Annotated in this window: 43 protein-coding genes; 3 read left to right on the top strand and 40 right to left on the bottom strand. The window is 69.8% G+C overall.

Annotated features, from left to right (window positions below):
* Positions 1-133: 133 nt before the first annotated feature.
* The 20 genes from tyrS to infC form a co-directional block, all read right to left on the bottom strand.
* On the bottom strand, positions 134-1,372 hold the full coding sequence (tyrS, locus tag BIV04_RS15340) for a tyrosine--tRNA ligase (RefSeq protein ID WP_218141861.1): 1,239 nt from the start codon (positions 1,370-1,372) through the stop codon (positions 134-136).
* Between the two features lie 110 nt (positions 1,373-1,482).
* Entirely contained in the window at positions 1,483-2,127 is a 645-nt protein-coding gene (locus BIV04_RS15335; protein ID WP_071257360.1) for a DNA-3-methyladenine glycosylase, read from the bottom strand.
* A gap of 31 nt (positions 2,128-2,158) precedes the next feature.
* The gene (locus BIV04_RS17215) at positions 2,159-2,296 is read right to left on the bottom strand and encodes a hypothetical protein (RefSeq protein WP_161805559.1); all 138 of its coding nucleotides are present in this window, start codon (positions 2,294-2,296) and stop codon (positions 2,159-2,161) included.
* Positions 2,293-3,759 (bottom strand): argininosuccinate lyase, encoded by a 1,467-nt coding sequence (argH, locus tag BIV04_RS15330; RefSeq protein ID WP_071257358.1) that lies wholly within the window; start codon positions 3,757-3,759, stop codon positions 2,293-2,295. The genes BIV04_RS17215 and argH overlap by 4 nt, the downstream gene beginning before the upstream one ends.
* A complete protein-coding gene (locus BIV04_RS15325) occupies positions 3,756-4,958 on the bottom strand; it encodes an argininosuccinate synthase (protein ID WP_071257355.1) in 1,203 nt (400 codons plus the stop codon). The genes argH and BIV04_RS15325 overlap by 4 nt, the downstream gene beginning before the upstream one ends.
* Positions 4,959-5,011: 53 nt before the next feature.
* Positions 5,012-5,932, bottom strand: a complete 921-nt coding sequence (gene argF, locus BIV04_RS15320) for an ornithine carbamoyltransferase (RefSeq protein WP_071257352.1) — start codon at positions 5,930-5,932, stop codon at positions 5,012-5,014.
* Entirely contained in the window at positions 5,929-7,125 is a 1,197-nt protein-coding gene (locus tag BIV04_RS15315) for an acetylornithine transaminase (protein ID WP_071257349.1), read from the bottom strand. The genes argF and BIV04_RS15315 overlap by 4 nt, the downstream gene beginning before the upstream one ends.
* 2 nt (positions 7,126-7,127) lie before the next feature.
* Complete coding sequence (gene argB, locus BIV04_RS15310; RefSeq protein ID WP_083396520.1) at positions 7,128-8,174, bottom strand: acetylglutamate kinase; 1,047 nt, start codon at positions 8,172-8,174, stop codon at positions 7,128-7,130.
* The gene (argJ, locus tag BIV04_RS15305; RefSeq protein WP_071257348.1) at positions 8,174-9,331 is read right to left on the bottom strand and encodes a bifunctional glutamate N-acetyltransferase/amino-acid acetyltransferase ArgJ; all 1,158 of its coding nucleotides are present in this window, start codon (positions 9,329-9,331) and stop codon (positions 8,174-8,176) included. Before argJ ends, argB begins: the two co-directional genes overlap by 1 nt.
* Positions 9,328-10,377, bottom strand: a complete 1,050-nt coding sequence (gene argC, locus BIV04_RS15300; RefSeq protein WP_071257346.1) for an N-acetyl-gamma-glutamyl-phosphate reductase — start codon at positions 10,375-10,377, stop codon at positions 9,328-9,330. The genes argJ and argC overlap by 4 nt, the downstream gene beginning before the upstream one ends.
* A 59-nt stretch (positions 10,378-10,436) precedes the next feature.
* Complete coding sequence (gene pheT, locus BIV04_RS15295; RefSeq protein ID WP_071257344.1) at positions 10,437-12,947, bottom strand: phenylalanine--tRNA ligase subunit beta; 2,511 nt, start codon at positions 12,945-12,947, stop codon at positions 10,437-10,439.
* Positions 12,947-13,987, bottom strand: a complete 1,041-nt coding sequence (gene pheS / locus BIV04_RS15290; RefSeq protein WP_071257342.1) for a phenylalanine--tRNA ligase subunit alpha — start codon at positions 13,985-13,987, stop codon at positions 12,947-12,949. The genes pheT and pheS overlap by 1 nt, the downstream gene beginning before the upstream one ends.
* Positions 13,988-14,081: 94 nt before the next feature.
* Positions 14,082-14,999: an amino acid ABC transporter permease gene (locus BIV04_RS15285; protein ID WP_071257341.1), complete on the bottom strand. Its 918-nt coding sequence runs from the start codon at positions 14,997-14,999 to the stop codon at positions 14,082-14,084.
* Positions 14,996-15,664, bottom strand: coding sequence for an amino acid ABC transporter permease (locus tag BIV04_RS15280; RefSeq protein WP_071257339.1), 669 nt, complete (start codon positions 15,662-15,664; stop codon positions 14,996-14,998). Before BIV04_RS15280 ends, BIV04_RS15285 begins: the two co-directional genes overlap by 4 nt.
* 75 nt (positions 15,665-15,739) lie before the next feature.
* On the bottom strand, positions 15,740-16,603 hold the full coding sequence (locus BIV04_RS15275; RefSeq protein WP_071257337.1) for a glutamate ABC transporter substrate-binding protein: 864 nt from the start codon (positions 16,601-16,603) through the stop codon (positions 15,740-15,742).
* Positions 16,604-16,705: 102 nt separating this feature from the next.
* The gene (locus tag BIV04_RS15270) at positions 16,706-17,443 is read right to left on the bottom strand and encodes an amino acid ABC transporter ATP-binding protein (RefSeq protein ID WP_071257335.1); all 738 of its coding nucleotides are present in this window, start codon (positions 17,441-17,443) and stop codon (positions 16,706-16,708) included.
* A gap of 129 nt (positions 17,444-17,572) precedes the next feature.
* Positions 17,573-18,373: an RNA methyltransferase gene (locus BIV04_RS15265; RefSeq protein WP_071257385.1), complete on the bottom strand. Its 801-nt coding sequence runs from the start codon at positions 18,371-18,373 to the stop codon at positions 17,573-17,575.
* A 125-nt stretch (positions 18,374-18,498) separates the two neighbouring features.
* A complete protein-coding gene (rplT, locus tag BIV04_RS15260) occupies positions 18,499-18,885 on the bottom strand; it encodes a 50S ribosomal protein L20 (protein WP_043596706.1) in 387 nt (128 codons plus the stop codon).
* A gap of 30 nt (positions 18,886-18,915) precedes the next feature.
* Positions 18,916-19,110 (bottom strand): 50S ribosomal protein L35, encoded by a 195-nt coding sequence (rpmI, locus tag BIV04_RS15255; RefSeq protein ID WP_043596704.1) that lies wholly within the window; start codon positions 19,108-19,110, stop codon positions 18,916-18,918.
* A gap of 3 nt (positions 19,111-19,113) precedes the next feature.
* On the bottom strand, positions 19,114-19,743 hold the full coding sequence (gene infC, locus BIV04_RS15250) for a translation initiation factor IF-3 (RefSeq protein ID WP_082383600.1): 630 nt from the start codon (positions 19,741-19,743) through the stop codon (positions 19,114-19,116).
* Between the two features lie 291 nt (positions 19,744-20,034).
* Between infC and BIV04_RS15245 the strand changes: the two genes are divergently transcribed.
* A complete protein-coding gene (locus BIV04_RS15245; protein WP_369825331.1) occupies positions 20,035-20,475 on the top strand; it encodes a DUF1844 domain-containing protein in 441 nt (146 codons plus the stop codon).
* Between the two features lie 96 nt (positions 20,476-20,571).
* Here the strand turns inward: BIV04_RS15245 and BIV04_RS15240 are convergent, their stop codons facing one another.
* From BIV04_RS15240 to BIV04_RS15215, 6 genes are all read right to left on the bottom strand, one after another.
* On the bottom strand, positions 20,572-21,375 hold the full coding sequence (locus BIV04_RS15240) for an SseB family protein (protein ID WP_071257333.1): 804 nt from the start codon (positions 21,373-21,375) through the stop codon (positions 20,572-20,574).
* Positions 21,375-22,121 carry a bifunctional 1-(5-phosphoribosyl)-5-((5-phosphoribosylamino)methylideneamino)imidazole-4-carboxamide isomerase/phosphoribosylanthranilate isomerase PriA gene (gene priA, locus BIV04_RS15235; RefSeq protein WP_071257331.1) on the bottom strand — a complete coding sequence of 249 codons (747 nt, stop codon included), beginning with the start codon at positions 22,119-22,121 and terminating at the stop codon, positions 21,375-21,377. The genes BIV04_RS15240 and priA overlap by 1 nt, the downstream gene beginning before the upstream one ends.
* Before the next feature lie 67 nt (positions 22,122-22,188).
* Positions 22,189-22,827, bottom strand: coding sequence for an imidazole glycerol phosphate synthase subunit HisH (gene hisH / locus BIV04_RS15230; RefSeq protein WP_071257329.1), 639 nt, complete (start codon positions 22,825-22,827; stop codon positions 22,189-22,191).
* Complete coding sequence (gene hisB, locus BIV04_RS15225; protein ID WP_055977124.1) at positions 22,824-23,441, bottom strand: imidazoleglycerol-phosphate dehydratase HisB; 618 nt, start codon at positions 23,439-23,441, stop codon at positions 22,824-22,826. Before hisB ends, hisH begins: the two co-directional genes overlap by 4 nt.
* 5 nt (positions 23,442-23,446) lie before the next feature.
* Entirely contained in the window at positions 23,447-24,532 is a 1,086-nt protein-coding gene (locus tag BIV04_RS15220; RefSeq protein WP_071257326.1) for a histidinol-phosphate transaminase, read from the bottom strand.
* A 101-nt stretch (positions 24,533-24,633) separates the two neighbouring features.
* The gene (locus BIV04_RS15215) at positions 24,634-25,002 is read right to left on the bottom strand and encodes a LysM peptidoglycan-binding domain-containing protein (RefSeq protein WP_055973419.1); all 369 of its coding nucleotides are present in this window, start codon (positions 25,000-25,002) and stop codon (positions 24,634-24,636) included.
* 272 nt (positions 25,003-25,274) lie between these two features.
* On the opposite strand from BIV04_RS15215, the gene lexA reads away from it, so the two are divergent.
* Complete coding sequence (gene lexA, locus BIV04_RS15210; protein WP_071257323.1) at positions 25,275-25,988, top strand: transcriptional repressor LexA; 714 nt, start codon at positions 25,275-25,277, stop codon at positions 25,986-25,988.
* A gap of 99 nt (positions 25,989-26,087) precedes the next feature.
* Here the strand turns inward: lexA and hflX are convergent, their stop codons facing one another.
* On the bottom strand, positions 26,088-27,635 hold the full coding sequence (gene hflX / locus BIV04_RS15205; RefSeq protein WP_071257319.1) for a GTPase HflX: 1,548 nt from the start codon (positions 27,633-27,635) through the stop codon (positions 26,088-26,090).
* 76 nt (positions 27,636-27,711) lie between these two features.
* On the opposite strand from hflX, the gene BIV04_RS15200 reads away from it, so the two are divergent.
* The gene (locus tag BIV04_RS15200; protein ID WP_071257316.1) at positions 27,712-28,332 is read left to right on the top strand and encodes a class I SAM-dependent methyltransferase; all 621 of its coding nucleotides are present in this window, start codon (positions 27,712-27,714) and stop codon (positions 28,330-28,332) included.
* A 70-nt stretch (positions 28,333-28,402) separates the two neighbouring features.
* Here the strand turns inward: BIV04_RS15200 and dapF are convergent, their stop codons facing one another.
* From dapF to BIV04_RS15135, 13 genes are all read right to left on the bottom strand, one after another.
* A complete protein-coding gene (gene dapF, locus BIV04_RS15195; protein WP_071257313.1) occupies positions 28,403-29,281 on the bottom strand; it encodes a diaminopimelate epimerase in 879 nt (292 codons plus the stop codon).
* Entirely contained in the window at positions 29,278-30,189 is a 912-nt protein-coding gene (miaA, locus tag BIV04_RS15190; RefSeq protein ID WP_071257310.1) for a tRNA (adenosine(37)-N6)-dimethylallyltransferase MiaA, read from the bottom strand. Before miaA ends, dapF begins: the two co-directional genes overlap by 4 nt.
* A gap of 1 nt (position 30,190) precedes the next feature.
* Positions 30,191-31,768: a tRNA (N6-isopentenyl adenosine(37)-C2)-methylthiotransferase MiaB gene (gene miaB / locus BIV04_RS15185; RefSeq protein WP_071257307.1), complete on the bottom strand. Its 1,578-nt coding sequence runs from the start codon at positions 31,766-31,768 to the stop codon at positions 30,191-30,193.
* Between the two features lie 37 nt (positions 31,769-31,805).
* The gene (locus BIV04_RS15180) at positions 31,806-32,624 is read right to left on the bottom strand and encodes a regulatory protein RecX (protein WP_071257304.1); all 819 of its coding nucleotides are present in this window, start codon (positions 32,622-32,624) and stop codon (positions 31,806-31,808) included.
* The gene (gene recA / locus BIV04_RS15175) at positions 32,621-33,682 is read right to left on the bottom strand and encodes a recombinase RecA (RefSeq protein ID WP_043596683.1); all 1,062 of its coding nucleotides are present in this window, start codon (positions 33,680-33,682) and stop codon (positions 32,621-32,623) included. The genes BIV04_RS15180 and recA overlap by 4 nt, the downstream gene beginning before the upstream one ends.
* Before the next feature lie 294 nt (positions 33,683-33,976).
* Entirely contained in the window at positions 33,977-34,201 is a 225-nt protein-coding gene (locus BIV04_RS15170) for a DUF3046 domain-containing protein (protein WP_071257301.1), read from the bottom strand.
* 70 nt (positions 34,202-34,271) lie between these two features.
* Positions 34,272-34,580 (bottom strand): helix-turn-helix domain-containing protein, encoded by a 309-nt coding sequence (locus tag BIV04_RS15165; protein ID WP_043596680.1) that lies wholly within the window; start codon positions 34,578-34,580, stop codon positions 34,272-34,274.
* Positions 34,581-34,730: 150 nt separating this feature from the next.
* Positions 34,731-35,222, bottom strand: a complete 492-nt coding sequence (locus BIV04_RS15160; RefSeq protein ID WP_071257298.1) for a CinA family protein — start codon at positions 35,220-35,222, stop codon at positions 34,731-34,733.
* Positions 35,219-35,866, bottom strand: coding sequence for a CDP-diacylglycerol--glycerol-3-phosphate 3-phosphatidyltransferase (gene pgsA, locus BIV04_RS15155; RefSeq protein WP_071257295.1), 648 nt, complete (start codon positions 35,864-35,866; stop codon positions 35,219-35,221). The genes BIV04_RS15160 and pgsA overlap by 4 nt, the downstream gene beginning before the upstream one ends.
* 3 nt (positions 35,867-35,869) lie before the next feature.
* Complete coding sequence (locus tag BIV04_RS15150) at positions 35,870-38,710, bottom strand: DNA translocase FtsK (protein ID WP_071257292.1); 2,841 nt, start codon at positions 38,708-38,710, stop codon at positions 35,870-35,872.
* Between the two features lie 54 nt (positions 38,711-38,764).
* Positions 38,765-39,982 carry an ABC transporter permease gene (locus BIV04_RS15145; RefSeq protein WP_083396519.1) on the bottom strand — a complete coding sequence of 406 codons (1,218 nt, stop codon included), beginning with the start codon at positions 39,980-39,982 and terminating at the stop codon, positions 38,765-38,767.
* Positions 39,979-40,740, bottom strand: a complete 762-nt coding sequence (locus BIV04_RS15140) for an ABC transporter ATP-binding protein (protein ID WP_071257289.1) — start codon at positions 40,738-40,740, stop codon at positions 39,979-39,981. The genes BIV04_RS15145 and BIV04_RS15140 overlap by 4 nt, the downstream gene beginning before the upstream one ends.
* Positions 40,740-41,762, bottom strand: coding sequence for a hypothetical protein (locus tag BIV04_RS15135; protein WP_071257286.1), 1,023 nt, complete (start codon positions 41,760-41,762; stop codon positions 40,740-40,742). The genes BIV04_RS15140 and BIV04_RS15135 overlap by 1 nt, the downstream gene beginning before the upstream one ends.
* Positions 41,763-41,908 lie beyond the last annotated feature (146 nt).

Genomic DNA, 41,908 nt, shown 5'->3' with positions numbered 1-41,908 from the left:
CTGCATCCCGGGCGTGTCGCCGGGGACAGGCCGGGGAACATGGGGATCGAAGCGCCGAGCGCGGCCCGGGACGACAGAAGCCCGCTTCCTCGAGGAGGAAGCGGGCTTCTCCGATGCAGCATGTCGACGTGGGTCAGACCTTCACGGTCACGCCGGCCAGCGTCTTCTTGCCCCGCCGGAGTACGACGACTCCCCCGTCGAGTCGAGAGTCCGCCACGAGGGCTTCACCGTTCTCGACCCGGGCGTTGTTCACGTAGATCCCGCCCTCGGCCGTGGCCCGGCGAGCCGCCCCCAACGAGGCGACGAGTCCGGTGTCGACCAACGCCTGGGCGATGGTGGTCGACGCGTCGACCGTTGCCGCCGGCAACTCGGCGATCGCACTGGCGAGCGTCTGCTGATCGAGGACGGCGAGATCACCCTGGCCGAAAAGGGCTGCGGCGGCATCGATGGCCGACTGGGTCGCCGAGGTGCCGTGGACCAGGGACGTGACGTGCCAGGCCAACGCCCGCTGCGCCTCCCGTCGGAAGGGTTCGTCGGCGACGGCCTTCTCGAGCCGCTCGATCTCGGCACGCGAGAGGAACGTGAACACCTTGAGCCGCGGGACGACGTCGGCGTCGTCGGTGTTGAGCCAGAACTGGTACATCGCGTACGGACTGGTCAGCTCGGCGTCGAGCCAGACCGCGTTGCCCTCGCTCTTGCCGAACTTGGTGCCGTCGGTGTTGGTGATCAGCGGCGTGCCGATCGCGTGCACCGAGACGCCCTCGGTGCGGCGGATCAGCTCGGTGCCGCTGGTGAGGTTGCCCCACTGGTCGCTGCCGCCGGTCTGCAGGACGCAGTCGTAGCTGCGGTAGAGCTCACGGAAGTCGAGGCCCTGGAGGATCTGGTAGCTGAACTCGGTGTAGCTGATGCCGGCGTCGGAGTTCAGACGCGCGGCCACGGCGTCTTTCTTGAGCATCGTGTTGACGCGGAAGTTCTTGCCGATGTCGCGCAGGAACTCGATGGCGCTGAGCGGTGACGTCCAGTCGAGGTTGTTCACCACGCGGAGACCGTTGTCACCGTCGGGCGAGAGGAACTTCTCGACGTGCACGCGGATGCGGTCGACCCACTCGGCCGTCTGCTCGGGAGTCTTGAGCACCCGCTCGGCGGTCGGACGCGGATCACCGATGAGGCCGGTCGACCCACCCACGAGACCCAGGGGCCGGTGACCGGCGAGCTGGAGGCGACGCATGGTGAGCAACTGCACGAGATTGCCGAGGTGCAGGCTGGGGGCCGTCGGGTCGAAGCCGCAGTAGTAGGTGATCGGCGGGCCGGCGAGCAGGGTCTTCAGGTCGTCGGCGTCGGTCGAGACGTGCACCAGGCCGCGCCACTGCATCTCGTCCCACACGTCGTCGAACGAGGGGTCGTTGCTCTGGGCGGCCAGGACGTCTGCGGTCGTTTGACTGGTCACCCGCGAAACGCTACCAGCGGCCACCGTCTGCTCCGTCACGCCCCACCGCGCCTTCGTGAGACGGCTGCACGGTACGGCGAGACCGTCGGATCGCCCTCGAGCGAGAACCGCCACGGGAAGGCGTCGCCACCGGCGTGACCCGACACACCGACACGCGGGCCGGCGGCGACCGGGCCGACCGGTGCGGACGGGAGGCGCAACCGGAACCGCGCCTCCTGACCGGGGGTGTCGGCGACGAGGTGCGAGCCGTCGTCGTCGAGCTCGATGCCGAGCGCGGAACCGAGTCGGCCGGGACCGCGAGCCAGGTCGTCCGGGGTCCGCGACGTCGACCGGCGGGCTCGTGCCTCGTCGACGCCGGCCACCACCTCACCCGAGCGCAACAGGACACCGGACGCGTAGCCCTCGGGACCGCACACGACGTTGACGCAGCGGTGGATGCCGTACGACAGGTACACGTAGAGCGTCCCGCCGCCCTCGAACATGCTGCCGTTGCGGGCCGACGGGCCCCGGTGTGCATGCGAGCCGGGGTCCTGCCCCTGACCGTGGTACGCCTCGACCTCGGTCAGGCGCACCCCCACACCACCCGACCAGAAGATCGAACCGAGGAGGCGCGGCGCGACGACCAGCGCCGGCTCGGCCAGCAACGCCGCCAGGACGTCGTCGGCCGGTGTCGTCGTCACCGCTCCCCCGTGTCCACAGCGATCATCGCGGTCAGAAGAAGCGCTGGCCGCTGGCGACCGCGATCACCGCGACGGCGACGAGCACCGCCACGGCGATCGCGACGACGACCGGCACGACCCAGGCACGGACCGGCCGATCGTCTCGAGACCCCGGTCGTCGACGACTCACGCCGCCGCCGGTGCGAGGGCCTGGACGAGGTGTCGCATCTGCTCGGTGAGCTGCGCGAGCTGCTCGGCGACCCGCTCGGGAGCCGTGCCGCCGGCACCGCGACGGCTGGCGATGGAGCCCTCGACCGTCAGGACCGGACGGATCTCGGGCGTGAGGTGCACCGAGATCGACCGGTACTGTTCGTCGGACGGCTCGTGCAGCTCGAGGTCGTGCTGCTCGCAGAACCGGACCAGTTCGCCGCTGATCTCGTGCGCGTCACGGAACGTGACCCCCTGACGGACGAGCCACTCGGCGACGTCGGTCGCGAGCGAGAAGCCCTGCGGGGCGAGCTCGGCCATGCGCTGCTCGTCGAAGTCGAGGGTCGCGACCATGCCCGTGAACGCCGGGAGCAGGACTTCGAGCTGGCCGACCGAGTCGAACACCGGTTCTTTGTCTTCTTGCAGATCTCGGTTGTAGGCCAGCGGCAACCCCTTGAGCGTCGCGAGCAGACCGGTCAGGTTGCCGATGAGCCGGCCCGACTTGCCGCGCGCGAGCTCGGCGATGTCGGGGTTCTTCTTCTGCGGCATGATGCTCGACCCGGTCGAGAACGCGTCGTGCAGTCGGACGAAGCCGAACTCGCGCGTGTTCCAGAGGATGATCTCTTCGGCGAGCCGGGAGAGGTCGATGCCGATGGACGCCGTGACGAACGCGAACTCGGACACCACGTCGCGACTGGCCGTCGCGTCGATCGAGTTCTCGGTCGTGCGGTCGAACCCGAGATCGGTCGCCACGAGAAGCGGGTCGAGCCCCAGCGAGCTGCCGGCGAGGGCGCCCGCCCCGTAGGGCGAGGCACCGGCCCGACGCGACCAGTCGCGCAGGCGCTCGAGGTCGCGGACCAGGGGCCAGGCGTGCGCGAGCAGGTGGTGCGCCAGCAGGACCGGCTGGGCGTGCTGGAGGTGCGTGCGGCCGGGCATGACAGCGGTCGGGTGAGCCGTCGCCTGACCCGCGATGGCGTCGACCAGGTCGACGACCTGCCGACCGATGACGCGGGCGTGGTCGCGCAGGTACAAGCGCACGAGCGTCGCGATCTGGTCGTTCCGGCTGCGCCCCGCCCGGAGCTTGCCGCCGAGCTCGACACCGGCGATGCCGATGAGCCCTCGCTCGAGCGCGGAGTGGACGTCCTCGTCGGACTCGGCCGCGGTGAACGTCCCGTCGAGCACGTCCGACTCGAGCCGGTCGAGAGCCGACAGCATGGCGTCGAGCTCGGACGCGTCGAGGTACCCCGCCGACGCCAGGGCACGGGCATGCGCCCGGGACCCGGCGATGTCGTACGAGGCCAGCTGCCAGTCGAACTGCGTGGACTTGCTCAGCGCCGCGAGCTCGGCGGACGGCCCGGAGGCGAAGCGGCCGCCCCAGAGGGCACCCGCCTCGCCGGCGCGCTCGTTCTTGCCGGGCCCGTCGCCGAACCCGATGGCGTCGGTCACGCCCCGTGGGCCAGGTCGCGACGCGCCGAGATCTTGCTGGGCAGCGACCAGATCTCGATGAAGCCCTTCGACAGGGACTGGTCGAAGGTGTCGCCCGTGTCGTAGGTCGCGAGGTCGAAGTCGTAGAGGCTCGCGTCGCTCTTCTGCCCGGTGACGACCGCGCGTCCGCCCTGCAGCTTGAGACGGATCTCACCCGACACGTACTTCTGCGTGTCGTCGATGAAGACGTCGAGCGAGCGCTTGAGACCCGAGAACCACAGGCCGTCGTAGACCAGGTTCGACCATTCGGCCTCGACCCCGCGCTTGTAGCGGCCGAGGTCGCGCTCGATGGTCAGGGCCTCGAGCGCCTCGTGCGCGGCGATGAGGGCCATCGCGCCGGGTGCCTCGTAGACCTCGCGGCTCTTGATGCCGACGAGACGGTCCTCGACGACGTCGATGCGGCCGACGCCGTGCTTGCCGGCGAGCTCGTTCATGCGCTCGACGATGCCCAGCGGGGTAAACGCCACGTTGTCGATCGCGGTCGGGACGCCGGCCTCGAACGTGATGACGACCTCGTCGGCGTCCTTGACGATCGCCGGGTCTTGCGTGTACTCGTACAGGTCTTCGATCGGGGCGTTCCAGGGGTCCTCGAGGAATCCGGTCTCGACCGCGCGGCCCCAGACGTTCTTGTCGATCGAGTAGGGGTTCTTGGCGCTCTGGCGGATGGGCAGGTTGTGCTCTTCTGCGTACACGATCGCCTTGTCCCGGGTGAGGGCCAGGTCGCGGACCGGGGCGATGCTCGTCAGGTCGGGAGCGAGGGCCGCGACGGCCGCCTCGAAGCGGACCTGGTCGTTGCCCTTGCCGGTGCAGCCGTGGGCGACGCTGTTCGCGCCCAGCTCTTTCGCGACCGACGCCAGGTGGCGGGCGATCAACGGCCGGCTGAGGGCGGAGACCAACGGGTAGGTCTTCTGGTACAGCGCGTTGGCCTTGAGGGCCGGCATCAGGTAGTCGGTGCCGAATTCCTCTTTGGCGTCCACGACGACCGACTCGACCGCTCCGCAGTCGAGGGCGCGCTGCCGGATGTCTTCCATGTCCTCGCCGCCCTGTCCGACGTCGACGGCGAGGGCGACCACCTCTTTACCGGTGGCATCGGCCAACCAGCCGATGCCGACCGAGGTGTCGAGGCCTCCTGAGTATGCGAGGACGACGCGTTCCGCCATGGTTCTCCTTGTGTGGTGTGGGTGTGTCTACGTGTGTGAGGTGGTGGGGGTGCTCAGCGGGCCAGCAGCCAGGTGAGCAGCGCCTTCTGAGCGTGCAGCCGGTTCTCGGCCTCGTCCCAGATGACGCTCGTCGGGCCGTCGATGACGTCGGCCGTGACCTCGTACCCGCGGTCGGCGGGGAGGCAGTGCAGGAAGATCGCGTCGTCGTCGGCCTGGGCCATCAACGCCTGGTCGACCTTGAACGATCCGAAGACGGCGACTCGTTCGTCTTTCTCGTCTTCCTTGCCCATCGAGACCCAGGTGTCGGTCACGACGACGTCGACTCCGGCGACGGCCTCGGTCGCGTCGGTGGTGACCAGGACGGAGCCGCCCGTCCGGGCGGCGATCGCCTCGGCATCGGTGACGATGGTCGGGTCGGGCAGGAAGCCCTCGGGGGCGCCGATGCGGACGTGCATGCCCGCGGTCGCGCAGGCCAGCAGGTACGACTGGCCCATGTTGCAGCGTCCGTCACCGACGAACGCCACCGAGAGCCCGGCGAGCGTGCCCTTCTTCTCGCGGATGGTCTGCAGGTCGGCGAGCAGCTGGCACGGGTGGAAGTCGTCGCTCAGCGCGTTGACGACGGGCACGGTCGTGCCCGCCGCCATCTCTTCGAGGCCGGACTGCGCGTAGGTGCGCCAGACGATGGCGGACACCATGCGCTCGAGGACGCGTGCCGTGTCGGACGGGGTCTCTTTGCCGCCCAGCTGGCTGTTCGCCGTGGCGATGATCAACGGGCTGCCGCCGAGGTCGGCGATGCCGACCGCGAACGACACCCGGGTACGCGTCGAGGACTTGTCGAAGATGACGGCGACGGTCTGCGGACCGGCCAGCGGCCGCTGCGACCAGCGGTCGCGCTTGAGCTCGTCGGCGAGGTCGAGCACCTCGAGCTGTTCGGCCGTGGTCAGGTCGTCGTCCCGGAGGAAGTGGCGGGTCATTCGAGGCCTTTCAGGACGGTGGTCATGATCTGGGTGAACTCGGCGATCTCGTCGTCGCCGACGATCAGAGGAGGCGCGAGGCGGATGCTCGAGTCGTTCGGCGCGTTGACGATGAGGCCGGCTTCGAGGGCATCGGCGGCGACCTGGGCCGCGACGGGCCGCGCCAGCCCCAAGCCGATGAGGAGGCCGTTGCCCCGGACCTCGCGGACGAGGGGCGAACCGATGGATGCGATCGCCGCACGCAGCTGGTCACCGCGGACGATCGCGTTGAGCACGAGCTGGCTGGCCTCGATCTCGCCGAGCACGGCGTTGGCCGCCGCGGTGGCGAGCGGGTTGCCGCCGAAGGTGCTGCCGTGCTGCCCGGCCTCGAACAGGTCGGACGTGTCGCCGAAGGTGATGAGCGCACCGATGGGGACTCCCCCGGCGATGCCCTTGGCGACGGTGATGGCGTCGGGGACGATGTCGTGCTGCTGGAAGGCGAACCACGAGCCGGTCCGACCGATGCCGGTCTGGATCTCGTCGAGGATCAGCAGTGCCCCGTGCTTCGTGGTGAGCTCGCGGGCGCGCTCGAGGTAGCCGTCGGGCAGGTCGACGACGCCGGCCTCACCCTTGATCGGCTCGACGAACAGGGCGGCCACCGTCCCGTCGAGGGCCGCCTCGAGGGCCTCGACGGTCGTGTCGATGTGCTCGACCCCGGGCATCATCGGCTCGAACGGCTCACGCAACGCCGGCTTGCCGGTCAGCGCGAGCGAACCCATGGTGCGCCCGTGGAACGAGTTCTGCAGGGCGAGGATGCGGGTACGTGAGCCGTCACCCCGGTTGAGTCGAGCCAATTTGACCGCGGCCTCGTTGGCCTCGGCTCCGCTGTTGCCGAAGTAGACGCGCCCACGCTCGCCGGCGCCGCTGATGCGGGTCAGCCGTTCGGCGAGCTCGACCTGCGGGGCCGTCGCGAAGTAGTTGGAGACGTGGATCAGCTTGCTCGCCTGCTCGGTGAGCGCCTCGACGAGCACCGGGTGGGCGTGCCCGAGGGCGTTCACGGCGATGCCCGCCAGGAAGTCGAGGTAGCGCTTGCCGTCGACGTCCCAGACCTGGCAGCCCTCGCCGCGGTCGAGCATCACCTTCGGAGTGGACAGCGAGCGCATCATCGAGTCGCCGAATCGGCGCTGCCAGGTACCGCCTTGGGTCTGGATCATGGTCACGACTGTCCTTTCGTGTCGGTGCCGCTCGCGGCAGGGCCACCCGGGGCGGTGCCCCCGGTGGTGACGATCTCGCCGGCGGGGGTGCCGAACGAGGTGACGACGGGGGCGCCGGTCGACGCCGCCCGGTCGTCGGGGACCACCTCGGTGCCCGACCCGCGCTGGGTGAACACCTCGAGGAGGATCGAGTGCGGGATGCGACCGTCGATGATGGTCGCCCCGCCCACGCCGCCCACGACCGAGTCGAGGCAGGCGCGCATCTTGGGGATCATGCCCGACTCGAGGGTCGGGAGCATGTCGGTGAGGGCCGAAACCGTGATGGCCTCGACGAGCGAGTCGCGGTTCGGCCAGTCGGCGTAGAGCCCCGCCACGTCGGTCAAGACGACGAGCTTGGCCGCCCCGAGGGCGATCGCCAGCGCACCCGCGGCGGCGTCGGCGTTGACGTTGAGGGCGTGCTCGGGGTCGGTGGTGTTCGTCGCGATGGACGACACCACGGGGATGCGCCCCGCCTCGATCTCGGCCAGCACCGACGACGGGTCGACGCGGGTCACGTCACCCACGTGGCCCAGGTCGAAGGTCTCGCCGTCGACCACCACACCGCGCTTGCGCCCCTCGAACAAGGTCGAGCCCTCGCCCGAGACACCGCGGGCCAGGTCGCCGTGCTCGTTGATCAGCTCGACGATCTCGCGGTTGACCTCGCCGGCCAGGACGTCGCGCACGACCGAGATCGCCTCGGTCGACGTGTAACGGTAGCCGCCCCGGAACTCGCTCTCGATGCCGGCCGCGTCGAGGGCGGCCGAGATCTGAGGCCCCCCGCCGTGGACGACCACCGGGTGCAACCCGGCGTAGCGCAGGTAGACCATGTCCTCGGCGAACGCCTGCTTGAGGGCGTCGTCGACCATGGCGTTGCCGCCGAACTTGACGACGACGACCTTGCCCGAGAAGCGTTTCAGCCAGGGCAGCGACTCGATCAGCGTCGAGGCCTTGACCGCGGCCAGCTCTTGTTCGTCGGCCGCGGTGGCGCCGGTGCTCGTGTGGACGCCCATCAGCTGGAGTACGCGCTGTTCTCGTGCACGTAGTCGTGCGTGAGGTCGTTCGTCAGGATGGTCGCCTCGGCCGGGCCCGTCTTCAGGTCGACGAGCACGTGGACCGCTCGCGGGGTCAGATCGACCTCGTCGCTCGGCCGATCGGGTGCCCCGGCGTGGCAGACGCGGATGCCGTTGATGGTCACGTCGACGTCGTACGGGTCGAACTCGGCCGACGTGGTGCCGATGGCCGCGAGCACGCGACCCCAGTTGGGATCGTTGCCGAAGACGGCCGCCTTGAACAGGTTGTTTCGTGCGATCGAACGACCCACCTCGACGGCGTCGTCATCGGACGCCGCCCCCACGATCTCGATGCGGATGTCGTGCGAGGCGCCCTCGGCATCGGCCTGCAGCTGCTCGGCGAGGTCGGCGCAGAGCGCCGTGACCGCCGCCGAGAAGACATCGGCAGGAGGCGCGACACCGGACTCGGCGCTGGCCAGCAACACGACGGTGTCGTTCGTCGACATGCAGCCGTCCGAGTCGAGACGGTCGAAGGTGACCCGGGTCGCCTCGCGGAGCGCGGAGTCGAGACCCGACGCGTCGACGTCGGCGTCCGTCGTGAGCACGACGAGCATCGTGGCGAGGCCTGGGGCCAGCATGCCCGCACCCTTGGCCATTCCGCCGACGACCCATCCGTCGCCCGAGACGACGGCCTGCTTGGGCGTGGTGTCGGTCGTCATGATGGCCGTGGCGGCGTCGAGGCCGCCGTCGACCGACAGGGCGCCGGCCGCCGCGGTGGAACCGCTCAGCACCTTGTCACGGAAGATCTGGTCGCCGACTCCGATGAGGCCCGTCGAGCAGACGACGACGTCCGTCGCAGACAGCTGGAGGGCGGCGGCCACGGTCTCGGCCGTGGAGTGGGTCGTCTGGAAGCCGAACGCTCCTGTGAAGCAGTTCGCGCCTCCGGAATTGAGGACGACGGCGTCCACGCGACCGTCGGCGATCACCTGCTGCGACCAGAGGACGGGGTTCGCCTTGGCCCGGTTGCTGGTGAAGACGGCCGCCGCGGCCGTGCTGCGACCCCGGTTGACGACCAGGGCGACGTCGGGCGCGCCCGAGCTCTTGAGGCCGGCGACGACGCCGGAGGCCTCGAAACCGGCTGCTGCGGTGACGCTCACGGGGCGACTCCGTTCTGGCCGAGGCCGGTGGTCTCGGGCAGGCCGAGAGCGATGTTGGCGGACTGGACGGCGGCACCGGCCGTGCCCTTCACGAGGTTGTCGAGGGCCGTGACCACGACGACGCGATCCGCGGACTCGTCGACGGCGAGCCCGATCAGGGCGGTGTTGGCCCCGATCGTGTCGGCCGTGCGGGGGAACTCACCGTCGGGCAGGAGGTGCACGAAGGGCTCGTTCGCATAGGCCTGCTGCCAGGCCGATCGCACGTCGTGGGCGGTGACGCCCGGCGCGAGACGAGCGGTCGTCGTGGCGAGGATGCCGCGCGCCATCGGGACGAGCACCGGGGTGAACGAGACGTTCACCTCGGTCGCACCGGCCACGCGCAGGTTCTGCTGGATCTCGGGGATGTGTCGGTGGCTGCCGCCCACGCCGTAGGCCGACGCCGACCCCATGAGCTCGCTCGCCAGCAGGTGCGTCTTCAGCGCTTTGCCCGCCCCGGACGGTCCCACGGCCAAGACGGTCACGATGTCGGCGGTCTCGACGACGCCCGCCTGCACGCCGGGTGCCAGGCCCAGGGTGACCGCGGTGACGTTGCAGCCCGGAACCGCGATGCGCTTGGCCCCCACCAGGACGTCGCGCTGGCGGCCCGGGGTGTCGCCGAGGACGAGCTCGGGCAGGCCGTACGACCACGCTCCGTAGAACTCGCCACCGTAGAACGCCTGCCAGGCGGACTCGTCGGTCAGTCGGTGGTCGGCACCGCAGTCGACGACGAGAGTGTCGTCGGGCAGCTGGGCGGTGATCGCCCCCGACTTGCCGTGGGGCAGGGCGAGGAACACGACGTCGTGGCCCGCGAGGGCCTCGGGCGTCGTCTCGACCAGGGTCAGGTGCGCCAAGGAGCGCAGGTGCGGCTGCACCGAGAGGAGTCGCTGACCGGCGTTCTGGAACGCGGTGACGGTCTGCACCTCGAAGTCGGGATGCTCGGCCAGCAAGCGCAGGAGCTCACCACCGGCGTAACCACTCGCGCCGGCCACGGCAACGGAGAAAGGCATGCGTCCACCCTAATGTTCGAAATCGGCCTGGGATCAGGGGCGGCGGCGCCGGGCGAGTGTCAGTCGCGGAGCGCCGCCCCGAATCGCTCGCCGGCCAGGCGGACGGAGCCGGACTTGGCCTCGGAGGCCTCGGCCGCGGTGAGGGTGCGGTCGTCGGCCCGGAAGCGAAGGGCGAAGGTGAGCGACTTCGAGGCGTCGGGCAGTCCGGCGCCACGGTAGTCGTCGACCAGCCGGACGGTCTCGAGCAGGGGGCCCGCGCCCTCGCGCACGGTGGCGAGCACGTCGCCCGCGGGGACGTCGACGCCCACCACGAGGGACAGGTCTTGCGTGGCCGCGGGGTAGGACGACAGGGCCGAGGTGGCCGGTTCGACGACTGCGAGGGCGATCAGACGGTCGAGGTCGACCTCGGCCACGGCGACCACCCGGGGCAGGTCGAGCTCGGCTGCCACGCTCGGCAGCAGTTCACCCGCGATGCCCACGACCTCGTCACCGACGAGCACCTCGGCCGTGCGGCCGGGGTGCAGCGAGACGTGACGGGCCTGCCGGAAGGTGACTTCGGCAGCGACGGCCGACGCGGCGACGCCCACGGCGTCGAGCACGTCGGCGAGGGACGCCGGGACGGCGGATTGCCCCGGGGCGCGGTCGACGACCGTGCCGACCGTGAGGAGACCGAGGTGCCGTGGCTGGGGCGGCAAGGCCTCGGCGAGGGAGCGCAACGTCGCATCGTCGGGGCGGGCGGCCCCGAACGGGACGTCGTCGCTGCCGTAGGTGACGCCGTCGGAAGGCAGGAAGACGGTGCCCACCTCGAACACCGAGAGATCGACGAGACCCCGACCGAGGTTGCGGCGGGCGACCTCGAGCAGCCCCGGCACCAGCGACCGACGGAGTTCGGGCGCTGCCGAGTCGAGGGGGTTCGCGAGCCGGACGACCGGCGACGACGTGCCGTCGGCCGATCCGAAGGCGAGGTTCTGGGCCGACGAGACGAACGGGTACGCGGCGACCTCGGTCGAGCCGGCCGCGGCGAGGCCGTTCGACACCTGCCGGCGCAGCTGCTGCTCACGAGACAGTCCACGACCGGCCGGGGCGACGGGCAGCACCGAGGGAATGCGGTCGTAACCCGTGATGCGGGCGACCTCTTCGACGAGCGATGCGGAGTCGACCAGATCACTGCGCCAGGTCGGCGGGGTCACGAGCCAGTCGTGACCGGACCGCTCGACGCTCGCCCCGATGGCCGAAAGAGCACCGGAGACCTCGTCGTCGGTGTAGTCGACGCCCATGAGGCGCGCAGCGCGGTCGGCCGGCAGGGTGATCGTGTCGGGCGGGGTGGACGCGTCCCACCGTGACCCGAGCGTGTCGGCCGTGCCACCGGCGAGCTCGACGAGCAGGTCGACCACGCGCTGGGCGGCCGCCTCGGCCACCTGCGGGTCGACACCGCGCTCGAATCGCTTGGACGCCTCGCTCGGCAGCTTGTGACGGCGGGCGGTCCGCGCGATCGACGTGGGGTCGAAGGTCGCGGCCTCGACGAGGACGTCGGTCGTGGTCGCACCGATCTCGGTCGAGGCGCCGCCCATGACGCCGGCCAGGCCCACGGCACCCGACTCGTCGGCGATCACGAGGTCTTCGGCGTGCAGGTCGCGGACCTGGCCGTCGAGGGTCTCGAGGCGCTCGCCCGGTGCGGCCCGGCGGACCGAGAGACCGCCGCTGACCTTGTCGAGGTCGTAGCCGTGGATCGGTTGACCGAGCTCGAACATGACGTAGTTGGTGACGTCGACCGGCAGCGAGATGCTGCGGACCCCCGCCAGTCGCAAGCGCGACGCGAGCCACGGAGGGGTGGGACGGGTCGCGTCGATGCCGCGGACCACCTTGGTGGTGAAGGTCTGGACGCCGACGCGGTCGCGCACGGGCGCCCGGTCGTCCACGACGACCGAGAAGCCCGAGGACGGGGTCGGCGAGACGAGCGACGCGGGGTCGCGGAAGGATGCCCCCGTGGCGTGCGAGTACTCGCGGGCCACCCCCCGGATGCTGAAGGCGTAGCCCCGGTCGGGCGTGACGTTGATCTCGACCGCCGCCTCGTCGAGGCCCAACAGCGCGATCGCGTCGGTGCCGACCTCGGGGTCGAGACCCAGCGACGAGAGGACGAGGATGCCGTCGTGCTCGTCGCCGAGGCCCAGCTCGCGGGTCGAGGCGATCATGCCGTCGGAGACGTGCCCGTAGGTCTTGCGGGCGGCGATCGGGAAGGGCCCGGGCAGCACGGCACCGGGCAAGGACACGACGACCTTGTCGCCGACGACGAAGTTGTGGGCGCCGCAGACGATGCCGCGGACGTCGTCCGGGTCGGTGGCCGCGTTCGGACCCACGGCGACCTGGCACCAGTTGATCGTCTTGCCGTTCTTCTGCGGCTCGGGTGTGAACTCGAGCACCTGACCGACCACGAGGGGCCCGGTCACGTCGCCGACGTGCACGTCTTCTTCTTCGAAGCCGACCGCCACGAGGGCGGCGTGGACGCTCTCGAGCGACACGTCGCCCGGCAGCTCGACGAACTCGCCGAGCCAACTCAGCGGAACCCGCATCAGACCACCATCCCGAACTGCTCGCTGAACCTGACGTCGCCCTCGACCATGTCGCGCATGTCGTTGAGGTCGTTGCGGAACTGCAGGGTCCGCTCGATGCCCATGCCGAAGGCGAAGCCCTGGTAGCGCCCGGGATCGATGCCCGCCGCGCGCAACACGTTGGGGTTGACCATGCCGCAGCCGCCCCACTCGACCCACCGCGCGCCGCCCTTGGCGTTCGGCTGCCAGACGTCCATCTCGGCACTGGGCTCGGTGAAGGGGAAGTAGTTGGGGCGCAGGCGGATCTGCGCCTCGGCGCCGAACATCGAGCGCGCGAGGTGCTCGAGCGTGCCGCGCAGGTGGGCCATCGTCAGGCCTTCGTCGACGGCGATGCCCTCGAGCTGCGTGAAGACGGGCGTGTGCGTCGCGTCGAGCTCGTCGGTACGGAACACGCGGCCGACGGCGACGTTGTAGACGGGAAGCTCTCTGGACAGCAGGGTGCGGATCTGCACCGGCGACGTGTGCGTGCGAAGAACCAGGTGACGGTCGACGGGGTCGACGAAGAACGTGTCTTGCATGGCGCGCGCCGGGTGGTCGGCGTCGAAGTTCAGGGCGTCGAAGTTGAACCACTCGTGCTCGAGCTCGGGGCCCTCGTTGACCTCCCACCCCATGCCGACGAACAGGTCGGCCATCCGCTCTTGCAGCAGCGTCAGGGGGTGACGGGCCCCGGGGCGACGACGGGACGGCAGGGCCGTGACGTCGACCGTCTCGGCCTCGAGCCGGGCGGTCTCTTCGATCACGGCCAGCTCGGCCTCGCGCGTGGCGACGGCTTGGCCGACGCGCCCGCGGGCCTGGCCGACGAGCTTGCCCGCCGCGGCCTTCTGGTCGTTCGGCAGGTCGCGCAGACCGGCGTTCAGGCGGGCCAGCACCGACGCCTCGCCGACGTGCTGCGCACGGGCGGTCTTGAGCTCGGCGACGGTGGCGGCCGTGGCGATCGCCGCGAGAGCGGCGTCGACCGCCGACGCGACGGCGTCTTCGGAGAGGGGGGCGGAGTCTGACACGAGAACCAAGCTTAGCGATCGTTGGGAGGCGACCCGCGCCTCCTGGTCGAGGTCGACGAGGAGGCGCGGGCTGGGGACGAGCGGACGGACCGGGTCAGGTCGCGCGGCCCGACACGTGGTCCGACTCGTAGCGGCCACCGCGGGCGAACATGCCCGGGTCCTTCGGCGTGCCCCGGCGCTTGGCGACGACCGCTCGCCGACCCGTGCGTCGGTCGACGACGCGGACGACCCACGAGAGCAGGAGGTTCGTCGCGAGGTAGACGACGAGCACGACGGCGAAGAGGGTGAACGTGTAGGTGCTGCCGTAGTACGTGCCCAAGCGGGTGAGACCGCTTCGGGTCAGTTCGACGTAGCCGACGATGTAACCGAGCGACGTGTCCTTCAGCAGGACGACGAGCTGCGCCAGGATGATCGGCAGCATCTGGCGGAAGGCCTGCGGGAACTCGATGGCGAAGCGCGTGCGGACGGGGGTGAGCCCGATCGCGAGGCCGGCCTCACGCTGTCCCCTCGGCAGCGAGGCGATGCCCGCGCGCAGCGCTTCGCCGATGAGCGCCCCGTTGTAGACCGCCAGTGCTGCGACCACGGCCCAGAAGGCCCCGGTCGAGAAGACCAGCAGGATGAACAGCATCATCAGCAGGACGGGCATTCCGCGGAAGAACTCGAGCACCACCGTCGTGGGAACCCGCACCCAGGCGGATCGTGCCGTCCGCAGGAACGAGAACAGGACGCCGATGACCACCGCGAGGACGGACGCGACGGCCGCGGCCTGGACGGTGGCCAGCCAGCCTCGGCCGATCGCCCGCCAGAGCGCGAGGTCACCGAGGATGTCCCACCGCGACGCGTCGAGCACGCCGGGGCTCTCGGCACCGTTCGCGCTGATGCGGGGGCGGCCGAGGAGGTACACGAGGGAGGCGATCAGAGCCAGGACGAGCACGACGCCGACCACCGAGATGATCCGCGACGTGCGACGGGCCTTCGGCCCCGGGGCGTCGTAGAGGACGGAGGTGCTCATCGGAGGACTGCGACCTTCTTCTCGACCACGGCCGCGAGACGGCCGAGCGTGATGGTGACGACCAGGTAGAAGAACGCCACGGCGAGCAGCGTCGTGATGACGGCGTCACCGCGGTCGTTGGCGATGTATCGTCCGGCGGCGAACAGCTCGGCGACGAAGAACCCGCCCGCCACCGAGGTGTTCTTGGTGAGGGCGATGAAGACGTTGATCAGCGGCGGCACGACCATGCGCATGGCCTGCGGCAGGATCACGTGGCCGAGCGTCTGGCCGAACCCGAGACCGATGCTACGCGCGGCCTCGGCCTGCCCGACCGGGACGCCGTTGATGCCCGAACGGATGGCCTCGGCCACGAACGGCGAGGTGTAGGCCGTCAGCCCGATGACGGCCAACGGGAAGTACGTGCCGAAGTCGACTCCGAGGTACGGCAGGACGAAGGCGCAGAAGAAGAGCACGAGCGTGAGGGGGATGTTCCGCAGGGCCTCGGTGTAGACAGTCGCGAAGGTCCGGAAGGAGGCCACGGGCGAGATGCGCAGCGCGGCCACGAAGAAGCCGATCACGAGGGCTCCGAGGCCCGAGAGAACGAGCAACTGCAGCGTCGTGACGAAGCCGCCCCAGAAGCGGGGCCAGTTGTCGGTCACGGCGTCGAAGCCGGGGATGACGTCCAAGGGGTTCAACGGGGTCCTTCGGTCGGGGCAGGACGCGGGCACCCGGGGCTGGTCGCCCCGGGTGCCCGCGTGGTGTCAGTAGCGGTCGATCGTGGGCGGCGTCGGGGTGTCGAGCACCTTGCCCGCGGTCTTCTCCCACAGCTCGTCCCAGGTGCCGTCGTCCTCGGCGTCCTGCAACGTGTCGTTGACGAACATGCGGAAGTCGGTGTCGTCGAGGGCCAGACCGATGCCGTAGGGCTCTTCGGTGAAGGGCTCGCCGACGACCTCGAACTCGCCCTCGTTCTGGTCGGCGAGGCCGGCCAGGATCACGTTGTCGGTCGTCACGGCCGAGACCGCACCGGTGCGGAGGGGCTCGAGGCAGTTCGAGTACGTGTCGGTGGCGAGGATGTCGGTCGTGTACTCGGCCACGTTCTTCTCGCTGGTCGAGCCGCTGACGGTGCAGACCTTCTTGCCGGCCAGGTCGTCGGCGGACTCGATTCCCTCGGGGTTGCCGTCGAGCACGAGTAGGTCTTGACCAGCCGTGTAGTACGGGCCGGCGAACGAGACGACCTTCTTGCGATCGTCGTTGATCGTGTAGGTCGCGATGACGAGGTCGACCTGGCCGTTCTGGATGAACGGCTCGCGGTTGGCCGAGACGGTCTCGACCCACGTGATCTTGTCGGCCTCGATGCCGAGCTTGGCGGCGACGAGCTTGCCGATCTCGGCGTCGAAGCCCTCGGGCACGCCGTCGGGGTTGGCCAGCCCGAACAGCGGCTGGTCGAACTTGGTGCCGATGGTGATCTCACCGGCGTCGGCGAGGCGGGCCATGGTGCTGCCTTCGGCGAAGTCGGCCGGCGTCTCGACGTCGACGGCCGGGGCCGACGAGTCGGTGCAGGCCGTGAGGCCGAGGACCACGGCGGCTGCTGCGGCTACGGCGACGAATCCCTTGCTGAGTCGCATTCTGATCTCCTTGCTGGGTGACCCGGACGCCGGGCGGCGATCGGGTGTCGTGGGCCGGCGGTTCGGGTGCCGGGTGGCGGGCGCGGACTCGGCCGCGCCTGCTCAGTGCGTGAGGATCTTGGCGAGGAAGTCCTGGGCGCGGGTCGACTGCGGGTCGGTGAAGAACTGCTCGGGCGTCGCCTCTTCGACGATCTGACCGTCGGCCATGAAGACGACACGATCGGCGGCCTTGCGGGCGAACCCCATCTCGTGGGTGACGACGATCATGGTCATGCCGTCCTTCGCGAGCTGCACCATGACGTCGAGGACCTCGGTGATCATCTCGGGGTCGAGCGCGCTGGTGGGCTCGTCGAGGAGCATCACCTTGGGGTCCATCGCCAGAGCCCGGGCGATCGCGACGCGCTGCTGCTGGCCGCCCGAGAGCTGGGACGGCATCTTGTCGGCCTGGTTCGCGACGCCGACGCGCTCGAGCAGCTGCATCGCCCGCTCGCGCGCCTCGGCCTTGGTGCGCTTGCGCACCTTGAGCTGGCCCAGCATGACGTTCTCGAGGATCGTCTTGTGCGAGAACAGGTTGAAGCTCTGGAACACCATGCCGACGTCGGCACGCAGACGGGCGAGCGCCGCACCCTCTTCGGGCAGACGCGTTCCGTCGATCGTGATGACGCCGTCGTCGATGGTCTCGAGACGGTTGATGGCCCGGCAGAGGGTCGACTTGCCCGAACCGCTCGGGCCGATCACGACGACCACCTCGCCCTTGCCCACCGTCGTGGTGATGTCCTTCAGGACGTGCAGGTCACCGAAGTGCTTGTTGACGTGATCGACCACGACGAGGGGTTCCATGCGCCCACACAAACAGACCCCCAGGTCGGGGTCAAATTCACAGTGGATTCTTAATGAAAACGAAACGACGTGTTCGGAAGCGACGTGCCCGTGGGAGCCGACCCGCGCCTCCTGGTGGACGAGGAGGCGCTAGCTGCGGTGGGCGAAGGCGCTTTCGTAGAGGCACACCGAGGCCGCCGTCGCCAGGTTCATCGATTCGGCGTGACCGTAGATGGGCACCACCAGGGCACGGTCGGCACGCGCGAGGTCCATGTCGGTGAGACCCCGGGCCTCGTTGCCGAAGAGCCAGGCGGTCGGTTCGGCGAGCACGCCCTCGGTGCGGGCGGCGAGCAGGTCGTCTCCCTTGACGTCGGCGGCGAGCACCTGCAGGCCGACCTCACGGCACCGGTCGACGATCGCCGGCAGCTCGACGCCCACGGCCACCGGCACGTGGAACAGCGAGCCCGTCGTGGACCGCACGACCTTGGGGTTGTAGAGGTCGACGCTGCGGCCGGTCATGATGACCGCGTCGGCGCCCGCGGCGTCCGCGGCCCGGATGATGGTGCCCGCGTTGCCGGGGTCGCGGACCTCTTCGAGGATCACGATGAGCTTCGGCTCGGCAGCGAAGACGTCCTTCACCGACGTGGGGAACTGCCGGCAGACGGCGACGATGCCCTGCGGCGTGACCGTGTCGGCCATGGCCTCGAGCACCGGTTCGGTGACGAACTGGACGTCGATGCCCTCGGCGTCGGCGGCGGCCGCCACCTCGGGGTAGCGCTCGAGCGCGGTCGGGGTGCCGAAGAGCTCGACGATCAGCTCGGGCCGGAAGGCCAGGGCCTCACCGACCGACTGCGGCCCCTCGAGCAGGAACGTGCGGGTCTCGGTGCGGGCGTCGCGCTTCGAGAGCTTGGCCACCGCCCGGACTCGGGGTGAACGGGGATTGTCGAGCAGGGAGTCGTGGGGCACCCGTCCATGATGCCGCACGAGGACGGACGCCTGCCGCAGACGCACGAGACCCGACGGCGACACCGGTGCAGGTGTCGGGCCGTCGGGCCTCGAGGGTGGTGCGGGTGCGACTACGCGGCGACCTTGGGGGCCGAGGTGTCGGCGGGCAGCGCGGCCTTGGCGGTGGCGACGAGCGACGCGAACGTGGCGGGCTCGTTGACGGCCAGCTCGGCCAGGATGCGGCGGTCGACCTCGACGCCGGCCAGGGACAGACCCTGGATGAGGCGGTTGTAAGTCAGGCCGTTCGCACGCGACGCGGCGTTGATGCGCTGGATCCACAGGCGGCGGAACTCGCCCTTGCGTGCACGACGGTCACGGTACGAGTAGACGAGCGAGTGCGTGACCTGCTCTTTGGCCTTGCGGTACAGGCGCGAACGCTGACCGCGGTAACCCTCGGCACGCTCGAGGATGACGCGACGCTTCTTGGCGGCGTTGACCGCTCTCTTGACTCTTGCCATTTTCTTGTTCCTCTACGTTCGTGTCAGCGGTCAGTGACCGAGAAGCTTCTTGGCGACCTTGGCGTCAGCGGGCGCGAGCACCTGGTCCTGGTTCAGGCGAGCCTTGCGCTTGGCGCTCTTCACCTCGAGGTTGTGGCGCATGCCAGCCTGCTGCTTCATGATCTTGCCGGAACCGGTGACCTTGAAGCGCTTCTTGGCGCCGGAGTGGGTCTTCTGCTTGGGCATGTCTTACTTACTTTCTTCTGTCGGTCGGTCGGCCGGTGCATCGGCCGGGACCTCGTCGGACGTCGGGTGCTTCGGCGGCTTGTTGGCCGCCTTGCGAGCTTCTGCCTCGGCCTTGGCCTCGGACTTGTTCTTGTGCGGGCCGATGACCATGACCATGTTGCGGCCGTCGATGGTGGGCGTCGACTCGACGCTGCCCCACTCGGAGACGTCTTCGGCGAAACGCTGGAGGAGGCGGACACCCTGGTCGGGGCGCGACTGCTCGCGGCCACGGAACAGGATCATGGCCTTGACCTTGTCGCCGCCCTGGAGGAAGCCCTCGGCGCGCTTGCGCTTCGTCTCGTAGTCGTGCTTGTCGATCTTCAGGCGGAAACGGACCTCTTTGAGGATCGTGTTCGCCTGGTTGCGACGGGCTTCTTTCGCCTTCTGCGCAGCCTCGTACTTGAACTTTCCGTGATCCATGATCTTGGCCACGGGAGGCTTCGAGTTGGGGGCCACCTCGACCAGGTCGAGCTCGGCCTCTGCGGCGAGGCGCAGGGCCATGGCGATGGGAACGACGCCGATCTGCTCACCTGCGGGCCCGACGAGGCGGACCTCGGGGACGCGGATACGGTCGTTCGTACGGGGATCGCTGATGCGGAACTCCTCTGTCGTTTCTTCTGCATCTGGCGGGACCGGACGGTCTCGCCAGAGAAAGAGGAGTTTCGTGCGGGCGTCGTCTGGGAACGCATCACACTGCACCCTGGCTGCTCGATCGCCGTCTGCAGCGCCCCTCTGACGAGGGTCGACGCGGAACAGTGGTGCTGATCGAACGGGGTGCCAACAACCCGGTAACCTTGTCTAACGGTCAAGCGCGGGTGGGAGAATCTCCACTTTCGCACGGAGCAGACGCTCCGAGCCTGGACGAGTTTAGCAGAGGATCAGTTCGTGAGCCACTCCCCCGACGACGCACCTATTCCCGACGCCCGCTTCGGCGATTCGGCACCGGCCCCGTCGCCCGACACCTCACCCGCGACGGCGCGGTTCGAGGACGACCTGCGGTTCGGTGACGACGCCGCACGCGACATCGCCGACGTCAACGCGGTCGAGGTGATCAACACGGTCTGCGTCCACCTGATGAGCGCGGCCGCGGTGAAGGTCGGCCTCGCCGACGACCCGCAGCGGCAGACCGACCTCGACGAGGCCCGCAAGCTCATCACTTCGCTCGCCGGACTCGTGACCGCCAGTGCACCCGAGATCGGCGACCAGCACGCCCGTGCGCTGCGCGACGGCCTGCGATCGCTGCAACTCGCCTTCCGTGAGGCGTCGGCCATCCCCGATGCCATCGGTCAGGGCCCCGGCGAGAAGTACACCGGCCCCGTCAACTGACCGACACGTCGCGTGCCACGGGTCCGGTCAACCGCGCAGCGCGTCCACGACGACCGGCACCTCGGGCACTCCGCGGCTTCTCGAGCGGCGATCTCGTCAGCCCGGGACGACCTTGACCGACATGCTGTCGACCCGGTCGACGATCACCGGGTCGGCCGCCCAGGCCGCCTGCAGTCGCTGCAGCAGCGACTGCAGGGCGTCCCGGTCGAGGCCGGACGTCACGCCCAGCTGGACGACGATCTCGGGGGCACCGAGCCGGGCGTCTCGATAACCGGGCGCGACGACCAGGCTGACCAGCGCCTCCTCGTCGCGTGACGCGTCGAGGAACGCACGCAGGACGTCCTCGTCGTGGTGACTCGGCATCCACGGCAGGTCTTGAGCGACCGCCCAGACGGCCGGACGACGCAGACCGAACTCGGTGATCGATCCGGGGTCGATCACGATGCGGTCGGTCGACTCCGAGGCGGCCGCGAGAGCCACGCGCCGGGCCTCCACCGGCACCGGTCGGGCCGCAGGACGCCAGCGCGTCAGGGTCTCGACCGAGGTGAAGGCCGGCAACACGTCGCGGCCGTCAGGACCCGAGACCGTGACGATGGAGAGCTCTTGCGTCTTGTCGACGCGGCGACCGTGGTCGTCGAGACCCTCGTCACCTGCCACCGCGACCAGGGGCACGAGCAGACGAGCCGCACGCAGGGCGTCGACGACCTCGCTCTCGCCGAGCCGCCCCTCGCGGAACCCCAGGAGGGCGTCGAGCAGCCTCGGGTCCGCGGACCCGTCGTCGCCCGCGTGCGCCGTGTCGTGGTGGTCGAAGGTGCGCCCCATCCAGGGCCGCCCGGCGCTGTCGGCGCCGTGGCCGGGATAGTCGGGGGCGTGCCCCGGTCCGTCCGGCGCGGTCGTCATCAGTTCGACGCGACGTCGAGGGCACCGGCGAGCGTGAACGCCCCCGAGTAGAGCGCCTTGCCGACGATGGCGCCCTCGAGCCCCTGGGGCACGAGCTCGCGGAGGGCCGCGAGGTCGTCGAGGCTCGAGATGCCGCCCGACGCGATCACCGGACGCTCGGTGTGTTCCATCACCTGCCGCAGCAGGTCGACGTTGGGCCCCTGGAGCGTGCCGTCCTTCGTCACGTCGGTGACGACGTACCGCGCACAACCGGCCTCTTCCAGCCGCGCGAGGACCGTCCAGAGGTCGCCGCCCTCTTCGGTCCAGCCGCGCGCCGCCAGCGTCGTGCCACGGACGTCGAGCCCGACGGCCACCGCCTCGCCGTACTCGGCGATGACGTGGGCTGCCCACTCGGGGTTCTCGAGGGCCGCCGTGCCCAGGTTGATGCGCTTCACGCCGGTGCTCAGCGCGTCCTCGAGGGACTTGTCGTCGCGGATGCCACCGCTGAGCTCGACGTTGACGCCCTTGACCTGCTTGATGACCTTCTTGATCACGGCACGGTTGTCACCGCGCCCGAAGGCGGCGTCGAGGTCGACCAGGTGCAGCCATTCGGCGCCCTGGCTGGCCCAGTCGTCGGCTGCCGAGACCGGGTCGCCGTAGTTCGTCTCGCTGCCGGCCTCACCCTGGGTCAGGCGCACGGCCTGACCACCCGCCACGTCGACGGCGGGGAACAGGGTCAGGGCGGGGGTGGTGCAGAACTCGCTCATGTCGTCTCTCTCACGGCGCCGGGGCACCGCAGGGTCAGGAGGCGCGATCGGGTCGGTCGCGTCGGGGTCAGAGGGTGCCGAGCCAGTTCGAGAGCAACCGGATGCCCGGCTGCCCCGACTTCTCGGGGTGGAACTGCGTCGCCCAGAGCGGGCCGTTCTCGACGGCGGCGACGAAGCGGCCGCCGTGGTCGGCCCAGGTCACGTGCGGCTCGGTGAAGGGACGGATCACGTCGAGCGACCACTCTTGCGCGGCGTATGAGTGGACGAAGTAGAACCGCTCGTCGGCGACTCCGTCGAACAGCAGGCTGCCCTCGGGCACGTCGACGGTGTTCCAGCCCATGTGGGGCAGCACGTCGGCCTTCAGCTCGTCGACCACACCGGGCCACGCCCCGAGGCCACCCGTGCTGTTGCCGCGTTCGACGCCGCCCTCGAAGAAGACCTGCATGCCCACGCAGATGCCCATGACCGGACGCCCGCCGGCCAGCCGCCGGTCGATCAGCTCCCCACCGCGCACGGACTCGAGCTGACTCATGACGGCCGAGAACGCCCCGACACCGGGGACGAAGAGGCCGTCGGCCGCCTGCACCCGGGCACGGTCGGCAGTCAGCTCGACGTCGGCGCCGGCGAGCTCGAGTGCCTTGACCGCGGAGTGGACGTTGCCGCTGCCGTAGTCGAGGACGACGACGGAAGGACGGGCGCCGGTCACAGGGCACCCTTCGTCGACGGGATGCCGCTGACGCGCGGGTCGGGCTGGACGGCCTGACGGAGCGCCCGGGCGAACGCCTTGAACTCGGCCTCGGCGATGTGGTGCGGATCGCGCCCGCCCAGCACGCGGACGTGCACGGTGATGCCGGCGTGGAAGGTGATCGCCTCGAAGACGTGACGGACCATCGAGCCGGTGAAGTGCCCGCCGATGAGGTGGTACTCGAACCCCTCGGGCTCACCCGTGTGCACGAGGTACGGACGCCCCGACACGTCGACGACCGCCTGCACGAGGGCCTCGTCGAGCGGGACGAGCGCGTCACCGTAGCGCGAGATGCCGGATTTGTCGCCGAGCGCCTGCTTCAGCGCGGTGCCGAACGTGATGCCGATGTCTTCGACCGTGTGGTGCACGTCGATGTGGGTGTCGCCCGTCGCCGCGACGTCGAGGTCGATCAACGAGTGCTTCGAGAGCGCCGTCAGGAGGTGGTCGAAGAACGGGACCGACGAGTCGATCGTCGATCGGCCCGAACCGTCGAGGTCGAGGGCGAGCGTGATGCTCGACTCGCTCGTGGCACGCGAGAGGGAGGCGGTACGGGCGGCACTGGTCGTCTCGGTCACGTGGGTCACGAAGAGAGCCTAATGTCGCGGAGCGCCACGAGGAACGCGGTGGTCTCGGCCTCGGTGCCCGCACTGACCCTCAGGTGGTTCGGAATGCCGAGGTTGCGGACGATGACACCCCGCTCGAGCAGGCGCTCGAAGACGTCGGTCGGGTCGTCGACCCCTCCGAAGAGGACGAAGTTCGACCAGGTGGGCCACGGCTCGTACCCGAGTTCGGTCAACTCGTGCACGATGCGGTCACGCTGGGCCTTGATGTCGTCGACCATGGCGAGCATCTCGCTCGCGTGCGAGAGCGCCGCGACGGCCGCCGCCTGCGTCAGGGACGAGAGGTGGTACGGGAGGCGTACGAGACGCAGCGCGTCGGCCACGGCCGGGTGCGCGGCCAGGTAGCCGACCCGGGCACCGGCGAACGCGAACGCCTTGCTCATCGTGCGGGACACGACCAGCCGTTCGCGACCTGCCAGCAGGGTCAGTGCCGTCGGCTGATCGGCCGGCATGAACTCGGCGTAGGCCTCGTCGACGAAGACGATGCCGTCCGTGGCGTCGTAGGCAGCCTGGATCGTGGCGAGATCGAGGGGGGTGCCCGTGGGGTTGTTCGGTCCGCAGAAGAAGACGATGTCGGGACGGGTGCGTTCGATCTCGGAGACCGCGGTCTCGGGTGAGATGCGGAACCCCTCGTCACGGCGACCCTCGACCCATCGACTGCCGGTGCCCGTGGCGATGATCGAGTGCATCGAGTAGGTGGGAGGAAACCCCAGGACGGAGCGGCCCGGGCCGCCGAAGGCCTGGAGGAGCTGCTGGATGACCTCGTTGGAGCCGTTCGCCGCCCAGATGTTGTCTCGGGTGAGACCGTGCCCGAGGTAAGCCGCCAGCGAGTCACGCAGCGTCGTGAACTCGCGATCGGGGTACCGGTTGACGTCGAGGACCGCCCGGGCCACCGATTCGACGATGTCGCGAGCGACGTCTTCGGGAATGGGATGCGTGTTCTCGTTGACGTTGAGAGCGACCGGGACCTTCTTCTGGGGAGCGCCGTACGGCGTCAGTCCCCGGAGATCGTCACGGATGGGTAGGTCGTCGAGACTGAAGGACACCCCACCATCGTACGGGCGGGCCGACGGTGTGTCGGGTCGTTCGCCGTCGCGCAGACACGACGCCGACGGGCCGGACCGCCCACCTCGCCGGCGACGGTGCTTCAGCGAGCGTACTGAGCGGGGACGGCGAGGCTCTGACCGGCGGAGACCTCGGCGCTCGGAAGGTTGTTGAGCGAGACGAGGTCGGCGATGACGTCGCGAGGATCGGCATCGGGGTCGATCTCTGACGCGACCTGCCAGAGCGTCTCGCCACCGTCGACGGTCACGTGCTGGAACTCGGTGCGACCCGTCGTGTCGGACGCGACGGCGCCGCCTCCGTTGAGGACGAGCGCGCCTGCCACGACGACGAGCGGGACCGCCACGAGCGCGGCGACGACCGCACGACCCCGCCGGGTGATGCGCAGGCGCGTGCGCACGACTCGGGTCGAGTCGACGGGGGACGCAACTGCTGATGCTGAGGTGACGCTCATGAGGTGGTCCTTTCACCTTGGAAGACAGGGGACGAGTTCGTGCCCGGCACTCGGCCGGGAATGCCGGACACGAAGACGTGTTCCGAACATACATTCGATTGCTGACGCTTTCAACCCCTGCGATGGGTAATCCAGGTCGAAATCGATCCGGATCAGAGAGGAAGAACGCGACACACTCGAACATGTGTTTTGTCGACACCGCCTGATCGGATACGGTTTCGATCGGTGGTAGGAGTCAAACAGGGACCACCGACATCGACGGCAGGAGACCCATGAGCGACCCGAAGCGCACCCCGCAGGCGGCCCCCGACGCCCCCCGTCAGCTCGATCCCGGCGTCCTCCCCCGCAAGGAGTTGACGGCGAAGCAAGCGTCGATCCTCGCCGCGATCACCGAGAGCATCGGTCACCGCGGGTATCCCCCGAGCATGCGCGAGATCGGCGACGCCGTCGGCCTCAAGTCCCTGTCGAGCGTCACGCACCAGCTCAACCAGCTCGAACTCGCCGGCAAGATCCGCCGTGACCCGAACCGACCCCGAGCCCTCGAGGTCCTCGTGGATGCCACGGCGCCGACGGCTCCCCCGTCGACCGTCTTCACGACGAGTGACGACGGCGACACGGCTCACGTCCCCATGGTGGGACGGATCGCGGCCGGCATCCCCATCACGGCCGAGCAGCAGATCGAGGACGTGATGCCGCTGCCACGACAACTCGTCGGCAAGGGTGAACTGTTCATGCTGCGGGTGGTCGGAGACTCGATGATCGACGCGGCGATCTGCGACGGGGACTGGGTCGTCGTGCGGCAGCAGCAGGACGCCGAGAACGGTGACATCGTCGCGGCCATGCTCGACGACGAGGCGACCGTCAAGGTGTTCCGCCAGCGAGACGGCCACACCTGGCTGCTTCCCCGGAACAGCGCGTTCGAGCCCATCGTCGGCGACCACGCACAGATCGTCGGCAAGGTCGTCGCCGTCCTGCGGTCGGTCTGACGAACGCACCACCCACTTACGCGCCACCCGGCACACGACGAAGCGCCGACCACCTCGAGGTGGTCGGCGCTTCGTCGTGTGACGACCCGGGGCTCGGCGTCAGCGACCGACGCCCACGGGTGCGACATAGGGCGTGAGCCCGGCGACGTCACTCGGGTAGACCCGGGCGTGGACCCGGGTGCCTTCTTCTTCGTAGTCGGTGCTGACGATGCGTCCGGAGTCGTGCAGGTGCGAGACCACGTCGCCGCGGTCGTACGGCACCAGCAGGTCGAGCTCGATCTCGGGTTCGGGCAGCACGGCCGCGATGCGGGCGAGCAGGTCGTCGATGCCCTCACCCGTCCGAGCCGAGACGAAGACCGCCGTCGGTTCGAGACTGAGCAGGACGAGACGCTGGTCGTCGTCGACGAGGTCGCTCTTGTTGAAGACGACGATCTCGGCGATGTCGCGACCGTCGACCTCGGCGATGACGTCCCGGACGGTCGCGAGCTGAGCGGCAGGGTCGGGGTGCGACCCGTCGACGACGTGCACGATGACGTCGGATGCCTCGACCTCTTCGAGCGTCGACCGGAACGCCTCGACCAGCTGGTGAGGCAAGTTGCGCACGAATCCGACCGTGTCCGCGTACGTGAAGGGACGACCGTCCGCCGTCACGCTCTTGCGGACCGTCGCGTCGAGGGTGGCGAACAACGCGTTCTCGACCAGGACGCCCGCGCTGGTGAGCCGGTTGAGCAGGCTGGATTTGCCCGCGTTGGTGTAGCCCGCGATGGCGACCGTGGGCACCTCGTTGCGGTCGCGGTTGGCCCGCTTGGCGTCGCGGGCCGGCTTCATCTCTTTGATCTGTTTGCGGAGCCGGGCCATGCGGGTGTGGATGCGGCGCCGGTCGAGCTCGATCTTGGTTTCACCAGGCCCGCGGCTGCCCATTCCGGCACCCGCGCCTCCGACTTGCCCACCGGCCTGGCGCGACATCGACTCGCCCCAACCGCGGAGGCGCGGCAGGAGGTACTCGAGCTGGGCGAGTTCGACCTGCGCCTTGCCCTCGCGGCTCTTGGCGTGCTGGCTGAAGATGTCGAGGATCACGGCGGTGCGGTCGATGACCTTCACCTTGACGACGTCTTCGAGGGCGCGCCGCTGGCTGGGGGCCAGTTCGGTGTCGGCGATGACGGTGTCGGCACCGAGGGCGGCGACCGTCCCCCGGAGCTCTTCGGCTTTGCCCTTGCCCAGGTAGGTGCTCGGGTCGGGATTCGGTCGTCTCTGCAGCAGCCCGTCGAGGACGACGGCACCCGCCGTCTCGGCGAGGGCGGCGAGCTCACGCAGGGAGTTCTCGGCGTCGGACATCGAACCCTGCGAGTACACGCCGATGAGGACGACGTTCTCGAGGCGCAGTTGGCGGTACTCGACCTCGGTGACGTCCTGCAGTTCGGTCGAGAGGCCCGCCACGCGGCGGAGGGCCTGGCGGTCGTCGCGCTCCGACTGGTCGCCGTCGGAGCCGCCGTCGTCGTGGAGCGATCGGGTCTGGATGGCCTGGGCCGGCGAGAAGACGGTGTAACCGGAGGCCCTCTGGGCCGCACGATCGAGGACGCGCGCGACGACGTCGTCGGGCTGGTCGTTCCGCTCGGAGTCAAGCGGTGTCGTGGTGTGGTCTGTCATCGGGGTGATACTAACCCTTTCGGTGTGCGGAGAGCAGGGAACGAACCCCCTGCTGATGTTCGGTAGGTTGGCGAGCATGGCCAGCGACCACTACTTCTCACCCCAGCCCGGCAGCGCGGCCAAGCCCAGGACGATCGACGTCGTCCTCGCGGGCCGTGAGTTGACGTTGACCACGGCCGCGGGAGTGTTCAGCCCGGGTCGCGTCGACCCGGGCACGTCGGTGCTGCTGGCGGGCGCGCCGACGCCGCCGAGGGCGGGCCATCTGCTGGACGTCGGGTGCGGATGGGGCCCCATCACACTGAGCCTCGCGTTGTCGTCACCCGACGCGACGGTCTGGGCCGTCGACGTGAACGAGAGAGTGCTCGACCTCGTGCGCGCGAACGCACGCTCGATCGGCCTCGAGAACGTCAACGCCGTGACCCCCGACGATGTTCCCGCCGACCTGCGCTTCGCGACGATCTGGTCGAATCCGCCGATCCGGGTCGGAAAGGCCGAGCTGCACTCCCTGCTCGAACGGTGGCTCCCCCGACTCGACGTGGGATCGGATGCCTGGCTGGTCGTGCAGAAGAACCTGGGGGCCGACTCCCTGCAGCGCTGGATGAACGAGACCATGGCCGACGTCGTCGACGTGACCCGCGCCTCCACCAGCAAGGGGTACCGGATCTTGCGCGCCGAGCGCCTCACCGACGCCGACTGACCCGACGCCCTGTGCAGGCCTCGCCGTAGCCCCGGTCGCCGGTCGACCTCAGAGGTCGAGCACGCCGGCCTCAGAGGTCGAGCGCGCCGGTGAAGACGAGTTCGGCCGGCCCGCTGAGCGAGACGTGCTCGCCGTCGTCGTGGTGGCTGATCGAGACGCCCACGACCCCTCCGGGAACGTCGACCAACCAGCCCTCGGGCGCCGAGGCCCCAGCCCAGTACCGCGTGGCCAGGGCCGCCGCTGCCGCACCGGTGCCGCACGAGAGCGTCTCGCCGCTGCCGCGCTCGTGGACCCGCATGCGGATGCGCCCGAGCCCGTCGACCACGAGCGGATCGGCGGGAACCACGAACTCGACGTTGGCCCCGCCGGCCGGCGCCGGGTCGATGATCGGCACGTAGGTCAGGTCGAGGCCGTCCAGTTCGTCGTCGCCGGCGAGGGCCACCACCACGTGGGGGTTGCCGACCGAGATCGGCAGGCCCGGACGGGCGGCGTGCAGTGCGCGCGCCCGGACGACCGGGTCGTCGTCGCCGAGTCGCCAGGGCCCCAGGTCGACGCGGAAGCCCGTGCCGTCGCGACGCACCTCGCGAGCGCCGGCCCGCGTGCCGACGACGAGCACGTCGTCCTCGCCCAGCTGGACCAACCCCCGCTCGAGGAGGTAACGCGCGAAGACGCGGATGCCGTTGCCACACATCTCGGCCGGACTGCCGTCGGCGTTGTGGTAGTCCATGAACCACTCGGCGCGGGGCTCGGCCTCGAGCAGGGCCGCCTCGGTGGACAACGCTGCCGTACGGACCGCACGGATGACGCCGTCGCCGCCCACCCCGAAGCGCCGATCGGCCAGGGCCCGGATCATGGCGGGCGTCAGGTCGGTGCCGGCGTCGGGATCGGTGAACAGGACGAAGTCGTTGCCGGTGCCCTGCCCCTTGGTGAACTGCAGCGTGGTGGTCACCCGAGGAGTCTAGCCACGGCCTGGTCGACGGCCTGGGCGTCGCCCGAGCGAGACCACTCGACGTCGTTGTATCGCCGGAACCAGCTCGCCTGACGGCGGGCGTAGCGACGGGTGAGGGCCGCCGTGGCCTCGATCGCCTCGGTCTCGGCGAGTTCCCCCCGGATCTGGGCGACCGCCTGCGCGTAGCCGATCGCCCGGCCCGCCGTGACCCCCCGCTCGAGCCCGAGAGGAAGCAGACCCCGCACCTCGTCGACGAGACCGTCTCGCCACATCTGGTCGACGCGTCGGTCGAGACGTTCGACGAGCACGGGGCGTTCTTCCGCGACACCGAAGACGCTCGACGGGCGCCACGGCGACGACTTCTCGGGCAGGGTTCCCGAGAGAGGGCGCCCGGTGAGGTCGCCGACCTCGAGCGCCCGGACGAGACGCCGAGCGTTGGAACGACCGATCGAGGCGGCCGACGCCGGATCACGCTCGCTCAACAGGTCGTACAGGGCCCCGGGCCCCCGCTCGTCGGCGATCGCCTCGTATCGACGCCGGATCACGGGGTCGGTTCCGGGGAAACGGAAGTCGAACAACACGCTCGAGACGTAGAGGCCGGACCCGCCGACGAGGACCGCCACCGCCCCGCGGGCCACGATGCCGTCGATCAGGGCCCGAGCCTCGCGCTGGTACCACTCGACGCTCGCCTCGTCGGTGACGTCGAGGACGTCGAGGAGATGGTGTGGGATGCCTCGTCGTTCGGCGGCGGGCAGTTTCGCCGTGCCGACATCCATGCCGCGGTAGAGCTGCATGGCGTCCGCGTTGACGATCTCGACGGCCTCGCCCCGGGCGGCCAGCGCCTCGGCGAGGTCGAGCGAGAACGCCGACTTGCCCGTGCCGGTCGCCCCGACGATCGCGACCAGCACGTCAGCGGAGGTCGTCGGTCGTGCTGTAGATCGGTGTGGTCGCCACCCGCAGCGTGGGCAGCCCGAGGCTCACCCTCGCCGGCCGAGCCGAGGAGGCGCGGGTCGCGTCACCGGCGGACGGCACCCCGCACGAGGCGGCCTGCGCGGCGTCCCAGGCATCGCCCGCGCGGGTGCGACGGACCTCGTAGAGGGACCCGGGCCCGTCGACCGCATCGGCCAACAGGTAGAACGGTGCAGCGTCGGTGACCCGCACGCTGACCACATCGCCGGGGCGCGGAACGGTGCGTCCCGACGGCACTTCGAAGTGGACGAGGCGACTGTCCTCCGCACGCCCCGACAGACGGTGGGTGGAGGCGTCTTTTCGCCCCTCGTCGGTGGCCACGAGGACGTCGACGGTCCGACCGACCTGACGATGGTTCTCTTCGGCCGAGATGCGGTCCTGCAGGGCGGTCAGCCGCTCGAACCGTTCTTGCACGACGGCCTTCGGGATCTGGTCGGCCATCTCGCCCGCCGGAGTCCCGGGGCGCACGGAGTACTGGAAGGTGAACGCCGACGCGAACCGGGACCGCTCGACGACCCGGAGGGTCTCGGCGAAGTCCTCCTCGGTCTCGCCCGGGAAACCGACGATGATGTCGGTGCTGATCGCGGCCTCGGGCATGGCCACGCGCACACGGTCGATGATGCCGAGAAACTTCTCGCTGCGGTAGCTGCGCCGCATGGCTCTCAACACCCGGTCGGAACCCGACTGCAGGGGCATGTGCAACTGCGGCATGACAGCGGGCGTCTCGGCCATCGCGGCGATCACGTCGTCGGTGAAGGACGCCGGATGCGGGCTGGTGAAGCGCACCCGCTCGAGCCCGGGGATCGCACCGACGGCACGCAGCAGCTTGCCGAAGGCGAGCCGATCACCGAACTCGACGCCGTACGAGTTGACGTTCTGCCCGAGCAGCGTCACCTCGACGGCACCGTCGTCGACGAGCGCCTGCACTTCGGCCAGGACGTCACCGGGGCGGCGGTCTTTCTCCTTGCCGCGGAGCGACGGCACGATGCAGAAGGTGCAGGTGTTGTTGCAGCCGACCGAGATCGAGACCCAGCCGCTGTGGGTGGAGTCGCGCTTGGTCGGCAGCGTCGAGGGGAACACGTCGAGTGCCTCGAGGATCTCGAGCTGGGCCTCGTCGTTGTGACGCGCGCGCTCGAGGAGCGTGGGCAGGGCGCCCATGTTGTGCGTACCGAAGACCACGTCGACCCACGGCGCCTTGTCGAGGATGACGTCCTTGTCTTTCTGGGCGAGACACCCGCCGACGGCGATCTGCATGCCCTCGTGCTTCTTCTTCTGACCGGCGAGCGTCCCCAGCGTCCCGTAGAGCTTCTTGTCGGCGTTCTCGCGCACCGCACAGGTGTTGATGACGACGATGTCGGCCTCGGCTCCGTCCGCCGGTACGTAACCGGCCGCCTCGAGCGAGCCGCTGAGACGCTCGGAGTCGTGGACGTTCATCTGGCACCCGAAGGTGCGGACCTCGTACGTACGGGCCGGGCCGTCGACGGGCGAGGGGATGGGGGTGGTGGCGACCGTCGTCATGGTGACTCAGTGTAGATCGCCGCCACCCCCGGGACGGTCACTCGAAGCGGACGCCGCCGCGGCCGCTGCCACCACGGGGCAGGGCCTTCTCGATCGCACGTCGGACGACCTCGGAGCGATACCCCCGGCGCATCAGGTAACCGTTGAGACGACGTTCGGCCGTCTCGCGGTCGAGGCCGCGCAACGACCCTGCGCGTTTGCGGGCCCACTCGTCGGCACGCTCTTGCTCTTCGTCGTCGTCCGTGTCGGACAGGGCCTCGTCGATGATGGACGGGTCGATGCCCCGGGCGCGGAGTTCGGACGTGACAGCGCCCCGGCCGAGACCCTTGCGCTCTTGCTTGGACCTGATCAGGGTGGCGGCCAGTTCGGTGTCGTCGAGGAGACCGACCCGCTCGAGACGGGCGATCTCGTCGGCCACGACCGATTCGTCGAGGTCCCGGGAGAGGAGCAGCTTCTCCATCTCGTGAGACGACACTCCCCGGCGCGAGAGGGCGTGCAGGCTGACGTTCTCGGCGCGTCGCTGCTGCGCTTCGAGGTCTTCGGGCCCGTCGTCGGGTTGGTCGTCGAATCCGGTCGCCTTGGGCCGGCCGGCTGCCCCCGCGCGAGAACCTCGGGCGGACGGATGGTCGCCCTCTGAGGCCGTGGATGTCGCACCGCCAGCCCAATGAGAACTGATGGCCGTCAGGACGGCCTCGGCATCGTTCGTCTGATGGGAAGCCTGGCCATCGGTCGTCGCCTCGGGAACCGAGGAACCGCTCATCGCGCCGAAGAGAGGCGTGACGGGGGCGAGCCGCCCGGTGTCGACACCGTCATCAGACGGACCCGACACCGGGGCGTCGTCGTCGCGCGAGGTCATGCGCCCTTTCGAGCGGCGATCTTCGCCTCGATCGATTCGACGGGTGCCTCGACGGGCTTGGCACCACCGACTCCGAGCTTGGCGAGGATCTTCTGCTCGATCTCTTGCGCGATGGCGGCGTTCTTGATGAGGAAGTTGCGCGAGTTCTCTTTGCCCTGGCCGAGTTGGTCGCCGTCGTAGGTGTACCAGGCACCCGACTTGCGGACGATGCCGTGCTCGACACCGAAGTCGATCAGGCTGCCCTCGCGCGAGATGCCCACGCCGTAGAGGATGTCGAACTCGGCCTGCTTGAAGGGCGGCGCCATCTTGTTCTTGACGACCTTGACGCGGGTGCGGTTGCCGACCGCGTCGGTACCGTCTTTCAGCGTCTCGATGCGCCGGATGTCGAGGCGGACGGACGCATAGAACTTGAGCGCCTTGCCACCTGCCGTCGTCTCGGGGCTGCCGAAGAAGACACCGATCTTCTCGCGCAGCTGGTTGATGAAGATCATGGTGGTGCCGGTCTGGCTGAGCCCACCGGTCAACTTGCGCAGCGCCTGAGACATGAGTCGAGCCTGCAGGCCGACGTGCGAGTCACCCATCTCGCCCTCGATCTCGGCACGCGGAACGAGGGCGGCGACCGAGTCGATGACGACGAGGTCGATCGACCCCGAGCGGACGAGCATGTCGGCGATCTCGAGCGCCTGCTCGCCGGTGTCGGGCTGCGACACCAGCAGGGCGTCGATGTCGACGCCGAGCTTCTTGGCGTACTCGGGGTCGAGAGCGTGCTCGGCGTCGATGAAGGCCGCGATGCCGCCGTTGCGCTGGGCGTTGGCGATGGCGTGCAGGGTCAGGGTCGTCTTACCCGACGACTCGGGACCGTAGATCTCGACGATGCGGCCGCGGGGGATGCCACCGATGCCGAGAGCGACGTCGAGGGCGATCGAGCCGGTCGGGATTACCGCCACGGGAGCACGCTCGTCGCTGCCGAGGCGCATGACGGCGCCCTTGCCGAACTGTCGGTCGATCTGGGCGAGAGCCGTCTCGAGGGCCTTCTCGCGGTTTTCGGCTGAGGGCATGTCGTTCTCCTTCGTGGTGGTCGTCCGTGCGCCTGTAGGCTGTCGCGTCGACGTCGACCGGTGGTGCAGGGTCGTCGTCGCTACGACAAGGCTGGTGTCGCCGGCATGTGCCGGTGACGCGGGACGTCGATGCGAGAAACGCTACGGGCCACCCCCGACATCGCGGTGGCGGTGACGGCCCGACGTGCAGAACTTGTTCGTCGACGTCCTTGTGGAGGACGCTACCATCCGTCCGAACACGTGTTCGACCCATCACTCCCGGCGTGTCGAACACACGCCCGAGAGAGCAGCACCTCAGCTGGTCCGTTCGGGCAACCCGACACCGTACCGACGGGACACCGGGACGCCCTCGGCCTCGCAGAGCGCGAGCCACACGTCGCGGGGCGATTCTCCCTGGGCGATCGCCTCATCGGCGGTCCGGTCACCGAGCGACTGGATGACGAGATCCCGGGTGATCACTCGTCCGTAGGCGTCTCCGAACTCGTCCTCGACGGCTCGGGCGAACTCGCTCTTGCGCATCAGACGAGCGTACCCCCGACGACGAACGCCCCCGGCGTGAGCCGGGGGCGTTCGGAGGGACGTCGGGCGGTCAGCGGACCGCGAGGTCGGAATCGAACTCGGCGACGAGGTCGTCCGGCAGGGTGTCGGGGATCGGATTGAGCCCCTCGATGACTGCCATGCGGTCGCCGACCTCGCGCATGATCACCGAGATGGGGGTCTCGAGGGCGTCGGCCACGGAGGCAAGGATCTCTGAGCTCGCCTCTTTCTGACCCCGCTCGACCTCGCTGAGGTAACCGAGGGCGACGCTGGCCTTGCTCGCGACCTGGCGGAGCGTGCGGCCCTTCTGCAGACGGAAGTCGCGAAGGACGTCGCCGATTTCTTGACGTACCAGGACCATGGGGACCCTCCTTCGGGGACGACCCATCTGACGGGATGGTTTCAGATGGGGGACGACGGGTGGTGCTCGGACCGACTGACCACGACTGTAGCCATCGGGGACTGTGCACCTGTTGTGAACTCTGGAGATGTAACGAGACCGAAACGCCCGCTATTCCCTCGTCTCGACCAGCCATCGGTCGAGTACTGCCAGGGATTCGGAGACCGTGGCGTTTCGGATGGCCTGTCGGTCGCCCGTGAGCGAGAGCGAGAAGACGCGGACGTCGCCGGGCACGGCCAGACCGACGAAGACCGTACCGGGTTCGTGCCCGCCCTGGGGATCGGGGCCGGCGACGCCGGTGGTCGCGAGGCCGATGTCGGCCGGGTGCCCGTCGATCGCCAGTCGGTCACGGATCCCGGTGGCCATGGAGGCGGCGACGTCGGGATGCACGGGCCCGTGTCGCGCCAGCAGTTCAGCGTCGACCCCGAGCAACGTGTGCTTGAGCTCGGTCTGGTAGGCGACCACCCCACCACGGACGACGGCCGAGGCACCGGGCACGGACACGAGTTCGGAGACCAGGGCACCGCCGGTGAGGGACTCGGCGACGGCGACCGTCAGACGCCTGCGCGTCAGCGCGGCGACGAGGTCGGCGGCCAGCGTCACGCGCCCGCCTTGCCGTGCTTGAGCGCCACGCGCATGTAGTCGGCCCCGGAGACGAGGGTGGCGACCGTGGCCGCTGTCATGAGCACACCGTTGACCCAGTGCATCCCCTCGCCGACGACGTTCCAGAGGGGGAAGAGCGCCAGGGTCACCGCGACCGCTTGCAGCACCGTCTTGATCTTGCCGCCGCGGGACGCCGGGATCACCCGATCACGCAGGACGGCGAAGCGGTAGACGGTGATGCCGATCTCACGGACGAGGATGAGCGCGGTGACCCACCACGGCAGCTCGCCGAGGATGGTGAGCGAGACGAGCGCTCCGCCGATCAGCACCTTGTCGGCGATCGGATCGACGATCTTGCCGAAGTCGGTCACGAGGTCGAGGCCACGGGCCAGCATGCCGTCGAGGCTGTCGGTCAGGATCGCCACGACGAACAACGCAGCGGCCCAGACACGGAGCGAACCGTCCGCCCCGTCGTCGATCAGCAACCACGCGATGAACAACGGGGCCATGAGGATGCGGACGACCGTGATGACGTTGGCGATGTTGCCGGTGCTGGCCGGCCCGGGCCCTTTCGACGCCACGCGTCCGCGGAACGAGAAGGCCGAGCGCGGGGAGGTCGGGCGGGAGCCGTCGTCGTGGCTCATGGTCTACTCCCTGCCCGTCAGGTGCCAGGCGTCTTCGCTTCCGGCGTCGTCGTCTTCCGCGTACCCACGGGTCATGGCCTCGACGGGGTCGCCGTCGTAGTCACCGGCGTCGGCCCGCGTCGCGGAGGCAGAACCCGAGGAGGCGCGACCGGCGCCGGTCTCGGAGACCGTGTCTCCGCCGCGCAGCTTCGCCAGCACACCGGGAAGCTGCTCGGTCGTGACGAGCACGTCGCGAGCCTTCGACCCTTCGGACGGCCCGACGATGTCCCGCGATTCCATGAGGTCCATGAGACGGCCGGCCTTGGCGAAGCCGACCCGGAGCTTGCGCTGGAGCATCGAGGTCGAACCGAACTGCGTGCTGACGACGAGTTCGGCGGCCGCGAGGAGCAGCTCGAGGTCGTCACCGATGTCGCCGTCGATCTCGCGCTTCTCGACCACCGCGGCGACGTCGGGGCGGTAGTCGGGACGAGCTTGGCGGGTGACGTGGGCGACGACCTGGGCGATCTCGTTCTCTTGCACCCAGGCGCCCTGCACGCGCATGGCCTTGGAGGCACCCATGGGCAGGAACAGCCCGTCGCCCTGACCGATGAGCTTGTCGGCTCCGGGCTGGTCGAGGATGACCCGCGAGTCGGTGACGCTCGAGACGGCGAAGGCGAAACGCGAGGGGACGTTGGCCTTGATGAGACCGGTCACGACGTCGACCGAAGGACGTTGTGTCGCGAGGACCAGGTGGATTCCCGAGGCGCGCGCGAGCTGGGTGATGCGGACGATGCTGTCCTCGACGTCGCGCGGAGCGACCATCATGAGGTCGGCCAACTCGTCGACCACCACGAGGAGGTAGGGATAGGGCTTGAGCTTGCGTTGACTGCCGGCCGGGAGGACTATCTCTCCGCCGACGACGGCACGGTTGAAGTCGTCGATGTGGCGGAAGCCGAAGCTGGCCAGGTCGTCGTACCTCATGTCCATCTCTTTGACCACCCACTGCAGGGCCTCGGCGGCCTTCTTGGGGTTCGTGATGATGGGCGTGATCAGATGCGGTACGCCGGCGTAGATCGAGAGTTCGACCCGCTTCGGGTCGATCAACACCATGCGCACGTCGGTCGGCTTGGCCCGCATCAGCAGCGACGTGATCATCGAGTTGATGAAGCTCGACTTGCCCGAACCGGTGGCTCCGGCGACGAGGAGGTGGGGCATCTTGGCCAGGTTGGCCACGACGTAGCCGCCCTCGACGTCTTTGCCGACGCCGATGGTCAGCGGGTGGACGCTCTTGCTCGCCGTCGAGGACCGCAGGACGTCGCCGAGCGCGACGATCTCTTTGTCGGTGTTGGGGATCTCGACGCCGATGGCGCTCTTGCCGGGGATGGGCGACAGGATGCGGACCTCGTTGGAGGCCACCGCGTAGGCCAGGTTCTTGGTCAGGGCGGTGACCCGCTCGACCTTGACGCCGGGGCCGAGTTCGATCTCGTAGCGCGTGACGGTCGGACCGCGCTTGAGGCCGGTCACCTTGGCGTCGACGTTGAACTGGTCGAGCACCTGGCTGATGGCGGCCACGATCGCGTCGTTGGCCTCGCTGCGCGCCTTGGCGGGCTCACCGACCGACAGGCTCGAGGCGGCGGGGAGACGGTAGGGGGCGCTCTCGGCACCGTCGTCCACCTCGTCGAGCGAGGGCGGGGCTGCCTCGTCGGGATCGACCGCGAGGAAGTCGGCGGCGGCGTCGCTCTCGCCGACGGGTTCGGTCGGCACCACCGGGAGGACCGTCGTCGACGCGGTCGCCTGGACGGGCGGGACGTCGAACCCCTGGGCGCGGACGGCGTCCTCGGCTCGATCGAGGTCACCGAGGAGGTCGGCCGAGAAGACGTCGGTCGGAGCCGTCGGTGGGGCGGCGGCCCCGGCGGCACCGGCCGCCGCCGCACCGCCCGCCTCGTCGGGGCTCGGTTCGAACGCCGGCTTCTTGCGACGACGCCGCCCGAGCGTCTCGGTGGCAGAGGTCTCTTCCGCTTTCACGAGCGGGGTGTCGTACGCCGGGTCGTCCTCGCGCTGGTCCTTGTTACGCCGCCACCAGGGCAGCGACTCGGACTCGGCCAGGTCGACGAGGTCGGCATCACCGTCGGCCCCGGCCGCCCCTGAGGTCGTCTCACCGAAGAGGTAGGAGTACAGCTCGCCGAGACGACGGTGGATGCGGTTCGGCGGGGTCTTGGTGATGATGAGCAGCGAGAACGCCAGCAGGATGACGACCAGAGGAACCGCGACCCATTCGGTGGCGAGAGCGACGAGCCACGACGCGACGACCCAGCCCAGCACGCCTCCACCCGTGGCGAGGGCGCGGAGCCCTGCCGCGGCTTCGGGTTGCCCGCCGAAGATGTGACACAGCGCGCTGATCGAGACGATCGAGAGGCCGAGCCCGATGCCGATGCGGGTGTTGTCGTGCACGGACGCCGGGTGCCGGAAGAGCCAACCCGCGAAGAGGATCATGATGACCGGCAGGGCGTAGGCGACGCGTCCCACGAGCCCGCCGAACGTGTACGCGTCGAATCCGATCGCGACGGGGCTGGTCGGGTTCAGCCACTCGACGACCGCCCCGGCGATCGCGAGCAGGACGAGCAGGAACGGCACGCCGTCTCGTCGCTCGTCTTTCGCCAAGGACTCCTTGCCGAGGAGCCGGAACGCACCGCCGGTCAGGTGTGCGAGCCCCATCCACGCCGCCACGAACGGCCCGGGGCCCTCGCGGACCGGGTCGGGCTGGCGGGGTGCGGGCAGCTTCTTGGTCGCCTTCGTGGCGCCGGAGGTCTGCGACGCTCGCGACGACGAACGCGCGCGCGCAGTCGACTTGGTGGGCGTGGCCATGGGCTCAAAGGTACCTCTCAGCACCGACAGCGGCCGGAGGTGCTCCGGTGTGTGTCAGTAGCGGATGGCGTCGATGACCTTCACACGGATCGCCACGAGAGCCGGGAGCAGACCGGCCACCGCCCCGATCGCCGTGGCCGACGCCAGACCGATCAGGGCCGCCTCGACGGGGAACGGGGGGAGGTCGCTGACGGCGCCCTGGGCGATGAAACCCTGGACCGTCGGGTTCTCGACGACGAGGACGGCCAGCATCACGCCCACGACGCCCGCCACAACCGTGCCGACGACGCTCTCGAGCATGACCGAGAAGAAGACCCGGGGAGCCGTGGCGCCGAAGGACCGACGCACGCCGATCTCGCGGATGCGCTGCCGGACGGTCACGAGCGCGATGTTGACGAGGCCGAGACCGCCGAGCAGCAACACCAGCACGCCGACCCCCGTGATGATCGACTTGATCGGACCGAACGGGTCGGCGTCGCCGCCCGCGGCGTAGTCCTGCCGCGAGACGTCGACCTGCACGTCGTCGCCGAGGGTGGCCCCCAGGTCGGACGCCACCTGGGCGCTCAGCGCGTCGCTGGTCTCAGGCGGCAGCCACATCTCGTACTGGGGGGTCTCGACGCCGTAGCTCGCCAGGGCGAGGTCGTAGTCGGGTATCGGCAGCAGGTACATCTGCGGGCCGTCGTACTCGGACGAGGCCGAGACGCCGGTGACGACGAGCGTGACGGAGTCGGCCCCCCGGACGAGCAAGGTCGGATGGGACGACAACGGCGGGGAGCCCAGCTGCCGCCAGAGCACCTCGTTGACGATGACGGGCGGCGCGAGACGGGACGCGTCGGCGTCGGTGAACCACGAACCGTCGGTCATGACGACCCGGTGCATCTCGCCGTAGGGGACGTCGACGGTGACGGCCGCGACCTCCGTGACCCCGTCCGGCAACTGGACGGCGCGGTTGCCGTAGACGACGCGACTGGTCTGCTCGATCCCGTAGCGTGCTGTCGTCGTGGCGAACGCGTCCTCGATCGCCTCGGTGCTCGGTGAGGTGGTGCCGTTCGAATACGCGTTGACGTAGTAGTTCGCGGGGCGCCCGCCGAACCGCTCGGCGCTCTCGCGCGACGACTGCTCGGCGAGCCCACCGAGGGCGACCACGCCGGTCAGGGCCGCGACGGCGACGGCCACCCCGATCAGGCTGAGCAGCACGCGCAGCTTGTTGACGCGGAGTTCGGCCCAGGCCTCGGCGAAGGCCCCCACCACGTCGGCAACCGCGCGCTTCACGCGTCGACCTCGTCCCGGAGGGGCGACGTCGACGCGTCGGGTGACGACATCGGTCTCGGCGTCCCGAGGGCCCCGTCGATCGACGCCGAGAGGACGCCGGTGTCGAGCTGGTAGTGCCTCGAGGCCCGGGCGGCGACCGCGAGGTCGTGGGTGATCGTCACGAGGGCGGCCTCGTTCTCGGTCGCGATGGCGTCGAGCAGCGTCATCACGCCCGCGCCGGTCTCGACGTCGAGCGCACCGGTGGGTTCGTCGGCGAGGATGACGCGCGGCCGGCGGACGAGCGATCGGGCGATCGCCACGCGCTGCTGTTCGCCGCCCGACAGGCGGTGGGGCATCGAGTCGGCCCGGTGACCGAGGCCGACGCGCTCGAGCATCTCGCCCGCGATGGACCGGCGACGCCAGAACTCGGCACCCGACGAGTAGAGCAGCGGGGTCATGACGTTCTCGAGCGCCGTGCGCCCCTGCAGCAGGTTGAACTGCTGGAAGATGAACCCGACCTGGGCGCCTCTCAGCCGATCGCGCCGACCGCGCCGGATCGAGCGCACGTCGACGTCGTCGAACCAGTGCGTCCCCGTCGTGGGCTCGTCGATGAGCCCGAGGATGTTGAGCAACGTCGACTTGCCCGACCCCGAGCGCCCCACGATGCTGACGTGCTCGCCCGCGTCCACCTCGAGGTCGACGCCCGTGAGGATGTCCAGGGTCCGGTCGTCGGCGAGGGGCACCGTCTTGGTGACCGCCTCGAGCCTGATGAGGGCCATCAGCTGCAGAGGTCCGCGCCCGTGGCGGGATCGACGCAGTCACCCTGCGGCGCCGCAGCGGCGCCCGGGACGAACTCGAGCACCAGGTCGCCCTCGGCCAGGCCGCCGGTGACCTCGACGATCGTTCCGTCGTTGATGCCGAGCGTGACGTCGCGCTTCTCGGCGGAACCGTCCGCCCCGACGACCGAGACGACGCCCTTTCCGGCCGCGCCCTCGACGGCCGTGAGGGGCACGGTGAGGACGTCGGTGGCGACGCCGGCCGGGATGGTCAGCTCGGCGGCGAGTCCGCTGAAGACGGTGACGTCGCCCGGGACGACGCAGGAGACGCTCTGGCCCGACGAGTCCCCGGTCGACGTGGAGGCGTCACCGCCGTCGTCCGACCCGGTGGACGACGAGGTGCTCCCCCCGACGGTGAGCGCCGTGCACGGGAACGGCGCCGGCCCCCCGGTGATGGCGACGGACCCCTCGGCCGGCCGACTGACGAGACGGTACAGCTGGTCCGCGGCGAGGGACCCCGTCACGTGGAACGTGGGAGGCGCGACCTGCGCGATCGCGTCACCCACGACGACCGTCTGGTCCTTGATCACGGCGACCGACGTGATCGTCCCGGCCACCGGAGCCGTGATGACGGCCGTCTTGACGATCGGCTTGCGCTCGGTCACGGTGCCGTCGGCGGCCACGAGGGGCTCTTGCGGCGTCTCGGACCGGAGCGTGGCGAGCCGGTCGCCCGCGGCGACCGCCTGCCCCTTCACGACGTCGACGCCTGTGACCGTGCCCGCGAGCGTCGCGGGCACAGGGGCCGCCGGGTCGGCGACCACGGTCGCGTCGACCACCACGTCGTTGGTGATGGTGCCGACGGCCACCGCGATCTGCGGTTCGACGAGCTCGCCGGTGGGGACGGCCACGGTGTCGTCACCGGTGGCCGGGGCCGCGAAGAACGCGAGCTTGACGAGTGCCGCCGCGATGGCGACGAAGATCAGGATGCGCAGGATCGGGAAGACCCAGACTTTGGCGATGCGCACGGCTACCCCCGGTCGATGTGCTGACGTGTCAGACGTCACCGTAGCGAGGCCCGAGACGTCGCCGCCTCACCCCTGAGGATGACCGGGAGCCTGAGATCTCTTCTTCGGGGACCGGGGGCGGTCGACCGCCCCGGGGACGACGACGG

Origin of the sequence: Frigoribacterium sp. MCBA15_019 (assembly GCF_001864945.1) — a bacterium.
Lineage (GTDB): Bacteria > Actinomycetota > Actinomycetes > Actinomycetales > Microbacteriaceae > Frigoribacterium.
This window is presented reverse-complemented; position numbering and strand designations above follow the sequence as displayed.

Coding starts and splice junctions, on each gene's coding strand:
- BIV04_RS15165 (WP_043596680.1), bottom strand. CDS start 34,580: ATGGTCCTGGTACGTCAAGAAATCGGCGACGTCCTTCGCGACTTCCGT.
- BIV04_RS15200 (WP_071257316.1), top strand. CDS start 27,712: ATGGCCAGCGACCACTACTTCTCACCCCAGCCCGGCAGCGCGGCCAAG.
- priA (WP_071257331.1), bottom strand. CDS start 22,121: ATGAGCGAGTTCTGCACCACCCCCGCCCTGACCCTGTTCCCCGCCGTC.
- BIV04_RS15315 (WP_071257349.1), bottom strand. CDS start 7,125: ATGATCCAGACCCAAGGCGGTACCTGGCAGCGCCGATTCGGCGACTCG.
- tyrS (WP_218141861.1), bottom strand. CDS start 1,372: ATGCAGTGGCGCGGCCTGGTGCACGTCTCGACCGACGCCGACGACCTG.
- BIV04_RS15215 (WP_055973419.1), bottom strand. CDS start 25,002: ATGAGCGTCACCTCAGCATCAGCAGTTGCGTCCCCCGTCGACTCGACC.
- BIV04_RS15325 (WP_071257355.1), bottom strand. CDS start 4,958: ATGGCGGAACGCGTCGTCCTCGCATACTCAGGAGGCCTCGACACCTCG.
- argC (WP_071257346.1), bottom strand. CDS start 10,377: ATGCCTTTCTCCGTTGCCGTGGCCGGCGCGAGTGGTTACGCCGGTGGT.
- hflX (WP_071257319.1), bottom strand. CDS start 27,635: ATGACAGACCACACCACGACACCGCTTGACTCCGAGCGGAACGACCAG.
- BIV04_RS15140 (WP_071257289.1), bottom strand. CDS start 40,740: ATGGCCCTCATCAGGCTCGAGGCGGTCACCAAGACGGTGCCCCTCGCC.
- BIV04_RS15285 (WP_071257341.1), bottom strand. CDS start 14,999: ATGAGCACCTCCGTCCTCTACGACGCCCCGGGGCCGAAGGCCCGTCGC.
- BIV04_RS15180 (WP_071257304.1), bottom strand. CDS start 32,624: ATGACCTCGCGCGACGACGACGCCCCGGTGTCGGGTCCGTCTGATGAC.
- pheT (WP_071257344.1), bottom strand. CDS start 12,947: ATGCGGGTTCCGCTGAGTTGGCTCGGCGAGTTCGTCGAGCTGCCGGGC.
- recA (WP_043596683.1), bottom strand. CDS start 33,682: ATGCCCTCAGCCGAAAACCGCGAGAAGGCCCTCGAGACGGCTCTCGCC.
- rplT (WP_043596706.1), bottom strand. CDS start 18,885: ATGGCAAGAGTCAAGAGAGCGGTCAACGCCGCCAAGAAGCGTCGCGTC.
- BIV04_RS15270 (WP_071257335.1), bottom strand. CDS start 17,443: ATGGAACCCCTCGTCGTGGTCGATCACGTCAACAAGCACTTCGGTGAC.
- miaB (WP_071257307.1), bottom strand. CDS start 31,768: ATGACGACGGTCGCCACCACCCCCATCCCCTCGCCCGTCGACGGCCCG.
- rpmI (WP_043596704.1), bottom strand. CDS start 19,110: ATGCCCAAGCAGAAGACCCACTCCGGCGCCAAGAAGCGCTTCAAGGTC.
- BIV04_RS15170 (WP_071257301.1), bottom strand. CDS start 34,201: ATGCGCAAGAGCGAGTTCGCCCGAGCCGTCGAGGACGAGTTCGGAGAC.
- lexA (WP_071257323.1), top strand. CDS start 25,275: ATGAGCGACCCGAAGCGCACCCCGCAGGCGGCCCCCGACGCCCCCCGT.
- BIV04_RS15275 (WP_071257337.1), bottom strand. CDS start 16,603: ATGCGACTCAGCAAGGGATTCGTCGCCGTAGCCGCAGCAGCCGCCGTG.
- BIV04_RS15240 (WP_071257333.1), bottom strand. CDS start 21,375: ATGACGACCGCGCCGGACGGACCGGGGCACGCCCCCGACTATCCCGGC.
- BIV04_RS15150 (WP_071257292.1), bottom strand. CDS start 38,710: ATGGCCACGCCCACCAAGTCGACTGCGCGCGCGCGTTCGTCGTCGCGA.
- argB (WP_083396520.1), bottom strand. CDS start 8,174: ATGGGCGTCCACACGAGCACCGGCGCCACCGCGGCCGACGAACAAGAG.
- argF (WP_071257352.1), bottom strand. CDS start 5,932: ATGACCCGCCACTTCCTCCGGGACGACGACCTGACCACGGCCGAACAG.
- pgsA (WP_071257295.1), bottom strand. CDS start 35,866: ATGAGCCACGACGACGGCTCCCGCCCGACCTCCCCGCGCTCGGCCTTC.